Origin of the sequence: Paenibacillus sp. MMS18-CY102, assembly GCF_009789195.1 — a bacterium.
Lineage (GTDB): Bacteria > Bacillota > Bacilli > Paenibacillales > Paenibacillaceae > Paenibacillus_T.
In genome coordinates, this window is the sequence record NZ_WSTC01000008.1 from 115344 (window position 1) to 173014 (window position 57671).

Annotated in this window: 53 protein-coding genes and 1 pseudogene (1 of these 54 only partly in view); 46 read left to right on the top strand and 8 right to left on the bottom strand. The window is 48.0% G+C overall.

Annotated features, from left to right (window positions below):
- Positions 1-256, top strand: partial view of an FAD-dependent oxidoreductase gene (locus GON22_RS07940; RefSeq protein WP_160395576.1) — the final stretch only. 989 nt of this gene lie to the left of the window's left edge; 256 of the gene's 1245 nt are visible here — the last part of the coding sequence; the start codon falls outside the window, past its left edge; the stop codon is at positions 254-256.
- Positions 257-325: 69 nt separating this feature from the next.
- On the opposite strand, the gene GON22_RS07945 is transcribed toward GON22_RS07940, so the two are convergent.
- Positions 326-919 (bottom strand): TetR/AcrR family transcriptional regulator, encoded by a 594-nt coding sequence (locus GON22_RS07945; protein WP_237179073.1) that lies wholly within the window; start codon positions 917-919, stop codon positions 326-328.
- A gap of 115 nt (positions 920-1034) precedes the next feature.
- Here GON22_RS07945 and GON22_RS07950 point away from each other — a divergent pair, with 115 nt between their 5' ends.
- Positions 1035-3320: an MMPL family transporter gene (locus GON22_RS07950; protein WP_160395578.1), complete on the top strand. Its 2286-nt coding sequence runs from the start codon at positions 1035-1037 to the stop codon at positions 3318-3320.
- A gap of 69 nt (positions 3321-3389) precedes the next feature.
- Here GON22_RS07950 and GON22_RS07955 read toward each other — a convergent pair whose 3' ends face one another.
- Positions 3390-4019, bottom strand: a complete 630-nt coding sequence (locus GON22_RS07955; protein ID WP_160395579.1) for a DUF2238 domain-containing protein — start codon at positions 4017-4019, stop codon at positions 3390-3392.
- Between the two features lie 132 nt (positions 4020-4151).
- On the opposite strand from GON22_RS07955, the gene GON22_RS07960 reads away from it, so the two are divergent.
- The 13 genes from GON22_RS07960 to GON22_RS08020 all read left to right on the top strand — a co-directional run bounded on the left by GON22_RS07960 (position 4152) and on the right by GON22_RS08020 (position 17425).
- Positions 4152-4511 carry a metal-sensitive transcriptional regulator gene (locus tag GON22_RS07960; protein WP_442954362.1) on the top strand — a complete coding sequence of 120 codons (360 nt, stop codon included), beginning with the start codon at positions 4152-4154 and terminating at the stop codon, positions 4509-4511.
- 15 nt (positions 4512-4526) lie between these two features.
- A complete protein-coding gene (locus GON22_RS07965) occupies positions 4527-4727 on the top strand; it encodes a cation transporter (protein ID WP_160395580.1) in 201 nt (66 codons plus the stop codon).
- A gap of 99 nt (positions 4728-4826) precedes the next feature.
- Positions 4827-7079 carry a heavy metal translocating P-type ATPase gene (locus GON22_RS07970; RefSeq protein ID WP_160395581.1) on the top strand — a complete coding sequence of 751 codons (2253 nt, stop codon included), beginning with the start codon at positions 4827-4829 and terminating at the stop codon, positions 7077-7079.
- A 198-nt stretch (positions 7080-7277) separates the two neighbouring features.
- Positions 7278-9029, top strand: coding sequence for a sensor histidine kinase (locus GON22_RS07975; protein WP_160395582.1), 1752 nt, complete (start codon positions 7278-7280; stop codon positions 9027-9029).
- A complete protein-coding gene (locus tag GON22_RS07980; RefSeq protein WP_160395583.1) occupies positions 9016-9807 on the top strand; it encodes a response regulator transcription factor in 792 nt (263 codons plus the stop codon). The genes GON22_RS07975 and GON22_RS07980 overlap by 14 nt, the downstream gene beginning before the upstream one ends.
- Positions 9808-9927: 120 nt before the next feature.
- A complete protein-coding gene (locus tag GON22_RS07985; protein ID WP_160395584.1) occupies positions 9928-11271 on the top strand; it encodes an extracellular solute-binding protein in 1344 nt (447 codons plus the stop codon).
- Between the two features lie 99 nt (positions 11272-11370).
- On the top strand, positions 11371-12252 hold the full coding sequence (locus tag GON22_RS07990) for a carbohydrate ABC transporter permease (RefSeq protein WP_160395585.1): 882 nt from the start codon (positions 11371-11373) through the stop codon (positions 12250-12252).
- 113 nt (positions 12253-12365) lie between these two features.
- Positions 12366-13175, top strand: coding sequence for a carbohydrate ABC transporter permease (locus GON22_RS07995; RefSeq protein WP_237179074.1), 810 nt, complete (start codon positions 12366-12368; stop codon positions 13173-13175).
- 73 nt (positions 13176-13248) lie between these two features.
- Complete coding sequence (locus tag GON22_RS08000; protein ID WP_160395586.1) at positions 13249-13713, top strand: hypothetical protein; 465 nt, start codon at positions 13249-13251, stop codon at positions 13711-13713.
- Between the two features lie 400 nt (positions 13714-14113).
- Complete coding sequence (locus GON22_RS08005; protein WP_160395587.1) at positions 14114-14629, top strand: hypothetical protein; 516 nt, start codon at positions 14114-14116, stop codon at positions 14627-14629.
- A 205-nt stretch (positions 14630-14834) separates the two neighbouring features.
- Positions 14835-15104 (top strand): DUF2277 domain-containing protein, encoded by a 270-nt coding sequence (locus GON22_RS08010; protein ID WP_160395588.1) that lies wholly within the window; start codon positions 14835-14837, stop codon positions 15102-15104.
- A gap of 93 nt (positions 15105-15197) precedes the next feature.
- A complete protein-coding gene (hemG, locus tag GON22_RS08015) occupies positions 15198-16601 on the top strand; it encodes a protoporphyrinogen oxidase (protein ID WP_160395589.1) in 1404 nt (467 codons plus the stop codon).
- A 107-nt stretch (positions 16602-16708) separates the two neighbouring features.
- Entirely contained in the window at positions 16709-17425 is a 717-nt protein-coding gene (locus GON22_RS08020) for a YebC/PmpR family DNA-binding transcriptional regulator (protein ID WP_160395590.1), read from the top strand.
- Positions 17426-17521: 96 nt separating this feature from the next.
- On the opposite strand, the gene GON22_RS08025 is transcribed toward GON22_RS08020, so the two are convergent.
- The gene (locus tag GON22_RS08025) at positions 17522-18445 is read right to left on the bottom strand and encodes a tyrosine-type recombinase/integrase (protein WP_160395591.1); all 924 of its coding nucleotides are present in this window, start codon (positions 18443-18445) and stop codon (positions 17522-17524) included.
- A gap of 670 nt (positions 18446-19115) precedes the next feature.
- Between GON22_RS08025 and GON22_RS08030 the strand changes: the two genes are divergently transcribed.
- Complete coding sequence (locus GON22_RS08030) at positions 19116-19910, top strand: ABC transporter ATP-binding protein (RefSeq protein ID WP_160395592.1); 795 nt, start codon at positions 19116-19118, stop codon at positions 19908-19910.
- A gap of 73 nt (positions 19911-19983) precedes the next feature.
- Here the strand turns inward: GON22_RS08030 and modA are convergent, their stop codons facing one another.
- Positions 19984-20721 carry a molybdate ABC transporter substrate-binding protein gene (gene modA / locus GON22_RS08035; RefSeq protein ID WP_336604281.1) on the bottom strand — a complete coding sequence of 246 codons (738 nt, stop codon included), beginning with the start codon at positions 20719-20721 and terminating at the stop codon, positions 19984-19986.
- Positions 20722-21133: 412 nt separating this feature from the next.
- On the opposite strand from modA, the gene GON22_RS08040 reads away from it, so the two are divergent.
- The 5 genes and pseudogenes from GON22_RS08040 to GON22_RS08060 all read left to right on the top strand — a co-directional run.
- Positions 21134-22339: a GTP-binding protein gene (locus GON22_RS08040; protein WP_160395594.1), complete on the top strand. Its 1206-nt coding sequence runs from the start codon at positions 21134-21136 to the stop codon at positions 22337-22339.
- Positions 22340-22486: 147 nt separating this feature from the next.
- Positions 22487-22816 (top strand): YnfA family protein, encoded by a 330-nt coding sequence (locus tag GON22_RS08045; protein ID WP_160395595.1) that lies wholly within the window; start codon positions 22487-22489, stop codon positions 22814-22816.
- 55 nt (positions 22817-22871) lie between these two features.
- Positions 22872-23255 carry a VOC family protein gene (locus GON22_RS08050; protein WP_160395596.1) on the top strand — a complete coding sequence of 128 codons (384 nt, stop codon included), beginning with the start codon at positions 22872-22874 and terminating at the stop codon, positions 23253-23255.
- 91 nt (positions 23256-23346) lie between these two features.
- Positions 23347-24069, top strand: a complete 723-nt coding sequence (locus GON22_RS08055; RefSeq protein ID WP_160395597.1) for an MOSC domain-containing protein — start codon at positions 23347-23349, stop codon at positions 24067-24069.
- A gap of 174 nt (positions 24070-24243) precedes the next feature.
- Positions 24244-24750: pseudogene (locus GON22_RS08060) on the top strand (zinc-binding dehydrogenase); the annotation flags it as partial.
- A 109-nt stretch (positions 24751-24859) separates the two neighbouring features.
- Here GON22_RS08060 and GON22_RS08065 read toward each other — a convergent pair.
- Together GON22_RS08065 and GON22_RS08070 are read right to left on the bottom strand one after the other, a co-directional pair.
- Positions 24860-25252 carry a LysM peptidoglycan-binding domain-containing protein gene (locus GON22_RS08065; protein WP_160395598.1) on the bottom strand — a complete coding sequence of 131 codons (393 nt, stop codon included), beginning with the start codon at positions 25250-25252 and terminating at the stop codon, positions 24860-24862.
- Positions 25253-25330: 78 nt separating this feature from the next.
- On the bottom strand, positions 25331-26893 hold the full coding sequence (locus GON22_RS08070) for a glutamate synthase-related protein (protein WP_442954365.1): 1563 nt from the start codon (positions 26891-26893) through the stop codon (positions 25331-25333).
- Positions 26894-27482: 589 nt separating this feature from the next.
- Between GON22_RS08070 and GON22_RS08075 the strand changes: the two genes are divergently transcribed.
- From GON22_RS08075 to GON22_RS08140, 14 genes are all read left to right on the top strand, one after another.
- Positions 27483-27935 carry a hypothetical protein gene (locus GON22_RS08075; RefSeq protein WP_160395599.1) on the top strand — a complete coding sequence of 151 codons (453 nt, stop codon included), beginning with the start codon at positions 27483-27485 and terminating at the stop codon, positions 27933-27935.
- Positions 27936-28194: 259 nt separating this feature from the next.
- Positions 28195-29880: a hypothetical protein gene (locus tag GON22_RS08080; RefSeq protein WP_160395600.1), complete on the top strand. Its 1686-nt coding sequence runs from the start codon at positions 28195-28197 to the stop codon at positions 29878-29880.
- Positions 29881-29910: 30 nt separating this feature from the next.
- Positions 29911-30177, top strand: a complete 267-nt coding sequence (locus GON22_RS08085) for an acyl carrier protein (protein ID WP_336604280.1) — start codon at positions 29911-29913, stop codon at positions 30175-30177.
- Entirely contained in the window at positions 30174-31508 is a 1335-nt protein-coding gene (locus tag GON22_RS08090) for a hypothetical protein (RefSeq protein WP_160395601.1), read from the top strand. Before GON22_RS08085 ends, GON22_RS08090 begins: the two co-directional genes overlap by 4 nt.
- A 27-nt stretch (positions 31509-31535) precedes the next feature.
- A complete protein-coding gene (locus tag GON22_RS08095) occupies positions 31536-32651 on the top strand; it encodes a UDP-glucuronosyltransferase (RefSeq protein WP_237179069.1) in 1116 nt (371 codons plus the stop codon).
- Positions 32652-32657: 6 nt separating this feature from the next.
- Positions 32658-33833: a radical SAM/SPASM domain-containing protein gene (locus GON22_RS08100; RefSeq protein WP_160395602.1), complete on the top strand. Its 1176-nt coding sequence runs from the start codon at positions 32658-32660 to the stop codon at positions 33831-33833.
- 3 nt (positions 33834-33836) lie between these two features.
- Positions 33837-34844, top strand: a complete 1008-nt coding sequence (locus tag GON22_RS08105) for a Gfo/Idh/MocA family protein (RefSeq protein WP_160395603.1) — start codon at positions 33837-33839, stop codon at positions 34842-34844.
- A 31-nt stretch (positions 34845-34875) separates the two neighbouring features.
- A complete protein-coding gene (locus GON22_RS08110) occupies positions 34876-35877 on the top strand; it encodes an ABC transporter ATP-binding protein (protein WP_160395604.1) in 1002 nt (333 codons plus the stop codon).
- Positions 35855-36655 carry an ABC transporter permease gene (locus tag GON22_RS08115; RefSeq protein ID WP_202113145.1) on the top strand — a complete coding sequence of 267 codons (801 nt, stop codon included), beginning with the start codon at positions 35855-35857 and terminating at the stop codon, positions 36653-36655. The genes GON22_RS08110 and GON22_RS08115 overlap by 23 nt, the downstream gene beginning before the upstream one ends.
- Positions 36636-37472 carry an ABC transporter permease gene (locus GON22_RS08120; protein WP_202113146.1) on the top strand — a complete coding sequence of 279 codons (837 nt, stop codon included), beginning with the start codon at positions 36636-36638 and terminating at the stop codon, positions 37470-37472. Before GON22_RS08115 ends, GON22_RS08120 begins: the two co-directional genes overlap by 20 nt.
- Positions 37473-37489: 17 nt before the next feature.
- Positions 37490-38770, top strand: coding sequence for a diaminopimelate decarboxylase (gene lysA, locus GON22_RS08125; RefSeq protein WP_160395606.1), 1281 nt, complete (start codon positions 37490-37492; stop codon positions 38768-38770).
- Positions 38767-40125: a peptide ligase PGM1-related protein gene (locus tag GON22_RS08130; protein ID WP_160395607.1), complete on the top strand. Its 1359-nt coding sequence runs from the start codon at positions 38767-38769 to the stop codon at positions 40123-40125. The genes lysA and GON22_RS08130 overlap by 4 nt, the downstream gene beginning before the upstream one ends.
- 23 nt (positions 40126-40148) lie before the next feature.
- Complete coding sequence (locus GON22_RS08135; RefSeq protein WP_160395608.1) at positions 40149-40406, top strand: acyl carrier protein; 258 nt, start codon at positions 40149-40151, stop codon at positions 40404-40406.
- Between the two features lie 12 nt (positions 40407-40418).
- Positions 40419-41447, top strand: coding sequence for a BtrH N-terminal domain-containing protein (locus GON22_RS08140; protein ID WP_160395609.1), 1029 nt, complete (start codon positions 40419-40421; stop codon positions 41445-41447).
- A 45-nt stretch (positions 41448-41492) separates the two neighbouring features.
- Here GON22_RS08140 and GON22_RS08145 read toward each other — a convergent pair whose 3' ends face one another.
- Both GON22_RS08145 and GON22_RS08150 read right to left on the bottom strand, forming a co-directional pair.
- Positions 41493-42113 (bottom strand): NAD(P)-dependent oxidoreductase, encoded by a 621-nt coding sequence (locus GON22_RS08145; protein WP_160395610.1) that lies wholly within the window; start codon positions 42111-42113, stop codon positions 41493-41495.
- 192 nt (positions 42114-42305) lie between these two features.
- Entirely contained in the window at positions 42306-42569 is a 264-nt protein-coding gene (locus GON22_RS08150) for a hypothetical protein (RefSeq protein ID WP_160395611.1), read from the bottom strand.
- Between the two features lie 184 nt (positions 42570-42753).
- Here GON22_RS08150 and GON22_RS08155 point away from each other — a divergent pair, with 184 nt between their 5' ends.
- The 11 genes from GON22_RS08155 to GON22_RS08205 all read left to right on the top strand — a co-directional run bounded on the left by GON22_RS08155 (position 42754) and on the right by GON22_RS08205 (position 57370).
- On the top strand, positions 42754-43179 hold the full coding sequence (locus GON22_RS08155) for a hypothetical protein (RefSeq protein WP_160395612.1): 426 nt from the start codon (positions 42754-42756) through the stop codon (positions 43177-43179).
- Positions 43180-43497: 318 nt separating this feature from the next.
- The gene (locus tag GON22_RS08160) at positions 43498-47298 is read left to right on the top strand and encodes a discoidin domain-containing protein (RefSeq protein ID WP_160395613.1); all 3801 of its coding nucleotides are present in this window, start codon (positions 43498-43500) and stop codon (positions 47296-47298) included.
- A gap of 81 nt (positions 47299-47379) precedes the next feature.
- Complete coding sequence (locus tag GON22_RS08165) at positions 47380-47841, top strand: hypothetical protein (RefSeq protein WP_160395614.1); 462 nt, start codon at positions 47380-47382, stop codon at positions 47839-47841.
- A 114-nt stretch (positions 47842-47955) separates the two neighbouring features.
- Positions 47956-48735, top strand: a complete 780-nt coding sequence (locus tag GON22_RS08170; protein WP_160395615.1) for a hypothetical protein — start codon at positions 47956-47958, stop codon at positions 48733-48735.
- A gap of 86 nt (positions 48736-48821) precedes the next feature.
- Positions 48822-49418, top strand: a complete 597-nt coding sequence (locus tag GON22_RS08175; protein WP_160395616.1) for a hypothetical protein — start codon at positions 48822-48824, stop codon at positions 49416-49418.
- A gap of 37 nt (positions 49419-49455) precedes the next feature.
- Complete coding sequence (locus GON22_RS08180; protein ID WP_160395617.1) at positions 49456-50901, top strand: RCC1 domain-containing protein; 1446 nt, start codon at positions 49456-49458, stop codon at positions 50899-50901.
- Between the two features lie 122 nt (positions 50902-51023).
- On the top strand, positions 51024-54302 hold the full coding sequence (gene icmF, locus GON22_RS08185; RefSeq protein WP_237179076.1) for a fused isobutyryl-CoA mutase/GTPase IcmF: 3279 nt from the start codon (positions 51024-51026) through the stop codon (positions 54300-54302).
- 27 nt (positions 54303-54329) lie between these two features.
- Positions 54330-54881 (top strand): cob(I)yrinic acid a,c-diamide adenosyltransferase, encoded by a 552-nt coding sequence (locus GON22_RS08190; protein ID WP_160395619.1) that lies wholly within the window; start codon positions 54330-54332, stop codon positions 54879-54881.
- Positions 54882-55027: 146 nt separating this feature from the next.
- Positions 55028-55768, top strand: a complete 741-nt coding sequence (gene nfsA / locus GON22_RS08195) for an oxygen-insensitive NADPH nitroreductase (RefSeq protein ID WP_160395620.1) — start codon at positions 55028-55030, stop codon at positions 55766-55768.
- Between the two features lie 285 nt (positions 55769-56053).
- Positions 56054-56473 carry a MarR family winged helix-turn-helix transcriptional regulator gene (locus tag GON22_RS08200; RefSeq protein ID WP_160395621.1) on the top strand — a complete coding sequence of 140 codons (420 nt, stop codon included), beginning with the start codon at positions 56054-56056 and terminating at the stop codon, positions 56471-56473.
- A 159-nt stretch (positions 56474-56632) separates the two neighbouring features.
- Complete coding sequence (locus GON22_RS08205; protein WP_160395622.1) at positions 56633-57370, top strand: hypothetical protein; 738 nt, start codon at positions 56633-56635, stop codon at positions 57368-57370.
- Positions 57371-57671 lie beyond the last annotated feature (301 nt).

Genomic DNA, 57671 nt, shown 5'->3' on the forward strand with positions numbered 1-57671 from the left:
CGAGCAAACATTACGCAGCTATGAGTTTGAACGGCGAAAATTCGTCAAATTAATTCAGCAAACGAGCAATATTCATACCTTTGCATGGCTAGTCCGGAGCAGCGCGATCCAGCATGTGCGCAATCGATTATTTCGTCGAATTGGGCGGTGTCCGTCGATTCAGCAGACACAATTAAACATCGTGTCCGGTTATCGCCATCAACATCCGCCAATTGGCCAGCTTTTGCGATTAATTGGGCTATCGCCCGCCAAATAATGCCGAGATTCGACCACCCGATTAATATTTTACGATATTAATTATATGCAGCATTAAACATTCGGGTGGTTAATGATCGGTCGTTTGAATGCCTCTGAACACGATATCCAGCTGCCCCCGGAACGCCTCGCGTAACGGTGGGCTGAAATTTCCCCGTATCCAATCTACTGTGGTGTGGAAGAATACTCCTCCTAGCAGTGCTGCAGCCTGTTGGGCATCCACGTCTCCACGCAGCTCCCCTGACGCAATCCCTTGCTCGATCACAGCGCGAATAACAGCAGACGCTTCATTGTAATTTCGACGCTCTCCGCCTGTATAACGAAGCATGAAGTCCTGCACAACTAACAAGCCATAAGGTTTATCTTCTTCATTCACATCAGCTAATGCATCGAAGATCGCATACAGCTTGTTTACTACGCCGTCGATGCCTTGTACGCTCTGTTCAACCGCTGTCTTAATGAGCTGGACCCGAATTTCGCCGAAGTGGCTTAGTAGCGCATTTTTGCTTGCAAAGTGATTAAATAGCGTGCCTTTGGCGACATCTGCTTTCTCGGCTATTTGTTCCATCGTAGTCTGGTCAAACCCGTGCTCGGTAAAGAGGGAAAGAGCCGCATCGGCGATTTTTTGTTTCGTTTCTTGTTTGCGTTTCTCATAGCGGGACATTGAAGTCAAGGTCATACCTCCACAATTACATATTGCGAAATCGAACGGTTGAACGTAAAATGTACCTTAGTTCAATATCATACCATAGTCCATTATAGGTGTAAGGAGGCTATTCATGTTATCCAAGCTGGGGAAGGTGTCAACCGCCTATCCCAAAACGACGGTGTTTATTTGGTTAATCATCCTGATGGTGTCGATTCCGTTCAGTTCCAAGCTTCATGATAACCTGTCCGGTGGAGACTTGACAATTGCAGCAAGCGAATCAGCGCAAGCGAATCAGTATATCGCGCAAGCATTCGATGGTTTTGCAGTATCCAGGCTCATTATCGTTGTTGAACATAACAGCTTATTGCCTAGTGAAGCCCCATTTCAGGAGCAAGTTAAGAAAGTAGAAGACAAGCTAAAACAAAATCCATCCGTCAGCAACATCATAGACCCCTACGATACAGGCAGGAACCAGATCGACGCTGCATCCCGCCGCGTTTTCCTCTATGCCAATCTAGATATGACGGAGCAGCAATCAAGGAAGTTCGTCAAACTGCTCAAGCAAGAGCTGCCAGAATCGGCTGCTGATGGTTTCAAGGTGCTGTTAACAGGGTCGCCCGCGTTGAATGCCGAGGGAAGCCAGATTGCGAAGGATAATGTTAAAATGGTCGAAAAAATTGGCCTGCCATTCGTTTTTCTGCTGCTGTTGATCGTATTTCGTTCCTTTACCGCAGCGTTGCTCCCACTGCTTACAGGCATGTGCGCCATCATCATCTCGATGGCAGGCGCTTATTTCTTCTCCACACAGATGGCACTAAGCCAACTGCTGACGAACATTATAACGATGCTTGGGCTCGGCATTGCGATCGACTATGCATTGTTTATGACACAACGTTTTCGCGAGGAGCTGGCAGCTGGGCTACAAGTTCGTGAAGCGGCTCAAGCATCTGTCAGCACGGCGGGGCGATCCGTATTTTTTGCAGGCGCGACGGTCGCCATTAGCATGGTGTCGATTGTTTTCTCGAACACGAGCTATGCCCGGTCCATTGCACTGGGCGGTACGATTGTCGTTGTAGCTTCTGTGGCCATCTCGATCACTTTGCTGCCCGCAGTTTTGACGTTAATCGGGACTAAGATCGACTCGCTGAAGCTGCCTATTCTGAACAAACGCAGAGCAGCCATTAAGAGGGAACCGACTGCTTGGCAACGTGGCATACGATCTGTCATGAAACGCCCGATCCTCTTTTTGCTACTTGCGCTTGTGCCGATTGGCGTCTTCATTCCACCGTTAACGAATATCGAGCTGCATCTGCCCGCTGGATCGTTCGATGAGCTGCCAGCGGATAGTGAAGCACGCCAGGGGATGGAGGCAGTTACAGCGCACGCAGGCGCTGGTGCCACTTTTCCTGTAAAGCTGCTGCTGAAAACGCAAAATAACGTATTCGGGCAACCGTCTATCGATCAGCTAAAGCAAACGGTACAGCAACTATCGAAATTGCCCAACGTGCAGTCTGTGCAATCGATTGTTACACTAATTACGCCACAGCGTTCAGCTGAACAATGGCAGAAGCTCACAGCAACTCCAACAGAGCCCCTGCCAGAGCAAGCCAAGCAAGCACTTCAGCCATTCGTCAGCCGAGATGGCAAATCGACAATCCTTTATGTCATTCCGAAGACGGAAGCAGGGTCGAGCGAAGCGCGTACATTGGTTGATGCCATCCGGCATACGGTCGTACCTGCGATAACAGCCGGCATAAGTGCGAGCGTGTTTGGTGAAACGGCTGCCGGCCTCGATTATGACGCTGAGGTTTTAAGCCATTTTCCGCTTATTATCGGATTTGTATTGTTGTTAACTTTCGTCTTGCTGTATGCGGCATTCCGCTCGGTTATCATTCCGCTCAAAGCGATTATCATGAATTTGCTCGTTACCGCATCAACGCTCGGATTCGTCGTTCTGATGTACCAATATGGCTACATGCCGGGAGCGGAGCCATTCCCGCTTAACATTAATACGCCGCTGACGCTGTTTGTTCTATTGTTTGGCCTTAGCATGGATTATGAAGTGATCTTGATCTCTCGCATGCGTGAGCAGTACCGATTAACAGGGCAGCATCAAGAGAGCGTGACGCATGGGATCGTGTCGACCGTTGGCATCATCAATGGCGCAGCATCTATTATGGTTGTTGTTTTTGGCGTGTTTCTGTTCGCTGACTTTCAGCTCATCGAAGAACTCGGTGTTGGGCTTGCCTTTGCCATTCTAATCGATGCGTTCCTCGTACGGACTATTCTTGTGCCAGTCTTTATGCAGCTGCTGGGCAAAGCGAACTGGTGGAGTTTCCGCGATTGGTTTGCCATACTGATGCCAGGCCTAGCGAAAAAGAGAGAGGCGAGGGAACAGGTGGAGAGGCGGGGCTAGCCGCCCGTTTTAACTGTAACGAGCCGTGCTTATTGTGCGGCTTGTTTTTTATTGGGGCCATTTGCTCCGCTATTGCTGCTCACGGCTTGGCTTCGCCTTCAACATCCACGCCAATATGCCCATTGCGATGATGCCGCCGATCAGGCCAAGGCTCATATCCTTCTGCGTATCGAGCACGTCGCCTTGCAGGCCGATAAATCGTGCTTCGCCGCCTTTGCCGCCTGCCAATGCGGCTAACATTTCCATTATTTCGAACAGCCCGCTGAAACTAAGAACGACGACGGCCGGCATAATATAAGTCCAGATGCCACGAATGTGCAGCTTGCTCATCAGCCATTCCCGGAAAGGAAGCGCCCAGCACAAGCCGAACGCGAGGTGGACAACGCGGTCGTAGTAGCTTCTGTGGGTATGGAACTTTGTTTTTAACCAATGGTCGAATGGCGTTTCTTCATAGGTGAAATGGGCAGCATAGGTATGCAAGCATAGAAAGATGAGAATGAGTAAATAGGAACGGTTCGATAACCGGGCGGAACGATAAGTGAAAGCAAGAAAAGTGATTGCAACGACAATAAGAACGTTTTCGGCAAGCCATTGCAACCGATTGGTTGGGGAGATCGCCATAACGGCCCAATCGATGATGTACAAGCCAATTAGAAGTTGAAGCCAATGATTGTGTTTAAAAGGGCGATGTCCGATCAATTTACATTCCTCCAGGGGCATGGCATCTGCTATTGAATAGGGTGCGCGGTACATTGTAGAAATATGTGTAAAAAAACCGCTTGATATACCCCGTGGGGGTATGTTATACTTAGTTCAAGAGGAGGAATGCTCATGGATCGGTCCCATAAGGCGGATCAAACGCAGCAAGAGAAAATGGCTTGCCATGATGATTGTGCAACTAACGGCGGCGGTGAACGAAAGAGCCACCATTCGGATAAAACGAAGGCGAACCTCATTGCCCGGCTGAATCGAGTGGAAGGGCAAATCCGTGGGATCAAAGGATTAATTGATAAAGATACGTATTGCGACGATGTGTTGAATCAGATCGCTGCAGCCCAATCCGCTCTGAATAGTGTGGGAAAGCTGCTGCTAGAAAATCATTTGAAAAGCTGCGTGACCGAAAGGCTGCAAGAAGGCGATGAGCAAGTGATTGCTGAGTTGATGATTACGATGAATAAACTAATTCGATAAGAGGAGCGTGTGAGTATGCAAACTGTCACATTGAAAGTAGAAGGCATGTCATGTGGGCATTGTGTCAATGCAGTTGAAGGTGCGCTACGTGAAGCTGGTGCCGAAGGCAAAGTGAATCTCAGTGCAGGTGAAGTTACAGTCGAGTTCGATGAAACGAAGCTGGAGCTTCAAGCAATCAAAGCGGCAATCGAAGACCAAGGGTACGATGTTGTGTAATATTGTGGATGGCCGCCTGGCCGGCGGCTTCCTTGAAAGGCTTATTTTTTTAAAGAAATATATACCCCACAGGGGTATGAGTTGAAGGGGACTGTTGCGATGAATAACCAAACGGAATTCGAACAAACGACACTTCAAATAACTGGCATGACATGCGCGGCTTGCGCAGCACGAATTGAGAAGGGGCTTAATCGGCTTCCCGGCGTTAATCAAGCAACAGTCAACTTCACAATGGAAACAGCGATGGTCGATTTTGATCATGCGCATGTGTCGGTTGCTGATTTGACGCAGAAGGTTGAGCAGCTTGGGTATCATGCCAACGAGAAGCGGTCGGAAGAGGCAGTAGCGATCGATAAACAACGTGAAATCAAACAGAAAAAACAGCAGCTGCTCTTATCTGCACTGTTATCTTTGCCGCTGCTCTGGTCGATGGTCAGCCATTTCTCATTTACGTCTTGGATCTATATTCCTGAATTTCTAATGAACCCTTGGGTGCAGCTAGCTTTGGCGACACCAGTACAGTTCGTCATCGGAAGATCATTCTATATCGGCGCCTATAAGGCACTGCGTAATCGAAGTGCGAATATGGATGTGCTTGTCGTGCTCGGAACGTCAGCTGCTTACCTATACAGCTTGTACAAAACGATTGACTGGTCTACGGCAGTTGAGGCCCACGGCCATGCGAAACATGCACCGGATTTGTACTACGAGACCAGCGCCATTCTTATTACCCTTATTTTGTTAGGCAAATGGTTCGAAGTGCTCGCCAAAGGGCGCTCTTCGGAAGCGATTAAGAAGCTGCTCGGCTTGCAAGCAAAGACAGCGAATGTTATTCGCGATGGCGAATTGCTCACGCTTCCGATCGAAGCTGTAATCGTGGGCGATCATGTAATCGTGAAGCCTGGCGACAAAATTCCAGTGGATGGCCAGGTGATCGAAGGGTATTCGACCATTGACGAATCAATGCTGACAGGCGAGAGCATTCCAGTAGACAAACAAGCCGGTGATACGGTTATTGGCGGAACGGTCAACCGGAACGGCAGCTTAACCATTCAAGCGACGAAAGTTGGAGCGGAGACGGCATTAGCGCAAATTATTAAAGTTGTCGAGGATGCGCAAGGCTCCAAAGCGCCGATCCAACGTGTCGCGGATGTGATTTCGGGCATATTTGTACCGATTGTCGTTGGCATCGCCTTGGTTACGTTCATCGTCTGGTTCTTATGGGTAACGCCAGGCGAATTCGCGCATGCGCTAGAGAAAGCGATAGCGGTACTTGTTATTGCATGCCCATGCGCGCTTGGGCTCGCGACGCCAACATCGATTATGGCAGGCTCAGGACGTGCAGCTGAGTATGGCATTTTGTTCAAGGGCGGGGAACAACTCGAAACGCTGCACAAAATCAATACGGTCGTACTCGACAAAACAGGCACGGTAACCAAAGGCAAACCAGAGCTAACGGACATTCTGCTCGCAGAAGGGCTTGCCGCACAAGGGCTCAATGAAACACGCGTGCTACAATTGATCGCATCGGCAGAAAATCACTCGGAGCATCCGCTTGCTAGTGCTATCGTAACGGGTCTCGTAGCCAAAGGCGTCACCTTGCTCGCAGTTGAACAATTTCAGGCGATACCTGGCTTTGGCATTCAAGCGAAAGTCGATGGCAGCGAGATTTTGATCGGGACGCGCAGGCTGCTGCAGCGTGAAGGCATCGCGATCAGTTCTAGCGTATCGGCAGCGATGGAGGCGCTAGAAAATGATGGAAAGACGGCGATGCTGGCCGTTATTGATTCGCATTATGCCGGGTTGGTTGCCGTCGCAGATACGATCAAAGAATCGTCCAGAGAAGCGGTTGCTGGCCTGCTGCAAGCAGGGATTGAAGTCATTATGCTAACTGGCGATAATGAACGGACGGCGCAAGCAATTGCTAAGCAAGCAGGCATCACGCGTGTCATTGCAGAAGTGCTGCCAGATGGCAAAGCGGCGGAAATTAAGAAGCTGCAAGCTGAAGGCAAACTCGTCGCCATGGTCGGCGATGGCATCAACGATGCACCGGCTATCGCAACGGCGGATGTCGGAATCGCAATCGGGACTGGAGCCGACATTGCGATGGAAGCAGCCGATGTGACGCTCATGCGCGGTGAGTTAACGAGCATAACAGAAGCAATCGCCATGAGCCGCCGCACGATGGCTAATATTAAGCAGAATCTCGTGTGGGCGCTCGGTTACAACACGTTAGGCATCCCAGTTGCAGCAATTGGCTTATTAGCGCCTTGGGTGGCTGGCGCGGCGATGGCGCTTAGCTCAGTATCCGTCGTCTTAAATGCATTACGGCTGCAGCGGGCTAAGCTTTAATAGATCGGCAGCAGCAGGGCTGGCAATCGTCGCGGATTGCCAGCCTTTTTGTGTTCTGCTTGACATTGTAAAGCCTTATCGATATACAATTACTTGCAAGGAAACAAACTTGAACGATAGCTTCATCCATTAGCTAAGGTGACCATAAAGTCGCGAAAACGCGGCTTTTATTTTTTATAAGAAAGGGTCGTGACCGGAATGCGGCAACGGCTTCAAAATATGAACACGCTGCGCAATCAAATTCTGGCTATGTTTCTGCTCGTTATGGCGATTGTGCTATGCTTTGTCGGCCTAACTACTTATACACGCGTTTCTGCGCTGATCAAAAACAATGCAGAGCGCCAATTGAAGCAAACAGCAAACGAAGCGACCGGCAGGTTGGAAACGCTTTACCGCCAGCTGGACATGCTGTCCAGCCAAGTCATGACCACGGCGGAAGTCCAGAAGCTGCTTTCGCAACATACCTTCGGGCAGCGGGCAAGCTTGCAGCAGCGCCAATCCCTCATGCAGAGCGTAAGCACGTTTCAGGTCTATTCGGATGGCATTCAAGCGTTTGACTTGTACGCCAACAATTACAGCAGCATGTTCCCGCTTGATGACACGACATTGAGCGGAAGAATTGGCGCTGCATGGATTCAACAGGTGGATTTGGCTAGAGGCAAGCTTGTGTGGATCGGTCCAGACCCAAAAGATTCAAATTATTTTTTGGCTGTACGGCAAGTCAGGTTGATCGATCACTGGTTTGCCAGCGGCGGTTATTTGCTCATTCGCGTCAATCGCAGCTATTTTGATCTTGGGGAGCAAGGGGGCCGGCAGCACAATGAGCTCATGATGCTGCTTGACCGTAACCTGTCGCTCATCACTTCCAATTACGAAGGGAATAGTAAGGCTGTTATTCAGATGAACGGACAGACGATCATGATTCGCGGCAAGGAATATATTCAAGTTGGCCAAAAATCGGAATTGACTGGCTGGAAGCTTGTCATTCTAACCCCGATCAGCACGGTGCTTGAAGGAATTACCGTCCTTCGGACCGCGATTATCGTTTCTGGGTGCGTCGGATTTTTAATCTGCTTGCTCTGCTCCTTTTTCCTATCTTCAATGATTACACGGCCGATATTACGGTTGATTAAGACGATGCGGGGATCTCGTCTGGGCGAAATGCGCCCAAGCCCCGAGGTGCAATCGACCGTAGAAATTAATGAGTTGACGAAAACGTATAACCAAATGGTTGAGCATATGAATGAGCTCATTCAAGTGATCTACGAGAAGGAGTTAGTGCGCAGCCGATCTGAGCTCAAGGCGTTGCAAGCGCAGATCAATCCCCATTTTTTATACAACACGCTTGAGGCGTTGTTCTGGTCCTTGCAGGAGAAAGAAGAGGAAGAGCTTGCGGAGCTTGTCGTTGCGATGTCTGAGCTGTTCCGCTATACGATTGGCAGTGAAGGAACGAGCGAATGGGTGACATTCAGTGCCGAGCTGGAGCATATCGAACACTATATGCAGCTGATGCAGCTTCGAATGGGTGAGCGTTTAACTTGGGAAATCGAAGTCGCGCCCGGATGCCTAACTGTCCGAATTCCGAAGCTTATTATTCAGCCCATCGTTGAGAATGCCATCCTTCATGGGATTGGGAATAAGAAGGGGCCAGGCTGCGTTTCGCTGACGATAAAAGCGGACACAACAACAGCAAGCTGGCTCGTAAAAGTGAAGGATGATGGTCCGGGCATGGACGAAGAGACAGTCCTGAAGCTTATGCACGAGCATGATTTAGGTGGCATTACGAATGCAAAGGGCAATGGAATGGCAATTGCGAACGTGAACAAGCGGCTGCAGCTTTACTATAAGGACCAATCGTTACACGGGCTTTCCATACGGAGCAATTTAGGCGAAGGGACAGAAGTATCATTTTTAATTCCGGGAGATGAGAGCTGGCATGAAATACAATAAAACGATACTAATCGTGGATGATGAGCCGAGAACACGCGAGGGTTTAAAAAAAACGTTAAGCACATGGGCAGCTAACCGTTATGAAATTGCAACAGCAGAAAACGGTGACGACGCATTAGCGATACTATCGGAGCGGCCTGTCCATCTTATGCTAACTGATATTCGTATGCCTGAGATGAATGGATTAAGCCTAATAAATGCCATTAAAGGGCAAGGGCGGGACCCGGTTGTTATTTTGTTATCAGGCTATTCGGAATTTGAATATGCGCAGGAAGGCATTAAGCTAGGGGTCGTGAACTATTTGCTCAAGCCAATTACTAGAGCTAAGCTCATCGAAGCGGTTGAACAAGCGTTGCGCATATGCGATAGCCGTGAGCGAATGGGGACGATGGAGAAAATCGTCGATCAGCAGTTGATGGAGGCGAAGCTGCAAGATGTACGCATTCCACAGCCGATTCAAGACGCAATTCAATATGTCGAAGCGCGAGTACAATCGCATATTAGCTTGCGTGAGGTGGCAGACCATGTCCATTTGAACGCCAGCTATTTTAGCTCATTATTCAAGGAGAAGATGGGCATGAACTTCAGCGAATTTCTAACGCGAAGCAAAATGCAAGCGGCCAAAAAGCTGCTTCTGTCCACGGCGATGCCGGTCGCGGCAATCGCAGAGGAAGTGGGCTACCAGTCGACCAAATATTTTATGACGCTCTTCAAAGAATACGAGGGCATTACGCCAAGCCAATATCGCAAGGATATGCCGCAAGGCGATATCGTATGAGGAGTGGCTCCCTAAATATAGTGAACCTTTCCCTAAACGCCGTTACCTTATGCGGACGCTAAGAAAGCGTTAACATTGGATATGTGAAGGAGAATGCAACGAACATTAGGGGGATGGATCATGGTTAAAAAATCGCTATCAATCGTTATGGCGGCCACAATGGCTTCAGCTTTGGCGCTTGCAGGCTGCGGCAGCAGCAGCGACAGCAAGCCAGATACTAGCACGCCAGATGGAAGCGCTTCATCCAGTTCGGGCGAGAAAGTTACGATCAAGATGATGCATCTATGGCCATCTGGAAGCTCCAAGCAACAGAACATGATTGTGAACGACATTATTAACGAATACCAGACGGCGAATCCGAACGTAACGATCAAACAAGAGATTTTGGAAAACGAGCAATACAAAAATAAGCTAAAAGTGCTATCCGCATCGAACGATCTGCCGGATGTTGGCATGACTTGGGCTGCTGGATTTCTTGAGCCGTATGTAAAAGGCCAGCTATTCGCACCGCTTGACGACACGCTAAACGACGGATTGAAAGATTCCTTCGTATCGGGCACAACCGACGCGTATGCGATCGACGGCAAGACGTATGCCCTTCCGCTAGAATTGAATATCACGCCAATTTACTATAACAAAGCCATTTTCAGCAAATATAGCTTGGAAGTTCCGCAAACCTATGAGCAATTCAAGCAGGCGGTTACTACGCTGCAAAACAATGGCGTTGCGCCAATCGCGCTTGGCAACAAGGATCGCTGGACGGGCTCGCTCTGGTACATGTATTTGGCTGACCGCCTTGGCGGGCAAGACACGCTGCGCAATGCAGTCGCTCGAACGGGATCGTTCGAAGACCCGAGCCTTGTGCAAGCTGCGCAAGAAGTTCAGGATCTGGTGAAAGCGAAAGCGTTCAACAAAGGCTTCAACGGCTTGTCGAATGATGAAGGCAAATCCGAATTCATGAACGGCAAAGCAGCGATGTACATGATGGGCACGTGGGAGCTGCCGAACTTTACGACGAACGAGACGATTCCGCAAGAGTTCCGCGATAATGTCGGGTTCTTCAAATTCCCGACAATCGAAGGCGGAAAAGGCAATATCGATAGTTGGGTAGGCGGTCCTGGCGTTGGGTTGTTCGTCGCCGAGAATTCGAAAGTGAAAGACGAAGCGAAGAAGTTCGTAAAGTTCTTTGTACAAAAATGGGGCGAGCAATCGGTCACGAAAGCTGGCGTCATTCCTGCTACGAAGGTAGATACGTCGAAAGTTAATCTTCCGCAAATGTACATCGACATTTTGAATGAGCTTGGCAATGCGAGCAATATTACGTTGTTTGCAGACGTTCAAATGAGCCCGAGTGTTGCACAAGTCCATTTGAACATGATTCAAGCGTTGTTCGGTGATGAAGTATCGCCAGCTGATTTTGCGAAAAATCATGAGAAAGCATTAGCAGAACAAGCAGGCAAATAATCGATAAACAAGGGAACAGGGAGAAGGGCATATCCGCTTCATGCTGCGATATGCTCTTTTCTTATACCCGAGTACGTCCTCAAGGAGTGTGAATGAACGATGGATCGTGTCATGTCGAACAAAAAAATGATCGCGTTATATGTGCTGCCCGCTTTCATGCTCATCCTCGCGCTTATCTATGTGCCAATCATCCTGACAGGCTATTACGGCCTAATGAAGTGGGATGGCATCGGAACGATGGAATTTATCGGGTTGGACAACTATAGCAGGCTCGTGCAGGATTCCGATTTCTGGCAAAGCGCCTATCATTCCTTCTTGTTGGCATTGTTCTCGGCAGCCAGCTTGATCGGTTATCTAGCGATAGCGCTCGTATTATCGGGCCAAGTGAAGGGCGCGAATCTGCTTCGCAAAATATACTTAGTTCCGATGCTGCTATCCTCAGTTGCAATCGCACAGCTATGGCTGAAAATCTATCATCCAACTAGCGGCGTATTGAACAGCTTCCTAACCTCGATTGGCGGCAGTGGCTCAGTCGAATGGCTATCGAATACAAAAATCGTCCTGGCAGCCATTTTCATCCCAATTATTTGGCAATATGCAGGCTTTTACATTCTGATTTACTATGCTGCACTCAAAAACATCCCGTCATCGCTCATTGAAGCGGCGCGGATCGATGGCGCTAACCCTTGGCAAATCGCATTCCGCGTCAAAATCCCTTTGATTTCCAATGTGGCTAAAGTAACGGTCGTCCTCGCGATTGTCGGTTCGCTCAAATACTTTGACCTGATTTATGTTATGACCGACGGTGGCCCCAACGGTGCGAGTGAAGTAATGGCATCTTACATGTACCATCAAGCCTTCCGCAGCTTCGACTTCGGTTATGGCAGCGCAATTGGTTTCTTCCTGCTATTGATCTGTCTTGTTGTGACCTGGATGATCCGCAAATTAACTGCCTCAGGCGATGATATTCAATATTCATAACGTTGGATTTACGTATATTCGGAAGAAGGAGGGAGCCCATGATGGAACCGACCATTCTAGCTCCACGCAAATTTGCACGCCTTACGACGCATCCGTGGTGGCGCGGCACAGGGATGATGGTGTTGTATGCCATTCTTGCGATCATCGCGATTATTCAAGTATTTCCGTTGATATGGCTGCTGTTTTTCTCGCTTAAAGATAATCAAGAAGTATTCAATCTATCGCCATTCGCGCTTCCAACACATCCCAAATGGGAGAACTACACCAAAGTATGGACGGAAGGCAACATTAGCCGTTACTTCTTGAACAGCGTTTGGTATACGGCGGCAGCTGTATTATTAACGGTATTGCTTGCAAGCCTTGTCACGTTCGCTCTTACACGAATGAAATGGAAGCTGAAAGGGACAGTCCTTGGGCTATTTATGGTCGGGCTTATGATTCCAGTGCATTCGACGCTTATTCCTTTATTCCAAATGTTCATGAAAGTGAACCTGACCGACCATCCTTTGTCGATTATTTTGACATATACGGCGTTCAATTTGCCGCTTACGATCATGATATTGTTAGGATTCTACCAGTCATTGCCGCGGGAGGTAGAGGAGGCAGCCGTAATGGATGGCTGCTCGGTCAACCGGATTTTCGCCCAAATCGTCCTTCCGATGACCTCTTCAGTCGTAGCTACGACTGTCATCATTAACATGATCTACAATTGGAACGAATTCGTTTTTATTAACACGTTTATTAGCTCTGATCACCTCAAAACGCTGACGGTTGGCATCCAGAACTTTATTGGCCAGTATACGACAGATTGGGGCGCGATCGGCGCAACGTTGATGATCAGCATTTTGCCCATTCTCATTGCGTTTTTTGTCTTGAGCAACCGGATCGTAGAAGGCATTACGGCGGGTTCGGTTAAAGGTTAATCATATCTTATGAATGCAATAACCTTTCGTATGCTAGTTTCATATACTAGTAGAAAACAAAGAAGGTGATGGCATGACGATTCAGTTTTTAGACGGGAGACTATCTGTTTTTCGAAATGACAGTGCGGGAACGGATCTATTGACAGATACGCCACTGTTAATCGGGGATGTTGGTTTACAGACAGGAGCGGCCGCATTACTAGGCAACGTAGGTGATGTACGCGTTGCACTGACTGGAACAGTAGGCATATTTACAGAAGGCACAGGTGCAGAAATTATTTTAACGGTTGAACGTAATGGCACGGATTCCGCTGGGTCGGGTGTTTTGATTCTTACGGAATCATTTTTCACGAATGGGTTAAGTTCGGTTGTCCCTATTAGCGTATCAGCTGGTGACTTTCCAACCGCTTCTGAAGTCGCTGCTGGAGAAATTCGATATACGTTATTCATTGCAGCTATCATATCTGAAGGTTCAATCCTCCTGTCGGGACCTGTCGTTTTTAATGGGACAGCATTTGCAGGTACAACAACGTCGTAGTGCAATATGGTGTTAAAGCCCGTCGCATGTTGCCGACGGGCTTTTTCGGGTGCGAAGTTAAACCAGTCGGAATTAATGAATAGTCACGCCAAGCGAGCGATAAACACCTGTCAAAATAAAGCCTGGAAGAATAAGTTGCATAATGAATGATTTCGGTATCTTCAGATGAAATATATCTTAAATAGGGAGTAGATGCAGGCTTGCTGGGGTAATAAGTAAGGGGAGTAAGTTTGGTAAACGATGGTCGTTACAAAGAAAACTGCTTCAGAGGTGTATGTTACCTATCATAGTGGACCAGATAATTTAGATTTTGAAGATAAGGCGCTTGCAGACGTTGCCGCTAATAAGAATCTTTGGCTATTGAAATTTGAATAAAACATTTCGTTGATTGGGAGAACTCGTGTCTAAAAAACTTATCCTTAGTCTTGTCTCAGTAATATTGGTCGTGGCTATTGTCGTCACTTACTTTATCAGTTTCAACCATGAGATTCATGTATCTGCCATTAGCGAGAAACCGTTAAACAGCAGCGATAAATGGATCGAGAGCATCCGAAACACGGTTCATGATCGAAGTAAGATGCTTGAAATTCACGACGTTAATCCACAATTGCTGAAGAATGATGGCGAGTATAAGTTGATTACAGTTACATTCGAAATTGATAATCAGCATATCCGCTCAATGAATAACGTGCGATTTGATTTTGAGCCATCTGAGAATATAAAAAGTAATATTGTTGTTTTCGCGGATGAGCCAGTAGCGAGGGATATCGAACGCCGAAGCCGGGGAATGATTGAGTTGTGTGTTTTAGTCAAGACATCGAACTTGAACGCAAACATTGATCCAAAACAATTGTTAAAAGACAGTGTCGCCGTTATTAAATGGGGCACATCGGGCAAAAAAGCGATAACGTTTTAATCAAATCAAATCCAAAGCGGCCTTAGTTCGATATGCTATCGGATTAAGGCTTTTAACAATTAGGAAAACAGCCTTTAATATGATTAACAAAGTGAGGGTCGTTAGACGCTTGTCTTTTGTTGTGTCCACTCTTGAGATTTGGGCCTATTCCTACTATGATGTAAACAAATCCATTTCCGTTGAAGGAAGCAAAGGAGATTCGGCCATGTGCAGAAACATCAAAACATTATACAATTTTAGCCCGCCAGCGACCGAAGATGAGGTTCATGCAGCGGCGCTGCAATTTGTTCGCAAATTGTCGGGTTTCAACTCGCCGTCGAAAGCGAATGAAGCCGCTTTTAATGAAGCGATAGAAGAGATTGCGGCTGTCGCACATAAGCTGTTAGGATCCTTAGTTACAAATGCAGAACCTCGCAATCGCGAGGTTGAGGCAGAGAAAGCGCGAATTCGTAATTTGCAACGTTTCGGAGAATAGACACATTCCCTTATTTGTCCGGCTATGTGAATGCTGGTATCATTATTAGTAGAGAATGATTGAGCCAGGTCACACAGATTGAGGTGGATAGGGATGAAAACAATCGCGATTATTGGCGGGGGCATTACAGGCCTCGCGACCGCTTATTATTTACAAAAACAGATCGACGAACGGAAGCTGGCAGCAACGATTGTGCTAATTGAAGCCAATGAACAGCTTGGCGGAAAAATTGCAACCTATCCGGTAGATCCTTTCATCATGGAAACCGGAGCTGATTCTATCGTCGCGCGCAAATCGAATATGGCTCCATTGCTGGAAGAGCTTGGCCTGCAGGACGAAATCGTCTATAACGCAACGGGGCGTTCATATATTCATGTCGATGGCGAGCTAAAACTCATTCCGGAGGAGGCCGTATTTGGCATTCCGCTAAGTTTGGAGTCGCTAGCAGGCAGTACGCTTGTATCTGCTGAAGGCAAAGTCGAGGCCTTGCGGGACTTTTATACGCCGAATACGACATTTACGAAGGAAGACTCCATCGGGCATTTTCTAGAGAGTTTCTTAGGGAAGGAACTGGTCGAGAAGCAGATTGCTCCAGTGCTGTCCGGGGTGTATTCCGGGGAGCTGCATGGGCTGACGCTTGCCTCAACGCTTCCCTACTTGTTGGATTACAAGAATGAATACGGCAGCATCATTCAAGGGCTTGCAGCGAATCGGTCGAAGTTTAAGGGCAAGGGCGATAAGAAGTTTTATTCCTTCGCCAATGGGCTCTCATCACTTATCGATCGAATGGAAGAGCGAATGCCAGCTGTCGATATTCGAAAAGGGACGAAGGCGGAGCGAATCGTTAAAGGTGAGGGAACTGATTATTCGATTCAGCTTCAATCCGGTGAGGCCATTCAAGCAGACAGTATTGTGCTTAGCACCTTGCATCCAGTCGCGCAATCACTGCTGCAATCGCCGGTGTTGGATCAACAATTCGACCAGCTTCGCAATAGCTCGCTTACTAGCGTCTATATTGCTTTTGACATTGATGATAATAAGCTTCCGCTGGACGGAACAGGCTTTATTGCTGCCGAGAGCAGCTCATTATCTTGCAATGCATGCACCTGGACAAGCCGCAAGTGGGCACATACGTCGAACACAAGCCAACTGCTTGTTCGGCTGTTCTATAAGAGCACAAAGCCTATTTATAAGAAATTGCAGGACGGGACGGAACAAGACTGGTTACAGGCAGCATTGGCGGATGTAAAGGATGCGATGGGCATCGTTGCGGAGCCGCTGCATTATGTCGTGACCAAATGGGACCATACGATGCCGAACTATCATATCCAGCATCATTCGGTTGTTCGGTCGCTTGAGACGAAATTGGCTGAGCAATACCCGCATGTTCGGCTGGCTGGGTGCTCGTATTACGGAGTTGGCATTCCAGACTGCGTTGCAAATGGCGAACAAATCGCAACTGAGCTCGCCGACTGGGTAGCTAAGGATGGGCAATGAGGGAAAGTACGACATTTTTCATTGATTAGTGTGGTGGAACGGCTGTCCATGCTAACCGAATATCGGTTATAATAAGAAAATAGATCAAAGTAGAAAGTGGGAGCAACATGGGCCGTAAGTGGAATAATATTAAAGAGAAGAAAGCTTCGAAAGACGCCAATACAAGCCGGATTTATGCGAAGTTCGGTCTAGAAATTTATGTAGCAGCGAAGAAAGGCGAACCAAACCCTGAATCGAATGCTGCACTGAAATTTGTACTTGAACGCGCCAAAACGTATAATGTGCCGAAAGCGATCATCGATCGTGCGATTGAGAAAGCCAAAGGCAGCTCGGACGAGCATTACGAGGAGCTTCGTTATGAGGGCTTCGGGCCGAGTGGCTCCATGATCATCGTTGACGCATTAACTAACAACGTGAACCGCACAGCTCCCGTCGTCCGCTCTGCTTTCAATAAGAGCGGCGGCAACATGGGTGTCAGCGGCTCTGTTTCGTATATGTTTGATGCAACTGCCGTAATTGGCGTAGAAAACAAATCACTCGACGAAGTAATGGAAATTATGCTCGAAGCAGACGTAGACGTACGTGACATTCTCGAGGAAGAAGAGTCGATTATGGTCTATGCCGCGCCAGACCAGTTTAATGCCGTACAAGAAGCATTCAAAAACGCAGGCATAACGGAATTCGTCGTAGCTGAAATTACGATGCTGCCACAAAACTATGTAACGCTGCCAGAAGATGCGATCGCTTCGTTCGAGAAGCTCATTGATGCATTGGAAGATCTCGAAGATGTTCAACAAGTGTACCATAACGTAGAATTCGAGTAAGGCTTGCTAGAATTCAAAATGAAGAACGGTCACCTATGGGGTGACCGTTTTTTGTTGTCATTTTTTTTGGTGAATCGCCAGTTATATGCCCGCTTATTACATCGAATCCGCGAACATAGGCAAATCTGGCTGAACCGCCGCCATCGCTTGTTTCTTCTTCTTATCGGTAATATGCGTATAGATCTGTGTTGTTGAAATATCGGCATGCCCGAGCAGTTCTTGCAAGGTGCGCAGATCGACTTTATCCGTTGAAAGTAAATTCGTTGCGAAGGAATGGCGAAGCTTATGGGCGGAAAGTTTGCGCTCAGCTATATGCTCATGCTGTTGCTTAAATTGCTCGAACGTTCGCTCCACGATAAACTGCACCGTACGGCGGGAGATGCGCCGGCCTAGCCGTGAGACGAAGAAGGGGTGGTCATTTTTTCGCTTCGGCGGTATGCGCTCCTGCAGGCACTGCTTTAATAAGGCTATGATGGAGGGCTGGAGCGGAATATAGCGCCATTTGCGGCCTTTGCCCAGGATACTCAGTTGGCCAGATGATGAATCAAAGTCTTGCACATCCAATTGGGAAACTTCGCTTACCCGCAAGCCGCAGTATGACATCAGCGCGAGCATGGCAATGTCCCGTACCCGAAAGTGTCCTTCTACGGATCGCAGCAGTTCCCCTAAATCGCTTTCTTCCAAATAAATAGGGAGCCGATTTTTTTCCACCTTTGATTTGGAAATGTCCACAGCAGGGTTATTGTCCATTCGTTCAAATTCAATCATGACTTTGAAAAATAATCGGATCGCAGATAGGGCACGGTTACGGGCGCCATCGCCAGCACCGCGTTCACGCGCATCCGTTAAATGGGACATGACATCAATCTTGCGGATGGAGGTCAGGTGTTTGCCTTGCAATGAACGGCACAGCAATTGAATATCGTTGAGGTATCCTTGCTGCGTATCTTTCGTATAGCCGCGGTCTTTCATCCAGATTTTGAACATATGTAAATCTACTTCATAAGCTTCCAACGTCATGATAGGCTCCTTGTTGTGGAAATAAGGTAAATTAGCGCTTAAATCAGCATGGATTACGATTCAACTTTTTCTATTATATCGCATTTGAACACGAACTGCATGAAATGTGTATTTCACGCAGTTCAAAATCGCAAATCACAACCAGCCGAATCGCCGGATTAGCACTATAATAGCCTTAAAAACTAAACATTTGCAACTTTTGTTTGCTTTATTTCGTTAATTAGTAAGTAAGAGTAGAAGTCTTGCAAATTTACTTTAATTGAAAGGGGAAAAAGTTGAGGACTGTTATGATTTTGCTTGGGGTAGCGATTGTAGTGCTCGTTGCGGGATGTTCTTCTAGTAACGATGGGGAGGACAACATCTGGACCTATAAGGAGGGCTACGTCGCTGCCAAACAGAATAGTAAGGTGTTAGTTGTGAGGGATGAGATTAGTCGTTCGAGTAAACAATCTAATGGCCGTCTTCTATTGAAGGCGGTTGTTTGGATTGTCAAGTGTTTTTAGAATTATCATTAAAGTTAACATAATAAATGTTATGTAATTTATTATTTATTTTAATGTTCCGATTTGAAAGCTCTTAAAGTACGTATTATGATAGAAAATAGAACAAGCAGACTTAACGATGAATCGCAACATTCGGATCAGCAAGACGGAGGAGGGAGAGAACGATTATGGTCATCCATATCGATGATGTGAGCTGGGTGCGCGACGGCGCAACGATTTTGAAAGATGTGAATTGGACGGTTGAGCCTGGAGAGCATTGGTGTATTGTCGGGCTGAACGGTTCAGGCAAAACGACGCTGCTGAATATGATTAACGGGTACATTTGGCCAACCAAAGGCAGTGTATCGGTCCTGGGCAAAAAGTTTGGCGAATACGATTTGCGCGAGCTTCGCAAGTCGATCGGTTGGGTGAGCTCTTCGCTCCAGCAACGGCTTTATGGCGGGGAAACCGCAATCAATATCGTCTTAAGCGGCAAATATGCGACAATTGGGCTGTATGACAAGCCGGATGAGGATGCTCTTGAGCAAGCACATGATTTGCTTCGGCTGCTCGGTTGCGAGAAGTTGGCGAATCGCACATACAACACGTTCTCGCAGGGGGAACGCCAGCGCGTATTGATCGCCCGGGCGTTGATTGCAGCGCCGAAGCTGCTCATTTTGGATGAGCCCTGCACCGGGCTCGATGTATTCGCACGGGAATTGTTGCTTCGTATGGTTGAGCGGATCGCCCAGCAGCCGAATGCGCCAACACTCCTTTTTGTTACCCACCATATTGAAGAGATTATGCCGGTCTTCAATAGAACGTTGCTGGTCAAGCAAGGCGAGATTTTCGGCGCCGGTCCTACACAGGACATATTGAACACAGAACTGTTATCCCGTTTCTTCGACGCTCCGCTTGAAGTAGAACACCGTAACGACCGGGCTTGGCTGCATCCGCTTGGCGTTATTGAGACAAAAGCGTAATGAAATAACTATAATAAAGAAAAACACGCCAGAACAATCGATTTCGGCGTGTTTTTTGTTTGTCAGGATCAGGCTAGTTCAGTTTAAAGCCGTACTTCTTGAAGACAGCACCTGCATCTTTGGATTGCAAATAGGTGTAAAATTCAGTCGCTTCTGCAGCATGTTTCGATTCCTTAATGACGCCTGCCGGATAGACGATAGGGGAGTGTACGCTGGACAGAATGTTCAATGCAATTTTTACTTTCTTAGAGGTGAGCGCGTCCGTTTTGTACACGAAACCTGCATCCACGTTGCCCGTCTCCACATAGGTCAGCACTTGTCGTACATCTTTGGCATAAACCAGCTTGCTTTGCAGGGAGTCCCAAATGTTGCGAGCCGTTAGCGTTTCTTTCGCATATTGGCCTGCTGGCACCGTCTCTGGTTGGCCAATGGCAACTTTTTTGATGCCATTATCAGTCAGTTGTTTAACTGTTGTGAAGGTTTTCTTGGAATCGGAAGGGATGACGAGCACAAGCTCGTTGTTCAAAATTGTTTTGTTGTTGCCAATCAAACCTGCTTTTATGAGAGCATCCATCTGTTTTTTTCCTGCAGAGAAGAAGAGGTCGGCTGGCGCACCTTGCTCAATCTGCTTTTGGAGTGCACCTGAGGAACCGTAGTTAAATGTGAGGTTAATGTCGGGATGTGCTTTTTCGTACGATTTTTCGATCTCATCCAAGCTATCCTTCAAGCTCACAGCCGCGGAAATGAGCAGCTCCGTAGGAGCCTTAGCTGCGATGGCGGGTTGAACAGGAACAGCAAGCAGGGCAATGATGAGGACAAGGCTAAGTAATGATAATAGCTTTTTCACAATAAATCTCCTCCAATAATGTGATAGATGCAGCCTGAAAATAAAACAAAACCATACTAGTTATAACTAGATATGCCTAAATATATATCGGTAATCGAATGAAGTCAATCGTTTATGTGAAGTTAGATAACATAAACAGTGTAGTTTTTTTGAAAGTTGAAGCATACATTGACATCTTGGAGCAGAAAGCGTATGATCGATGTTAATCGTAATTATTACACATAAAATTTGATTCGTCTTATGTCGTGTGCCATCAACACACATTCATCTGTTCATGACCGTGTGCCGTTTCAACGTTCGGCAGCAAACATTCACAGCTTTTAATCGTAATAATTACGAAAATATCAAATTAAAGTAGCACAAGGAGCGGAAGCGAATGCAAAACCAAACAGTTGATTCACGAATCCCCGTGACGGTTTTAAGCGGTTATCTTGGGGCTGGCAAGACGACGCTGCTTAACCATGTTTTGAATAACCGAACAGGGCTAAGGGTGGCCGTGATTGTTAACGATTTGAGCGAAGTAAATTTCGATGCGGATCTCATTCGAGATGGCGGGGGACTCAGCCGCACGGATGAGAAGCTGGTAGAAATGTCTAATGGCTGTATCTGCTGCACGCTGCGAGAGGATTTGCTTCGCGAAGTGGAGAAGTTGGCCAGAGAAGGGCGATTTGATTATATTCTGATCGAGTCAACAGGAATTGGTGAGCCTATTCCCGTTGCCCAAACCTTTACTTACGAGGACGAAGAAGCTGAGATTCACCTATCCGAGCTTTGCCGGCTTGATTGTATGGTAACTGTCGTAGACGCATTCCGCTTCTGGACGGACTTCGCCTCAGGTGAAACGTTATTGGATCGGCAGCAGGCAAGCGATGAGCTGGATACAAGGGATGTTGTCGATTTGCTTATCGCCCAGATCGAGTTTTGTGATGTGTTGATTCTTAATAAATGTGACTTGGTTGAGAGCGAAGCACTCGATCAATTGGAATCGATGCTCCGAAAGCTTCAGCCGCGGGCACGGTTCATTCGGTCAGTCTATGGCGTGGTACCTGCTCATATGCTATTGCATACGCATTTGTTTGATTTTGAAGAGGCAAGCGCATCAGCGGGGTGGATGAAGGAATTGACGCAAGCTGTACATACGCCTGAAACCGAAGAGTATGGCATTTCATCCTTCGTTTATGAAAGGGATCGCCCATTCCATCCCGATCGCCTCATGCAGTGGATGTCCGAATGGCCTACAGAGATCGTTCGCTCCAAAGGAATTGTTTGGTTAGCCTCCCGCAACGACATGGCGCAAAGCTTTAGCCAAGCCGGTCCATCTGTACAATTCGGATCCGCGGGACATTGGGTTGCTTCGCTTCCAGAGGAAGAGCAGCAATCGATTCTCGAGCAGGATCAAGAGCTGCATACAAGCTGGCATCCGCAATACGGGGATCGAATGACAAGAGTTGTGTTCATCGGCGTTCACTTAGAAAGGAAACAGATCGAAACAGAACTGGACCATTGTTTGCTTACAACTCCCGAGTTGGAGTTAGATTGGCAGCAGTTCCATGATCCATTCCCGCAGCAGCCGTCCGCTTGACGAATCGTGCGGTATTACGAAACAAGAGAAAGGGAAAGCGCATCACGCGTTTTCCCTTTTTGTTGTTATGAAAATTTGCTTATCGGCGCAATCCGCATTATTCTGGACAAGGATCATTTTTCTATAGTTCATTGAAGGGGAACGTCTATGACCTTTGCAATTCTAATCTTTATCGCAGCCGGGATTGCCGAAATCGGCGGAGGCTATCTCGTTTGGTTATGGTTACGTGAAGCTAAGCCGCTCTGGTATGGAGTAGCTGGCAGCATTATCTTGATAGGTTATGGCATCATTCCTACGTTCCAGAGCTTCCCATCCTTCGGGCGTGTTTATGCGGCATATGGTGGCGTATTTATCATTCTTGCCGTGCTGTGGGGCTGGGGTGTCGATAAGAAAATGCCGGATCTATATGATTGGATCGGTGCTGCAATTTGCTTAGTTGGCGTATCTGTCATGCTATGGGCACCGAGAGGCAGCTAGATAGCTGGTGTACAGAAGCGAACGATTTACAAACTTATTTAATGGAGGAATTTAAATGACACAACTATCCATTCTCGATTTTTCGTTTAAGGACGATGAGACACGCATGAAAGATTTTCAGTTCATTCAGCAAGTGTTGCAGCTCAATGTATTATTCGAAAGTGATGTTTACAGTTCTATGATGGATGAGACGGGTCTGTCCATCGGATTTATGAATACGAACGAGTTGGAGGAAGCCGCACAGGAGGGCTATAAAGCGTCGGTCGTTCCTAACTTTTCTGTGGATGCTACTAAATTCGACGCGATGCTTGCACAGGCGTTGGAGCAGGGCGGCAAGATTTTAATGCCCAAAACATACATTGAAGGGACAGGCTTCTACGCGATTATTCAAACGCCTTCTGGGATTAATCTAGCGTTAGCGGAACAGCCAACAGAATAGGCCGAGGCTTTCTTGCCTTCATTTCATTAGCCCGCGAAATCGGTTACAATAGGGAAATAGTTGAATTGAGACATAAATGGAGGGCAATGTGGTGCAGCAGAATGTTGGCAAAATTACAGAGATTAACCGCTACCCGATTAAATCTTTTGCTGGTGAAAGCTTAGAATCATGTGAGATCGAACCGTACGGCATGGTTGGGGACCGTTTCGCAACCTTTTACGATGAGACGAAGAAAGATTGGTGGAAATATATCACCGTAAGGAACATCCCTAATTTGTTCACGTATAAAGCACAGTACATCGATGGAGCAATTCAGGTGACAGCTTCGGATGGACGAACCTTCGGTTGGGATGAAGAGCTGTTGCGTGAAATTCAAAGCCAAACCGAAACACAAATTACGATGTCTAACATAAAGGATCCACATCCCGAGCATCCGCATCTCTTATCGGTCGAAGGGGCAAGCATCTTGCTCATTACCGATTCCAGCATGCGAAAGCTGCAAGCGCAGTGGGGAAAAGATCTCGATCAACGCCGTTTCCGGGGCAATTTCGTTGTGACGGTGAATGATGATGCCATTGATGAGGGCGATTGGATCGGCAAGCAGCTGACCATCGGTGACGCCCAGTTGCATGTCGATAAGTATTGCGAGCGCTGTGTCGTCATTACGATGGACCCGGACACGCTGGAGAAAGACCCGTCGCTGCTTAAGCTGGTGCACCAGGAGTATAACTTACATTTCGGCGTGTACGCTTCCGTCGTGAAGACTGGCAAGATCAAGCTCGGCGATGAGGTTATCGTTTCAAATGCTATATAATATAAGTTTATATAAAATCGCAGGGCGCTGGCCAGATTATTCTGAGCTATGCGTTCTTCTTTATTTCTTATGTCATGGCACATAAAAGTACAATTTGGTTGAGTATATGTGCGTGTGCATCATGATTTTGAATTCGGGGGCGTATGAAATGAAGGCTGTAACTTATCAAGGCAAACCGAGAAATATGGGAATTACCCTGGTGGACAAGCTGAATATTTGAGAATCCCATATGGAAATTACACGCCGTTCGTCATTCCTCAAGACTGACTCAGCAATTTGCATGGCTAAAAGGTGCAGAGCGAGTTATCGCCGTTGATTACTTTGAATACCGCTTGCTTCGCGCCCGTACATTAAATCACTGTGAAACGTTTGATTTTACGCAATTCGATGATATGGGGGAAACGTTAAAGGAGATTACGAAAGGCGGAGCGGACGTTGTCATCGACTGCGTAGGCATGGATGGAAAAAAGTCAGCTCTTCTTTGCTCGCAACATTACGATCAAGATGGGACAGGCTCCCGCAAGAGCGTATATGTCCCACATCTATGAGCTTATAAGAAAAGGGAAGGTCAATCCTGCCGCTATTATTACCCATCGGCTTCCTTTATCTGAAGCTGCGTACGGATATGACATTTTCAATCAAAAGCTTGATGAATGCGTAAAAGTGATATTGAAGCCTTAATCAAATCGGGCTTGTAATGGTGCCCACCAGAATGCCAAATAAATAGATATAAAACAAAAAGCGCTAAGCATCGATCAGGAGGCCAAGCGCTTTTTTGCCTATTCATTTCTTATTTCATCGGTTGCCCTTGATTCACAGGTGTTGTCGACTCCGCGTATGTCTTATGGCACATCATATTCGATAGGCGAGGCACATAAACCGTTTCGCCAGCTCGCAACTGTTTTGGATTCGACAAATGCATGTTTGCTTCTTCTAGAATCGGTTGAGGCATGTTATATTGGTGCCCGATTGAGGCTAACGTATCACCTGATTTTACTTGATGCTGGGCAAAAATCATATCGTCGGACTGGCCGTCCCTAAACACAGGAAAGAAGAATGGCGAGAAAGCAAAAAACGGGAACAAAAACCGTCCAGGGAAAAACGGATGGGCGAACGGGCGAAAGAACGGCCTGCCGAAACCTCCGCCAAATCCGCCAGATCCAGGGAAAAATCCACGATCCATTATATAACCTCCACGATCGATATAGTCAACTGACTATACAACATATCGCTTAAGGCATGGCCGTGTTACAACTAAACTTTAATTGGCATCGGGGTAAGGAAACAGGTCGGCTATACGGAATGTCTGTCCACTCTCATTAGCCAGTATGACATGCTCCCGTTTCAGGTCACGCGGGCTTTCGAGCCCACAGGCTGCCGAGAGGGAGAAAAGCCCTTCCCGAAGCTGTAAAATGTAGTTCATGACACGCCATTGCTTCTCCTCTGGCGCCAACGCTTCCTGATACTTGGCGTCGGTTGTCGTAATGCCAGTCGGGCATTTGCCTGTGTGGCACTGGAAAGCCATAATGCAACCATTAGCCATCATAAAGCCGCGGGCCGAATTTACACAATCCGCGCCAAGCGCAAGCGCAATGGCCACTTTGTCAGGCGTGACCAGCTTGCCTGAAGCAAATATACGGAACCGGTTACGGATGCCGAACCGCCTTGCCGCATCGTCCAGAATAAGCAGCGCTGCATACAGCGGCAAACCCATGCTGTCAGCCATTGCTTTATAGGTAGCGCCCGATCCGCCTTCTGAGCCGTCAACCGTAATGAAGTCAGGATAGATATTCATTCGAATCATCGCTTCAAACAGGGGCTCCAGCCGCTTGGGATCGCCGACAACAATTTTGATGCCGACTGGTTTGCCGCCTGCTTCCTGTAAGGAGCTAATGAATGTGAGCGCTTCTTCCGGCGTAGATAGAGCTTCAAACCGGTTAGGCGAATTTACGGACTTGCCGACGGGCACTTTACGCGCTGCAGCAATTTTCTCGTTAACTTTGGAGCCTTCCAAATGGCCGCCACGGATTTTTGCGCCTTGGTGAAATTTCAGCTCGAATGCTTTAATGTTGTCGATTGCCGCTTTTAGTTTGAACTCTTCAATCGAGAAACGGCCTTCGCTATCGCGGAAGCCATACATGCCTGGGCCAATCTGCGAGACGACGTCAGCGCCGGAAGCGAGATGGACGTCCGCAACGCCGCCTTCGCCAGTGTTGATCCAGGAACCCCCAGCCATAAATGCCCCGTTACCTGTGGACTGGATATAATTCTCGCCTACTGCGCCATACGAAGTCGCAGATGCGCCGAACATGCCTTTAAGCCGCCACGGATACTTGCGGTTCTCCCCAACAACAATGGCATCATCATCGTGCAACAGCCATTTTTTAATTTTCTCATCGATCATTTTTTCTTTGCGAGTAATGAGCCCTTCGCTCGTAATAATATATTTCTTTCCAGCAACAAGCTCGTTATTATCGACCCGAAGCTCGCCTGTGAGCTTCGGAAACATCGCATTTGATAAGTAATAGCCTGGTTTTTCATAATCCCGTTTGCCGCCAAATGAGATCAGGTCAGTGCGGTATTTGGCCGCATACACAAGACCGATAAAATCGTTGCGCGAGAAAGGCCGGCCTCCTGTATCATTATCGAACCAATATTGGCGGAACTCGGGACCAAGCTTTTCAAGCAAATAGCGCAGCCATCCAAGGAACGGATGGGAACGGATAATCGAGTGCTTCGGCTGCTTGGATAAGGCGAACATATAACCAAAGAAAGCAATCAGCGGCAACAGAAGCACAACGATCATCACAATAACGATTACCATTTCAATAGACAAGAACATACCCTCCTGCGACAGTAGATGTAAAATAGGCGATCCATACTATTATCTCACACTTTACAAATGATTTCCTGCTCGAAGCATTTACATTAGCCAAAACTATCCCCCTCGTAGGAGCTGGTTTAAGGCTTGGCGAACATTAGCAACTTTTGTCGAATCAGAAAAAATGGTAAGTTATGACTATGTAAATCGTTGATTTCTTACAACAATCGTTGATTTGAGCAATTGTAGAAAGCTACTTTAATTGGTATTTTATTAATCAGTTGGTAATCAGAGACGCAACAAGATACAACATAGACCTGCTAGGAGGGAATGGACGGTTCAGGCAATAGCCTGTCACACATAAAATAACGAGACAGCTTGGCATATGATTCACACATCATGAGTACAGAAGGAGGGAGTTTGTATAATTGTTTTATCGGAAAATTCGGCTATGCTATTGGGACAGGAGACTGTTCGAATTCAATCTGCTTATGCTGTAGGACCGATACAAAATCCGATCGATAATGATTATTTAAACGCTGATTTAAGTCTCATATTTAAACATAATTGTATTCGATGTGAAGAAGAGTCGTTGATTGAGCTCGCGGATGGACAGGCTGCCGAGTGCCGGTTTATTGATCGAGTCAATGATGAAACGATGGAATTAGACTTATCTGATTTTACATTAAATAAGAATGAACGGTTATTCGTGTGCGCTACGTTCAAGACAGCCGAGGCGAAAATTGTTTGTGTCCGCACTTTTGATATTATAGGAAAGATTTGGGTGAACGGGGAACTGCTTTTTAACAAATCAGGCCCGTTTCGGTTTCACTTAGAGCCTGGCGAGCATTCATTGATAATTGAATATTTCGAGCTTCGGATTAATTACTCGTTGCGTATAAGCGATTATGCCTTCGACCTAGCGAATGCAACTGATTTGATGGATGACTATTTCGCCAATTGGGTTGATCAACGTGCACATATCGTCAGCGAAAACGCTTATGTGGTTGGCCAGGATAAGTATGCTATATATCCTTGGAGCTGATCGAGTAAATCTCCCAAATGGCACGCCTGTTTCGGTTACCGTTAGTAATGATGAGGGGCATACCGTCGGCCAGTTCACAGCATTTATAGGCCAACGGATAGAATATGCTATTGAGCCCATAAGAAATGAAACATTTTGCCTGCTGCATTTTAAGTTCACTTATACAGATTGCAATGGACAAGCACGTCAAATCACTCATCTTGTTCTAGCACACCCAATCGATAACATCATTACGATGCTAGAAGCCCAATACGATTGGTTGACTATAAATGGTTTCCAAAATGAAATCGATAACATTCAGCTATCTGAGCTGCTGAACCGTATACGGGCTGTGCACGCACTTGAGCCAGCAAAGGTATTAGTCAAAAAATTGCGGCTCGTTAAGGAGCTATGGCAGCAGTTTGAGCACGCTTGCCGTTTGATCAAGCAAGGAAAGCGATATGAGGATGCCATAGTCGAACGTCGATTGGGAGATGGATACTATCAATCCCGATTGGACGACAGCATAGAACGGTATTCGGTCTTGTTGCCTGCATCGTATTCGGCTAGCAAGCAATATCCACTCATTGTTTTACTTCCAGTATGCCGGTACGATCTTGATCTTCCTGATGTCCGCGGTCTTTTTCTTGGCCAAATGCAAGAGGAGGCTATTCTCGTTACCTATTCCTGCCGAGGCGTGACGATGGGCAGTTATGTTGGAGAAGCCGCATTTCTTGAAGGGCTGGAAGTCATACAACAGAGATATTCGATTGATGAAGACCGGATCTACTTATCTGGCTACTCCAACGGTGCATTCGCCGCATGGGCATTAGCTCAAGCTTATCCAGATCGGTTCGCGGGAATTGCAGCTTATGCGGGCTCCGCTTTTCCAGACAAGCTGCGTAATCTCATGAATGTCGCGGTTTTAAACGTATGCGGTGAACTCGACTACGCTATTAATGCTTCTTTTATTAACCCCGCCAACGCTATAGGCAACTATCAGTATAAAGGAATTTTGGATCCGCAAGCTAATCACTGGGACACCTATTATTATCATCATCTGGCGTACGGCATTCGGTGGCTGCTGCAGCATCGAAGAATAGCGTATCCCACACGAATCTATTATCGCACAGACAACGCACGACATTGTCAATGCTACTGGATCGACGATATTGCATATGATCACGAGCAACTCTTTGGCGTCTTGAAGGCAGAGATTTGTAGTGATTCGGTCATTCAGATAGAGACCGTTCACCTTGAATCGTTTGAAGTGACGTTGCCCAGAGCGCTGCATGCTACGTGCGTAGCTATTATCATCGATGGACAGGAGACAGTCCAGTTGCCTAAAGGAGCAGCACGATGGCGGTTCCAGAAGTCGACGGTCACCTCTTTATGGCAGCAAATCGAGCCGAGTGTAGCTAAAGCGCCTAAAGCATATACGAGCATTGGGCTGGGCATTTTGGACATTTATTTGGACCGAATCAAGGTTGTTATTCCGGATCGGTTCGGCTCGTTAGAAGAAGAGGCGGTCATTCATCGTGTTGCAAACCTATATGCCCGTCCGAAAACAAACAGTTGGGATCCGAATATTTATGTCCACTATCCGATCATTCCTGCTGGGCAACTAACCGCGGCAGACATCGAGCAATGCAATCTCATCGTAATCGCGAGCTCGACTGACGGCCATAGCTTCCTGTCAATGATTCGCACACACTTAACCATCGACCTCACTTCAATTGAAGATAGCTGTGTGCAATATATACAACCTAACCCCATGAATCCTCAGAAGAAAGTGCTCATCTTGGCTTCCCACAACTTCGTGAATTTTAACAAATATATGTATACCCGAAAACTTACCTTACCAAGCTACTCCAGCGGCATTCATCCACATCTTAATAAGGAGGTGATCCAGTTTAACGGCAAGCTTCGAGCGACGAACGTAGACCAGTTCAAACCATCAAGATAGGGAACTGGAAACCAATTTTGGGGAGTGATCATGATGAAAGAGAAAATGATTCAGATGATTAGCGAGATTAAGAATGAGCCGGCTCTATTAGACACGCTGACCGGCAGCTCCAGCATTTTGCATGAATCGGGCATGGAGTCGCTGCAAATCGTGCATTTCATATTGCAAGTAGAGGACGCGTTTGATTGCGAGATTAATTTCGATGAATTCGACATGGACAATCTCGGCACAATCGACACGTTCTGCGAATATATTCGTCAGCTAAACCCTGAACTGAGCAAGCAAAGCCAACGATGAGCTTAGCTAGCGGAATTACTAAAATTCACTGCGGTACATTCGATGCTGAACAGTACTGGCGGGGGCAAGAACTCGCGAAATTGCCTGGCCTTGTAGATCGCGAGAATTTGAGAATTGTGTCGATGATGGATGAGCTGCTATTCGCGTTCTGTAACCCAACGGAGGCGCTCATTACACGCAAAGCGATGAATCCGTCGCATAAACAGTATTTGGGCGATATCGGATTCAAGTTTTATAACAATGAATTCGACCTCGACGGAGAGAGCAAAGAAACAGGAAAAAGCATGCTGCAGCTGATTTCAGAAGCAGACCAGTCGGCATTCGCTACGCTTGCTGGCGAGAAGCCGGAGCTCGATCCTTTTGCCGCAATCCCGTACACAAAAGAGGCGAGTGAGCGCCATGGATTTGGCTGCCGGATGCCTGATATGGACATCATTCGCCGCGTCAATACGAAAACGTACTCGACGGAAATGAAGGAGCAGCTTGGTTTAAGGAACGACAGCTTTATCGTCAACCATTCAAGCGAGCTGCAAGTTTTAGGTGAAACGTTGCTTCGTCAAGGGTCGTTTTTGATCAAGGACAATTATGGCGTTTCCGGCCAAGGCAATTTGCTTGTGGAATCGGCTTCGATTTTAGAACGGGTCGTTTCTTATACAGCCATGCAGGAGAACAAAGGGAAGTTGGCGCAATTTGTCGTAGAGCTTTACCTCGATAAGGCTTGTGACTTCTCTTGCCAGTTCATGGTCACTGAAGATGGAGCTTACCAATTGATCTCGGTACAGCGCCTTGCCAACGACGAATTCGCATACCAGGAGTCGTACACGCCTGAGCCAGCGTTTTTGCAGATGCTGGAGAGCCGTGGCTACTTCGACCTGATGGAGCGAATCGCCAAAGGGTTGTACAAGGATGGTTACTATGGCCATGTCTGTGTCGATTCGATGCAGCTGCGCAACGGTGAACTTATTCCACTTATTGAAATTAATGCAAGAAAATCGATGAGCTTAATTAAAAATCAAGTAGACCGGTTCTTAACGCCGGCTGGCCTTCAAGGCAATCTTCGTTACTATTCAGTGACGACAGCGAATGCGGAATTGCAGTTCGAAGATGTACTGGCCGCGATGGAGCAATCGGACCTGCTGTATCGGCCGGGCAAGGATGCGGGCATCATTCCACTGACTGCGAATACGCTGACGATTAACCGGAAAGCGGACAAGCCTTATAAAGGGCGGCTGTATGTGTCCATGGCTGGCCGGCATGGGGAAGTTCGGCAAGAGCTGCATCAGAAGCTAAGCGGTTTGTTATCTTCATTCTCGCTTCAGGTCATGAACTAATTCAATGCAGCGTTAACGGGGTGAACAATGATGGGGAAGAAAACGATATTAAGCTCCGGCTTTGGGCTTGGGTTTTACATTCCGGCATTGCTGCTGGAGCATCAGCTTAATGCAAGGCAGCAGCAAGCTGAAGTCGTTGTGTTCGAAAATTACATCGTTGGCGAGAAGAAGGAAAAGATTGCTGACAGCCGCTTTGATTATCACAAAAACTTTGCGCTTGCCCGTATCGCACAAAAAATGCCGATCGACATTCGGGACAGCATCGATTTTGAAGCTGTGAATGGGCTATTGGATACGTGGGAGCAAGAAGGGCGTAGTGAGTTCATCGCACTGTCCGGCCATTGGATCTATATTCTGGACATGTACAGCGAACGGATCGGCATTGAATCTTTGAATGTGACGCTGCTGTATGTGGATTCGGAGCTGTCGCCTTCATGGAAGGGCGTTAAGAAATATGTTCCTGACTACCAAAAGCGTTATCGCGAGCAATATTTGTTCGATGCTGCAGAAGGACGGGCTTTATACCGATTAGACGTCACGAACGAGCCCGTGGTTCCTTATGACAGCCGCCCATACCGATTCACGGTGCATGGCGGAGGCTGGGGAATGGGAACTTATTTGGCCAAGGTGGAGGAGCTGGAGCGTGAGTACGCGCTTGACCTTTCGATCTACCATGAGTCCGACTTCGATTTGTCCAATACGAATCACCGCTATTGGATGGTTGATCCGACATGGGAAGCTTGGAAGAAGGACCCGGTTACAGGCAAGCACACATTCCCGAGAATTGGTGAAATCCGTGCAGGAGAAGCTCCTGTATTCACTACGGACAATCAAGCAACCCATCATCATTTGTATGACAACATGAAGCAGGCAAAAGGGATTATTAGCAAACCAGGCGGTTCGACGTTAATCGATTCGTTAGCTTCGGCAACACCGATTATTTTCCTCGATCCTTTTGGTCCGCATGAACAGAAAAATGCTGATTTGTGGATCAAACTTGGCTTTGGCATCTCTTATGACACATGGAAGCAAGGTGGCTTTTCGCTCGAGTTGTTGCAGCCGCTCCATGAAGCGTTAGCTTCACAGCGTACTGCTATTCCCAATTATGTAGATGCATTGTTCGACCATAAATTAACGAGGTGAACCGATATGCAGCCGAAAAGCAGTGTAGTAATCGATGAAAAAGCGTTTCAGGTTATGAAGCGCACGATGAGAAACATGGCCGTTCCTTATCGCGAGCGGGTAAAGAATCCGAAATATCGTACGCCGGTGCCAGAATCCGTCGGCATCAAATTGACGAACCGCTGTAACCTGCGCTGCATCCATTGCTTCCAATGGAATGAGGATGGCTACCATCATGCGATGGATAAGGAAGAGCAGAACAAGGATATCGACCTCGATGTATTCCGCAAAATTATGGAAGAAACGTCGGAAGTGAAGTCACGCTTATACTTGTGGGGCGGCGAGCCGATGTTCCACAAACAGTTTGACCAAATTCTCAAGATGCTTGCCGAAGATCCACGGGAAATGACGATCTGCAGTAACGGCCTGCTCCTCGATAAGTATATTGACGGCATTATTGAGATCTCTCCAGGACTGGAGCTGTTGATTGCAGTAGAAGGCCTCGAGTCCGAGCATGATTTCATTCGCGGCAAAGGCACCTTCGCCAAAACGATGCGCCAAATCGAGCGTTTAGTTGAGCTGCGGGACCAAGGCATCTACAAAGGCCGCATCTCTGTGCACTCCGTTATTAATGAAGCGATGATTCCGAAGCTCTACGAGCTGCTGGAATACTTTGAATCGTTGAAGCTGGATCTCGTTATTATGTGCTTCCCTTGGTACATTTCTTCCGAAACATCCAAGGAAATGGACGGCTACTTCATGGAGAAGTTTAGCTGGCTGAAAAAGCTGCATGAGAATCAAGTAAATTCGTGGCACGCGTTCAAATACCGCATGGAAGCAGAACATGTCGATGCACTGGTTCAATCGTTGGAGAAAATCAATGAACGTACGTGGAGCATTCGGATTCGTTATCAACCGGGCCTGGATTACGACGAAATCGAGCAATTCGTTCGCGGTGGATCGATGACGAGCCGTTGCGCAACGACTTGCATGGCGTTGTCGACACGGACAGATATTATGCCAACGGGTGACGTAACAGCTTGTAAGTTTTTCTCGGAATTTACTGTCGGCAACTTGAAAGAGCAAGGCCTGCAGCAAATTTGGGATTCCGAAGCATACGAACGTGTCCGCGAAATTATTAACGTCGAAGGCTTAACGCCAGCCTGCTCGAAGTGCAGCGTGCTGTACCTGCACGGGATTTAACGCATGGTGCAGGAGCGTACGGTTAAAAACATCGGAGTCATCGGATGTGCGGCAATTTTGCCGCGCGTCCTTATTGAGCCACTTAAAAGCATTGGGCATTTGCAAATTCACGGCATTTCCAGCAGAACGAGAAGTAAAGCAGAAAGTTACGCGGAGCAATATGGCATACCGGTCGTTTACGATAGCTATGAAGCATTACTGGCAAGCCCTGATATCGATTTCATTTATATTTTGCTATGCAACGATTTACATGCGGAATGGATTATCCGTTCGATCGAGGCTGGCAAGCATGTATTAGTCGAGAAGCCTCTTTGCCTGAATGGCAAGGAGGCAGTTCGAATTAAAGCCGCATATGAGCGTGCGCAAGGGCGCGTACATGTGCTGGAAGGGCTTATGGTTCAGCATCATCCTTGGCAGCAAGCGGTGAAAAACTTGATCGATAGTCGTGAGTACGGAGCCTTGCAGTCTATCTCGTCAGCAATCAGCTTTATTCCCAAGGAATCGTTTCAGTCTAACTATCGGAGCTTCCCTGAACGTGGGGGTGGCTCGTTCTATGATCTGGGCTGTTATTGGCTGCAGTTTCTGCAAGCGGTTGTCGGGCTAGACAACGAATCCTTCCAGGGACATTCTTTGTTTAATGGGCCCAACGGTGCCGATTGGACGTTTGAGGCAGAGCTGAAGTTAGCTGGCGGAGCAAAAGCAAGTTTGACGACCTCATTCGAGCAGGCCTATAAGGCAGCGCATACGCTCCATTTTGAGCATGCCATCGTTCAGATGGACGATTTTTTCCGGGCGAACTTAGGCAGCTTGAAGGTTTCATTCAAAGTAACTGACCTTCGGACGAATGAAACGAGCAAAGTGTCATTTGATCCGCAGAGCTATTATATCAATCAGTTGAATTTCTTTAGTGATGTCATCGATGGAATCATGCCGAACGTATCGCTAGATTCGTCAATCGAGCGCATTGTATTGCAAGAATCTATTTACCAATCTGCACAGCAGCTGGTGTAAGGCATTCGAATTAGGAAAGGATGACGGTGCGTTGTCTATTGTCGTTCGTAATTTATCCAAAACATTTGAATACTACAAAAAAGAGGTCGGCCTTAAAAGCTCCCTTCGTAACTTGTTCAATCGGGAGACACTTCATAAGCATGCGGTGTCCGACGTTTCCTTCGAGATCGGAAAGGGGGAGATGGTCGGTTTCTTAGGGCCGAACGGTGCGGGGAAGACGACGACGCTTAAGATGCTCACAGGCATTCTGTTCCCAACCGAAGGCCAAATTACCGTGCATGGGTTCGTTCCATGGGAACGCAAGAAGGAATTTAAGAAGAAGTTTGCCATCGTCATGGGCCAGAAAAGCCAGCTATGGTGGGATCTGCCTGCAAGTGAGTCGCTTCATCTCAATAAATTTATTTATGAGGTAGAGGAAAAGAAATTTCAACGAACGGTCGATGAACTAACGGAGCTGCTAGATGTGAAAGAGCTGCTAAACGTACAGGTGCGGCGGCTTTCGCTTGGTGAACGCATGAAGCTTGAGCTAATTGCGGCACTGCTGCATCAGCCAGAAGTTATGTTCCTCGATGAACCGACGATCGGGCTGGATATTCTTTCCCAACGCAAAATCCGAGAATTCCTCAAATTTTACAACCAACAAAGCAAAACAACGATCATGCTGACTAGCCACTACATGAACGACATCGAGGATCTTTGCAAGCGGAGCATTATTATTAATGGCGGCAAAGTTGCGTATGATGGTGATCTTGCTCAGGTGAACAACGTCCTCGGCCAGAAAAAGCTGATCAAACTGAAGCTAGAGCAGCCGGTATCGGATTTGCAATTGAATCGATTCGGTTATGTTCGTGAGAACAATGGGCTTGAAGCTGTTTTGGAAGTAGAGAAGACAGAGTTAAAGGAATGCGCGCAAGCTGTGTTGCAGCAGCTTCCGGTGCTAGATCTCACTATTGAGGATATCTCGATTGAAGAAGGCATCGCTCTGCTCTATCAGAAGGAGAATCGTGTCCATGAGCTGGAAAAAGTACACTAAAACATTTACGATGGGGCTCCAAAACGCATTGGAGTATCGCACGAATTTTCTGCTGGGCTTGTTAAGCGCTGTCTTCCCAATTCTTATCCAAATCTTCCTATGGAAAGCGATTTTCCATAGCAATGAAGATTCGAGCGTATTCGGTTACTCGGAAGCGCAGGTAATTGCCTATGCTGTGTTAGCACCGTTGTTCGCGAAGCTTGTCTCTACAGGCTTCGAATACGACATTGCTAATGATGTGAAGAACGGCCAGCTGAGCAAGTTCGTCGTCCAGCCGATCCGTTATTTCGTATTTCGGCTGTGCAGCTTCCTTGGGGAAAAAAGCTTGCATATGACCATTATTGCAATTATTACGGCCGTTGCGGCTGTTTTTGTCCGTAATGCGATTCCTTGGGACATCTCGCGTATACTCGTGTGCGTGCTGTCGTTGCTGCTCGCAGTCGCTGTAAATTTTCTCATTTCCTACAATTTGAGCATGATTTCGTTCTGGATGGTAGAGGTTTGGGGTGTATTCTTAACGTTCGGGCTCGTTGCTAACATCGCGAGCGGCGGCATTTTTCCGCTCGATATGTTCGGTGAAACCGCGCAGGCGATCCTTAACGTGCTGCCATTCAAATATATCGTGTTCTTTCCTGTCAGTGTGCTGCTCGGCAAGCTATCTTCTAGCGAGATGCTCTTCGGCCTTCTCATACAAGTGGTCTGGATCGTCGGTTTAACTGGCATATCCTCCTTGCTGTGGGCAAGAGGCATGAAAAAGTATGAATCGGTGGGGGGCTAGCAGCGTGCAAACCGTAATGAAGGAATGCCGAAGATACGGATTAATTTATTGGCTGTTCGTGAAGAACAGCGTCATGTCGATGCTCGAATATCGTGCCAATTTCTTATTTGGCATATTGGTCGAACTCGGTTTCTTATGCATTAAGCTCTCGTATGTTTATGTCATCTACCGGATCGGCGTCGATATTAATGGCGTATCGCCAGATCAAATCATGCTGTTTACAGGTGTATATACGATTATGGCGGGCTTGTATTCTACGTTCTTCTATACCAATTTCATTCATCTGCCCGAGCATGTCCGTACTGGCTCGCTCGACGTGATGATGACTAGGCCGATCTCACTTCAATTTATGTCGACGATGCGTTCAATTGACGTCGGTTACTCCATTCCGAACCTGATTGGCGGCATTCTGATGGTTATCTTCGGCTGGCAACGGTCGAATATTCCAGTGACGGCTTGGTCCCTCATTGCTTTCGTCGGCTTCATCTTGCTCGGCGTGTTATTAACCTATGCGATTTTCCTTATTCCACAGCTCATTTCGTTCTGGACGGTGAAGACCGGAGGCGTAAATGACCTGTCTAATGCCATGTTCGATTTTAACCAAATGCCGATGGCGATTTATAACAAATACATCCAACGCGCAGGCATGTTCGTTATTCCGATTTTCCTGATTACGAATCTCTCGCCGCTTGTCGTTCTAAAACAGGTGAGCACGGTCGAACTCGTTTGGGGGCTTCTGGCTCCATTCGTATTCCTTGGCGTGACGAGGCTGATCTGGAAATTTGCAGTTCGCAATTATACGAGTGCAAGCAGTTAAAGCGTGGGAGGGAAAGCATGACTACGAGCAAACATACAGCGCTTAGCGATGCCAGCATCGAGCAAGCGGTGGAACGATTCGGAACCCCTTTATATCTCTATGATGCGGCTGTCGTCGAGCAGAAGGTGACTGAGCTGCGCAGCTGTTTTCCCGAGCAAGCAGAGCTATTTTATTCATTCAAATGCAATCCGCTCGTCGGCATTGCGCAGCTGCTCCTCCGGCAGGGCTGCCGAGTTGAAGTCGCTTCTGGCGGCGAGCTAACTGCAGCCCTGCATGCAGGGTATGATCCTAGCAATATCGTATTCACGAGCCCTGGCAAGACGGAAGAGGAGTTGCGGCTAGCCATTCGATCAGGTATTTACTGTATTAATATCGAGAATATGAATGAAATCGCGTTAGTCGATCAGATCGCTGCACAGCACGGAAAAACGGTAGACATCGCCATTCGGATTAATCCGGATGAGCCGCAGCAGCATGCAGCAAGCATCAAGATGTCGGGCGTTCCATCCCAGTTTGGCATGGACCCATCGTTCTTGCCGGAAGCAATCGAAACGGCGCTTCGTATGGCGAATATCCGTTTGATCGGCTTCCATATCTACCTGGGCACTCAGATTTTACAGGCGGAAGCCATCGTGCGCCATTTTGGCCAGTCCATTCGAACAGCTGTCGAGTTAGCTGATCGATACGGCTTGGAGCTTCGATTTCTCGACATCGGCGGCGGCTTCGGGGTTCCTTACTTCCCCAAAGAAACCGCGCTCGATCTATCCGCATTACAGCAAGGCATTGCGCAGGTATGGCAAGAATGGGGGAGCAATCTCGCGAATACGCGGCTTGCGGTCGAGAGCGGTCGGTTTCTGATGGCGGAATCCGGCGTTTTTGTTTCCAAGGTGCTATATACCAAGGAAAGCAAAGGCAGCCATTACGTCATTGGCGATGGCGGATCCCATCAGCATGCGTCTTCGGCATTCCTAGGGCGCTACATTCGGAGCAATTTCCCGATGCGTGTCATTGGCGAAGGCGTGGGCGAACAAGAGGTAACGGTGACAGGGCCATTATGTACATCAACGGACGTAATCGGGAATAAAGTAAATTTGCCGCTTGCATCCGCCGGTGATCTTATCGTCGTCGAGAAGTCTGGCGCGTATGGTTTAACGCACAGCCCGACGATGTTCTTAAGCCATCCGGTTCCAGCCGAGGTACTTATCGACCATGAGCGGCATTATGTGCTGCGGGAACGCGGCCAGTTCAGCGATTGCCTGCGTGGGCAGCATCCGTTAGCTGAAGGAGTGACGTTATGAGTGAAGCATTTTCCATGCTGCGTTTGCTGACCCAGGCCCGCAATGAAGGAACGATTGTATGGCTATGCAACATCGGGGCAGAGCAGTATTGGCATCCGCAATCACGCGGTATCCCTGACCGGGAAGAGGATCGGATCGTCAATCGCATCGAGGAAATGAACCTGCTGTTGTGCCGTCCCCAGGACGTGCTAATTCTTCGTGAGCAGCCTGATCCCGCATTTCTAGCCGAGCTGCGGCGTTTAGGGTTTGATATTCCGGCGATCTTGACGGTTGCTGCGCCTGATTACCAAACGCCGATATCGGAGCTGGTCTTGAAGGATGAAGGTTTGCTGCAACAGCTTAAGGAAAAGGTGCAGGAAATAGGCCAGGTTTATTTTATGCCATACGCCGTTACAATGCTCGAAGAAGAAATTGCGCAAATTTGCGGTTTAAGTTTAATTGGCCCATCTTCTGAAACCGCTGCCATTGTAAATGATAAAATTTTGAATCGGCAGATGGCTGAAGAATTGCAGTTCCCTGTTAGCGCTGGCATCGTAAGCGATTCATTAGAGGAATTGAAGAAAAACTATCCAAGCCTGAAGGGCGCCAGCGGCAAAATGATTCTTAAGGAGCCTTATGCAGCATCTGGGAAAGGGCTCTATATTATTGAGAGCGATGAGCAATGCAATGCATTGTTCGCACGGTTGTCACGTTTGGCTGCACGGCGGCCGAAGCATCCGTGGATGCTAGAGCAATGGGTAGATAAATCGGCAGATGTTAATGTCCAGCTGTTCGTGCAGACAGACGGGACTGTCGATGTGTTCTCCATTAAACGCCAAGTTCTCAATGGCACGGTGTATATCGGTTCACAGATGCCTGCAGTGCTCGATTCAGAAGTAATCGAGAGCTTCCAGGCTTATGGTGAAGCCATCGGCCGTTATTTGCACAAGCTTGGTTATCATGGCGTCGCTGGGATTGACTCGATGATTAGTAAAGATGGCGTCATCATCCCGATCATCGAAGTGAACGGTCGGTTTACGCTTTCGACTTATTTGTCATTTATCCCGCATGTGCTTGGCAATAAAAAGATGTTCTCGCGATATTTTCGCGTGTTAACGAACGAGCCTGTGTTTTATGCAGATTTGTGCAAGCAACTGGAATCGGAGCAATTGCTCTATCAGCCAGAAAGCGGGCAGGGCGTCATCCTCTATACGTCAGGAACGCTGCCGAATGTATCAATTAGTGGAGATGAACGTTACATGGGCAGGGTCTTTGCATTGATTGCAGCGGATGATTGGACAGAAGTAGAGCGATTATCTGCACTGCTTGAGCAATCCATTAATAAGCTGACGGATCGAATGGCCGTATCACGATGAACATGAATGGGGGAGTGGACGTTATGGCAGTAGGTGTAAAACTAGAAGATTTGGTGGAAATCGTGTCCAGTGTGTTGCAAACAGAAGACATGCCGTTAGATGAGCTGAATGAGGATACGGATCTTCGCAATTATAATTTGAGCTCCATTACTGCGGTAGAGCTTATTGTCGCAGTTGAAGAGCGGTACGACATTATCGTGCCGGAAGATGATTTGATGATCGAGAATGTCAATACGATTGCCAAGCTCAGGGAGCTTATCACAAAATATATTTCCGAATAAGGGAGGGAATTTATGTCTATCGTTATTCCACAGATGATGGTGCAGCCAGGCTTGCATTGCTTATTCGCAAGCATGCGCACGATGCTGGCAGCCAGTTATGGCGTTAATCTCTCGGAAGCTGAAATCTATTTTCGAAGTGATGGCATGAATGTGGAATATGATCCAATTGCGCGCCCGTTCTGGATCGGGCGCGCAGGCGATGAGATGCTTCGGCATATGAATACGGATGGGCCTGTACGCTTGCAGTATAGTTTCGACTCGGGTGCATGGGCGGATAGAGCGCAGTTTATCGAGGACATAAAGGAAGAATTGATGGCAAGAAGGCCGGTTCTGCTGTTTGCCTATAGCGGGTTTCTCACCTATCATGCGATTTATCGCGACAATCCGAGCCGACCGCATGTTGTGCTGTTATATGGTTTGGATGAATCGAATGATCGCATGGATATCATCGATTCGTTCTTGCTTGAATATTCAGGAGAGGCTCATACGTACCAAGGGCCTGCCTCACTTCATGATGTGATGCAGGGGCTTTATGGCGTCGGTTTCATGCCTGGCGTTAAGCCTGATTGCGAAGGCGAAGAACATGAGTTTATGAGCTTGCTGCGGGAGCGAATTGGCCGGTTTCTAGCAACGCAGCCTAGCAGGGATGGAGCTTCGGTGCATGGGCTGCAAGCCTATTATGCTTTTGTCGAAGCGCTAGAGAAAGCTGCTGAGCTAGATGCAGAGCAATTTACGGACGTCTGTAAAGAAGCCTATTATTGTTTGCGCATCGGCGGTGTCATGCATCAGTGGACGTATTTTATGGCGCTTGTGGAGGAGTTCCCAACCTCTTTCCAGTCAGGTGCTAGTGCGTGGATGACTCGGTTCGAAGCAGAACACTTGGATTGGAAGAAGCATTTGCTCAACATCTATAAATTCGGGTTGCGCAGCAATCGGTCCGGTTGGCCAGCGCTATTGAACCAAACCCGCCATCTGCTTGATCGGCAGCAATCGCTGTTAGAAGCGTTTGTTGATGATATGATCGTGCCAGTACGGCAGTAATTCAAAAAGGCGATGCAGGCTAAAATCTGCATCGCCTTTTTATTGCTAATAAGCAATCCCTGCTCGTGAACGAATATATTCGTCGCTAAAAAGCTGTTGATACGCAAAATCGGCTGTGTCTTGAACCGAAATTTGAACGCCGTCGACAGGAAGGAAATCGCGAAGCACACGATAGTGGCCGGTTCGTTCACCATCCGGAAGATAGGTTGGGCAGACGATCGTCCAATCCAAGCCGGATTGGTCCATCAGCTCATAAAACCGGTGATGTTCCTCGGCAGCTCTAGTCAGCGTACGGCGTGACTCATTCGATTGGTAACGAAGAAGGCCAGGCTCAGTGCGGCTATTCAAGATACCTGCGGTTCCGATCGAGAGGATACGTTGAATGTGATGCTGATTCATTGCTTCAATGAGGAGGGGGGCGCATTCGGTTAACGCAGAGCCTCCATCCGTACTCAGGGCACTTAATACGGCATCGATGCCCTGTGTTGCTTGCGTTAGGTCCGATGAGTCTGTGGCATCGCCGCGCAATAACGCCAAATTGCTGTGTTCCGTCGTTATTTTGCTTGGATCGCGTACGAGGGCTTTCACCTCATGGCCATCGGCCAACGCTTGTGTTATCCATTGCTGCCCTACACGGCCAGTCGCTCCCAAAATCAATATTCGCATGTGTCTATTCCTTCCTGAGAAACATTAGTTGGTACATACGTTACATGGCCAGCATGGGCTTGTCCACTATGAATGGCGATTGGAAGAAATGAAAAACAGCGCCCCGCCTGCATTGAATGGAGACCGGTACGCCGTTTTATACGGATTGAAAGGAATGTAAAGGTGGGAGCAGCATTGGGGGGAGAGAAGGAGTTATGCAGCTTTTAGCAGAGGAGATTGTTCGTTCGTTTGTTGTATCTCGGATTGGTTCATCTGTGCTGCAATTTGGCGAAGCTCTCTTAGCATTTCGTCTAATTCTTGGCGAAGGTCTGCTAATTCATTCGTGCAACGTGATTGCAGCTTATCTAGATCGGTATTCGAAAGCTGGTTGCTGCGGATTTGATAGATGAGTTTATTCGTCATCGTTTCGCTATCGCTAATTCGGCTGGCATAGACAATTGCTGGTGTGGATGGCATCAATGTAGCTCCTTAATTTGTTGGAATTGCAGTTAGTATATCAACCGTTTATTAATTCATATGGCGAAAAGTGTGAACGGAATGTAATAATTTTGGCCCGTTATTTTTACTTATGATGATATTCAGTGCTGTTAAGAAGTGGTAATATTATAGAATACATTGGAAAAGCGAAGGTGGTTTTAGAATGATTAAAAAATTTTTTACACTCGGGCTTTGTTTGATTGCTTTACTGGCAACTACGACGAACCACACTTTAGCTGCTAGCACAAAGACGAAAATAAAGGTTACTTTTGTCTCCGCTGACTTGGTCAGCAATAACCACGTCGGGAATGAATGGTGGTGGGGAGGTTACGTCAATGGGAAGGAAATTCAGGAAGGTGATAGCGTTACGCTTAGCTTGAATTCAACTGATTCGATTTCACTTCGAGCAGAGGCGCAAGAACAGGACAAGTACCCCGATGACGGAGTGGCGAAAAGTTCAGTTAAAGTTTCATCCATAACGAAAGCAACTAATAAGTCCTTAAACGTTACGGTTGTAGAGAATCGAGGGCGTTACTCTGGCAATTCTGCTAAATGGACCTTTAAGTTTAAAATCGAAAAAGTGAAATAGTTACCTGAATTATTTCTGAAGCCGCGATTAACGTGGCTTCTTTTTTATTTTCCACCCATAACTGTTTATCTTAGAATTGCATACATTTTCCGTAACATTGCTTCTATAGCAACAAACAATCTATCTCTATAATATGGATGTACCACAAGGAGAGGAGGGCATACATCACAGGCCAATCAAGTTGCAAGATCGAACAGTCTTTACTGAAAGCGCTTTAAAGTTAGTCGTTAACGGCTTGTAGCTGCTTCCTGCAACTTAGAGTTTTCGTATCGCCGCATATGTTCGCATGCACAAGCACACAATTTGAGGAGGTTTATAATGCGCAACAAGTATGTCACATGGACGCTTGCCGTAACGATGCTTTTTTCGAGCTTCTTCCTGGCAGTAGGCCCGAATAAGTCGGTACATGCAGCTGGAGGAACGAACCTAGCACTAGGCAAAAATGTAACGGCGAGCGGCCAATCGCAATCGTATGGCCCTAATAATGTAAAAGACGGCAATCAATCATCGTACTGGGAAAGCTCAAACTTTGCATTCCCGCAATGGGTTCAAGTTGATCTGGGCGCGGCGGCGAGCATCGACCAAGTCGTGCTGAAGCTGCCTGCAGGCTGGGAAACGCGTACGCAAACGCTGGCTGTACAAGGCAGTACGGACGGCTCCAACTTCACGAACATCGTCGGCTCTGCCGGTTATGTATTTAATCCTGCGGTTTCGAACAATACAGTAACGATTAACTTCGCAGCGGCGAACACGCGCTATGTTCGTTTGAACGTAACGGCAAATACGGCTTGGCCGGCAGCGCAGTTCTCTGAATTCGAAATTTATGGCACAGGTGGCGGAACGACAAATCCAGATCCAGTACCTGCTGGTTCGTATCAAGCTGAATCAGCTGCGCTGTCTGGCGGAGCGAAAGTAAACACAGACCACACTGGCTATGCGGGCATTGGCTTCGTAGACGGCTACTGGACGCAAGGCGCAACGACGACCTACACGGTTAACGTTGCCACAGCAGGCAACTACAAATCGACATTGAAGTATGCTAACGCTTCGGGCGGCAGCAAAACGCTTAGCGTAATCGTCAATGGCACGAAAGTGAAAACGACGACACTGGCGAACCTAGCAAACTGGGATACTTGGGGCACACAAGCGGAAGTTGTCGCGCTTAATGCAGGCAACAATACAATCGCTTACAAATACGACACGACGGATTCCGGCAATGTGAACCTCGACCAAATCTTGGTTGAAGCGACGACGGCTAATCCGAACCCGGATCCAGATCCGAACCCAAATCCGAACCCAGATCCAACGGGCACCAATATCGCAATCGGCAAATCGCTCAGCGCATCTTCGAATACGCAAGCATTCGTAGCTGGCAACGCGAACGATAATGATACGAACACGTACTGGGAAGGCGGCTCGGCAACGAGCACATTGACGCTTGACCTTGGTTCGAACCAGAACGTAACGGCTATCGTGCTGAAGCTAAATCCTTCTTCGGCATGGAGCACGCGTACGCAAACGATCCAAGTGCTTGGCCACAACCAAAGCACGACTACATTCAGCAATCTCGTATCTTCGCAGTCGTACACGTTCAACCCTGCAACGGGCAACTCCGTGACAATTCCGGTTACGGCAACAGTTAAGCGCTTGCAACTGAGCATTACAGCTAACTCAGGTTCCGGCGCTGGACAAATCGCTGAGTTCCAAGTATTTGGAACGCCAGCAGCGAATCCAGACCTGACGATTACAGGCATGTCATGGACGCCTTCATCGCCAGTAGAGACGGATGCTGTTGTGCTGAATGCAACGGTTAAAAACAACGGAAATGCAGATGCTCCTGCAACGACGGTTAACTTCTACTTGAACAGTGAACTCGTAGGCTCCTCGCCAGTTGGCGCACTTGCTGCAGGCGCATCCTCAACGGTTTCGTTCAATGCTGGCACGAAAACAGCTGCGACTTATTCCGTTAGCGCAAAAGTGGATGAGAGCAACGCGATCATCGAGCAAAATGATGCAAACAACAGCTACACGAATGCGGCTTCGCTCGTAGTCGCACCTGTTGCAAGCTCTGACTTGGTCGGCACGGCGTCGTGGACGCCAAGCACGCCAGTTGCTGGCAACGCTGTTGGCTTCACAGTGAATCTCAAAAACCAAGGCACGATTTCATCTGCAGGCGGTGCTCATGGCATTACGGTTGTTGTGAAAAATGGTGCAGGAGCTACGCTTCAGACGTTCAGCGGCTCCTACAGTGGCGCAATTGCAGCAGGCGCATCCGTTAACGTAACGATTCCAGGCACGTGGACGGCTGTGAATGGCAGCTACACGGTAACGACGACCGTTGCTGTCGATGCTAATGAGCTGGTAAACAAACAAGCGAACAACGCAAGCACATCGAACCTCGTTGTATATGCACAACGTGGCGCAAGCATGCCTTACAGCCGTTATGATACGGAAGATGCTACACGTGGCGGCAGTGCAACACTGCAAACTGCTCCAACGTTTAACCAAACGCAAATCGCTTCCGAAGCATCCGGCCAAAGCTATATCGCACTTCCTTCGAACGGTTCCTCTGCACAATGGACTGTCCGTCAAGGACAAGGTGGAGCTGGCGTTACGATGCGTTTCACAATGCCAGATTCGTCTGACGGCATGGGCTTGAACGGCTCGCTTGACGTTTATGTCAATGGCGTTAAAGTGAAAACAGTATCGCTCACGTCCTACTACAGCTGGCAGTACTTCTCCGGTGACAGCCCTGGTGACGCGCCTAGCGCTGGCCGTCCGCTGTTCCGCTTTGACGAAGTGCACTGGAAGCTAGACACGCCACTTCAACCAGGCGACACGATCAAAATTCAAAAAGGCAATGGTGATAGCCTGGAATACGGCGTTGACTTCCTCGAAATCGAGCCGGTTCCAACCGCTGTTGCCAAACCAGCTAACTCACTTTCCGTAACGGATTACGGCGCAGTAGCGAACGACGGCCAAGATGACCTCGCTGCTTTCAAAGCGACGGTAACGGCAGCTGTTGCAGCTGGCAAGTCCATTTACATTCCTGCAGGCACATTCCATCTGAGCAGCATGTGGGAAATTGGTTCGGCCAACAATATGATCAATAACCTCACGATCACAGGTGCCGGTCTCTGGCACACGAACATTCAGTTTACGAATCCGAATGCAGCAGGCGGCGGCATTTCGCTTCGTATTTCTGGCCAGCTTGATTTCAGCAACGTCTACATGAACTCTAACTTGCGTTCGCGTTATAACCAGAATGCGATTTACAAAGGTTTCATGGACAACTTCGGCACCAACTCCAAAATCCATGACGTATGGGTCGAGCACTTCGAGTGCGGCATGTGGGTAGGCGACTACGCGCATACGCCAGCGATCTATGCAACAGGCCTTGTTGTTGAGAACAGCCGGATTCGCAACAACCTTGCTGACGGCATCAACTACTCGCAAGGCACGAGCAATTCGATTGTCCGCAACAGCAGCATCCGCAACAATGGTGACGACGGCCTTGCGGTTTGGACGAGTAACTATAATGCTGCTCCAGCTGGCGTGAACAACACGTTCTCGTACAACACAATCGAAAACAACTGGCGTGCAGGCGGTATCGCATTCTTCGGCGGCGGCGGCCACAAAGCGGACCACAACCTTATCGTTGATACGGTTGGCGGCTCCGGCATCCGGATGAATACGGTATTCCCTGGCTACCACTTCCAAAACAACACGGGCATTACGTTCTCGGATACGACGATCATTAACAGCGGCACGAGCCGGGATTTGTACGACGGCGAACGCGGTGCGATCGATCTGGAAGCATCTAACGATGCGATCAAGAACGTAACGTTCAGCAACATCGATATCATCAATACGCAGCGTGATGCGGTTCAATTCGGATACGGCGGCGGATTTGAGAACATCATATTTAACAACATTAACATTAATGGCACAGGTCTTGATGGCGTTACGACTTCACGGTTTGCCGGACCGCATAAAGGTGCAGCAATTTACACCTACACAGGCAATGGTTCTGCAACGTTTAACAACCTGACGACGAGCAATATCGCTTATCCAGGAGGAAATTTCATCCAGCCTGGATTCAATCTGACGATTAACTAAGCTTGCCTTAAGCATGAATAGGAAGGGGTTCCTCGGAACTCCTTCTTTTTCTATCGAGCATTTTCATTAAAGGAGAAACAAATGGATACTTCCCAACTGATCGAGTGGTCCGTTATTCACAACATCGTGGAACGAACGGAATGTGGTTTTTTTAGTTATCTTCGTGAATGGAAGAAGGCCAACCGAGAAGATTACATCGACACGTTCATGGGGGATTTAGACATCTATTTATGCACGGCCAAAATGAAGTCGATTCAACTCACGCATCATTTTGAGCTTTCATATGATGTGGTATATTCGACACTGTATGTTTTATATCTGGGAGAACGAATCGGAGAATATCACATGATATTCACGCTAGATGGCGCTATCGAAGATGAAGGCTTACAGCTGGACCAAACGAGTAAAGATTCGATAAGAGAAGGCTCAATCAAATTGTGGATGATCCGAAGCGCTCGAAATGCCGGCTTGTCCATTCACTCCATCGCACAGGCAGTCGAGATCGAAGAAAATTTGATTACACATTTATTGAACGAGCAGTAAAAGCGTTGTGTGTTTCACATTCGTCATGGAGCCCATCCTTACGAGGATGGGTTTTTGTGCTAGATTGAAACATTCAGTTTACCGCTTCCGTCTAAGGGAAGGGGGCGATTCATAATGGGCAACGTAAAATTAATCAAGGGCAAGGCAGTACTAATGTTACTCATCTTGTTAGTTTCAGCAGGGTGCAGCACGTCTGAACCAGGCAACAGCATATCGCATACTGAGGCGAACAAACCAGAAACTGTACATAAAGAAACGAGCGAGCCATGCAAGGCTGAAATTGATTGGGTCGATTTTGTTATGATTAATAACATTAAATATCATCAGAACTACGAAGGAACCCAAGAGGTAAGCGATAGCGAGCTGGGGGGTAAAGTGGGTGAAATCACTTTTAATGCGAATGAGCAAGCGTGCCTGGACTATACGATGAAGAATGGAGATGCGGCATTCCTGCCGGTTGGGACTGCAATATACGCGATGAAAGGCTACAAGCCTGAATTCCGGATCGTCGCGGACCATAAAGTTTATGAGGTTAATGAAAATCCGAATGCAGCAACGATGGGGGACTTGCTAGATATCCACGGCCGCGTGGAGAAAGTAAGTTTAGAAAGTGGGGACGACGGTTCGGCGATTGGCGACTTCACGCCAGAGGCATCGACAGCCTTTGTCGATGGGCTGCTGCCATTAGCCTATGTTGGATTTGATGAAGTCTATAAGAAATCACAATCGGAATCAGGCGTGTTCTTGCGCGTGCATTTGAAAGACGGAACCTCGTTCCGAATGGTCTATTACCCGAAGGCGAATGCGTTCAACGCTGGCGCTTTTGGCACCGAACAATTAAGGACGTTAATTATGTCGCAACGTATGCAAATCAAGGCGGCAGCAGGATTGTAACATGCATAAGTAATAAGATTACAACATTTAATATATTCCCATATATGGTATAGTTACTAGATATTAATAAACTAGGAGTCGATAATATGGGCGCATTTTTTGCAAATCTTCAAGTGTTTATTGGGGAACTTTCACCAATCGAAGCTGAACAACGTGTATTATCCGAGCTTTCCCAATGGTTACAGGAACATAATTACAAGCAAGCAGCAGATACGAAATCAGCTAGCCGGACGTTCATCATAGGTGCAACACAGCCGTCTGGCCGTTGGCTCACCATCTACGATGAAGGCATGGATGACCTCGATGTCCGTCGAATGGACGAGATCGCAGCTGTCCTCTCATTACGAGTAAATTTTCCAATAGCTGGCATACTCGTTTGCGATAGCGATGATTTGTTTGTGCGATTATATGAACAAGGAAAGCTAGCTGACGAGGTGCATTGCAGCGTTGGCGGTGGCGGTAAAGGCCTCGCTAGCAAATGGGCTCCCTATTTACTGCCCCATATCACTGAATTTGAGCTAAAGCGATTGTGGAAAACAGCCAACACGTTTGCCGAAGAAACATTGGAAGAAATGGCCGAAGCAGTCGGTTGGCCGATGCCGTTCTGTGCACTAGGCTACAGATATGCTGTAGAAGAAGGCGTGCCTAACTATTTTAGAATCGTAGGATACAGCAAATCGTAAGAGCTTGATTAGAGGCCGAAAGGGGCAGTTGTTAATCATGTTAATTAAAAAATGGTTATTATCTTCGCATCGTATTGCCATTATGGCTGTCATGTCGAGTTTATTGATTCTATCCGCAGGCCAACCGCGTACTTCTGCCGCTGCTGCTGTTATCACCCCTTCATTTACACAGGTCGAGACTAATACTTATTACTCCGTTGCATTGCGAAGTGACGGCTCCGTGTGGACTTGGGGGCGGAATTTGTATGGGGAGCTTGGCATTGAGAAAAAAGTGACGATTGGCCGTTTCCCTACTCCACTGCGCCTTTCGAATCTCTCTAAAATCATTGGCATTTCGGTAGATGTCTCTAATCAATATCAGCTAGGCGTACAATCCGATGGAACCATCTGGGAGTGGGGCAGAGACGTTAACGTCTATAAGCAATCCATTCTGCCAAGAACGGTTAAAGGAATTACAGGTGCCGTCGCTGCTGCTTCTGGTGGTGGAATCGCAAGTGCACTGTTGAATGACGGAACGATCGTTTCGTGGGGGAGGCTCGCCGGAGACGATGATTCACAAGTCAAGGCAACTCCGATAGCGAAATTGCAGAACGTCACCGCGATCAAACAAGATGGACAATTCGGCTATGCCGTGACTAAGGATGGTTTCGTTTATGCTTGGGTATCGAAGCTAGATGTAAATCGGAATTTAGTGTTGGGCAAGCCATATAAGCTGCCAGGCATTGCCAACATCAAGCAATCCAATGCAAACTGGGATGCAACGATCGATAAAAGCGGGAGGCTATGCAGCTGGCAGCTTGACCCATACACAACGACCCCTTCATCTGGATTAACATTTGTGGAGAAGCCAGCTTGTGTAGCCTTGCCATTGAAAGTAAAACAAGCATCGGGTAATTTGCTGCTAGCAGACACAGGTGTCGTCTATATGATGAAAAATGGTAAACCGGTCAAAGTTAACGGGTTGCCTGCTATCGTATCTATAACCAGCAGCAGCTATCACCAGCTCGCAATCGATAAACAAGGGCAAATATGGGGCTGGGGCGCGAATCAATGGTTTGAAACTGGCAGCCCAACCTCAAGCAGCGACGGAATGGTTTACAAGCCTGCACTGCTGGAGCGTGGCGTCGACATATTCATCAACGGCCAGCTTATAACTTCATCTGTTCCTGCATATGTATCCCAATCATCGGTTCAGATACCGATTAACTCATTCTCCAAGCGATTAGGCATACAGTTTACGGTTGCAACAGGAATTGGAGAGAAGTATAGCACGATTTATAAGTTAGTTAGAGGCGACAAGACGTTAACGATTACGCGAGAGGCTGATCGGACGCTTGTGGAGCTCAACGGCCAACCGATCCCGTTCCCGGAGGGGATTGGCAACTCAGTTGGTTCGGTTACCGTACCCTATGAAATGTTGAGCGCGCTTGGAATAACAGCAAGTTGGGACGAAACGATGCATCGATTAAAGCTAACTGTTTGATCCGTTGCCTGAAAATGTGATCCGCCTTGTGCGGGTCTTTTTTTGTTTTCATCACTATCCCTAAGCTCGAATATTGTAGTAAAGAGATGACGCACAAGGGAAGGGCGGGGTCTACCGTGCAAATGCCGATTTATCGCCCGCAACACCATGTTCGCTTTGTGACGGCAGCTGCTTTATTCGATGGCCATGACGCTTCCATTAATATTATGCGGCGCATTCTTCAAGCTTCGGGGGTGGAGGTTATTCATCTAGGCCACAACCGCTCGGTGGATGAAGTTGCAAGCGCAGCAATTCAAGAGGACGTGCAAGGCATTGCGATAAGCTCGTATCAAGGCGGGCATATCGAATATTTGACGTATCTATACGATCTGCTTCACCAGCAAGGGGCTGGGCATATCCAAATCTTCGCGGGTGGCGGCGGCGTTATCATTCCAGCGGAGATCACCCGATTGCATCAGTATGGGATCGCCCGTATTTTTTCTCCTGAGGATGGGCGAGAGATGGGCCTGCAGGGGATGATCAATCATATGGTCAAGCGATGCGATGCCCCGACGCCAAAGTTAATAGGTGAAGAGTTGCCAGCGGCTTTACAGACGTACAATTGGAGCACAATCGCTAGGCTCATTACGCTTGCGGAACAGCGTGTCGCTAACGTTCCCGAGGATGAAAGCAATGAAGCTTTTTTCGCCCAATTGCATGCCAATGTTACCAATACGCCAGTGGTTGGGATAACCGGTACAGGCGGCGCGGGCAAAAGCTCACTAACCGACGAACTTGTGCGCCGCTATATCGGCCAGTTCCCAGACCGAACGATCGCTATCTTATCCATTGATCCTTCAAAGCAAAAATCAGGCGGCGCACTGCTCGGTGACCGCATTCGCATGAATGCGATTCATGATCCCCGGGTGTACATGCGCAGCATGGCGACGCGAAGCTCCAAGTCTGAAATTAGCGATGCGCTTCCGGATGCGATCGCTATCGTCAAGCAGGCTGGCTTCGATCTCATCCTTATTGAGACAAGCGGGATCGGCCAAGGCAGTTCAGCCGTTGTAGGGCTGTGTGATATTGCGATGTACGTCATGACGAGCGAATTCGGCGCCCCTTCCCAGCTGGAGAAGATCGATATGATCGATTATGCGGACATGATCGCCATTAATAAATTTGAACGCCGCGGTTCTGATGACGCGCTGCGAGAAGTCCGCAAGCAATATAGGCGGAGCCGTCAGCAGTTCGAGCTGCCCGATGAGCAGTTGCCTGTGTTCGGGACGATTGCCAGCCAATTCAATGATTCAGGCACGACGGTGCTGTTCGCCAATCTCATGGCGCTTGTTGCTTCCAAGAAAGGCGGCAATTGGCCAACGCCTATCATCGATAATCAGAGTAAACCAACGCTGCGCAATCGAATTATCCCGCCCGAACGGGCCGGTTACCTCGGGGACATTGTTCGAACGATGCGCCAATCTAAAACGTTTATCACCAATCAGGTGCGAATTGCACGCCAGATCGCTCATTTGCGAGGGACCAGATCGCTTATTCAATCCGAGCTGGAACGTACGCCGGCCATTACAATTAAGAATGCTGAACAGGCATTAGACGTAATCAATACAATGCTAAGCCAATACGAAGCTAACATGGATACGGCTTGCAAAACACTTTTGGCGGAGTGGCCAACCGTGCAGGAGGTTTACAAGCAAGAGCATCTCATCACACATGTTGGTCCCAAAATGACGAAAATGCCTTTAACGGCCGAATCGTTATCGGGCCTTCGCATTCCCCGCATCAGCCTGCCTCGTCTGGAGGATGACGGCGACCTGCTTCGCTGGCTGCTGGAAGAAAATTTACCGGGCTATTTTCCCTATACGGCTGGCGTGTTTCCGCTCAAACGAACCGACGAAGATCCTAAACGGCAATTTGCAGGAGAAGGAACGCCTGAGCGAACGAACCGGCGATTTCATTTCCTGTGCCAGGGCGAAGAAGCGAAGCGGCTGTCTACCGCTTTCGATAGCGTGACTTTGTATGGGCAAGATCCGAATATACGGCCCGACATTTATGGCAAAATCGGCAACAGCGGCGTGAACGTCTGCACGTTGGATGATATGAAGAAGCTATATGCAGGCTTTGATTTGTGCAGCCCGTCTGTAAGTGTATCGATGACGATTAACGGGCCCGCTCCGATTATTTTGGCAATGTATATGAATGCCGCGATTGATCAGCAAGCGGAACGGTATGCGCGGGAGAACGGGAGAGCGCCATCAGAAGGCGAGCTCGAACAGATCAAGGCAACGGCACTGCGAACAGTGCGTGGCACCGTGCAAGCCGATATTTTGAAAGAGGATCAAGGCCAAAACACATGCATCTACGCAACAGAATTTGCCCTGAAGATGATGGGGGACATCCAGCAATATTTTATCGACCATCAGGTCCGCAGCTATTACTCGGTTAGCATTAGCGGCTATCATATTGCGGAAGCAGGGGCGAATCCCGTCACCCAATTAGCTTTTACGCTGGGCAATGGATTTACTTATGTGGAATATTACTTGTCACGTGGCATGGCGATTGATGATTTTGCGCCGAACCTGTCCTTTTTCTTCAGCAACGGCTTAGATCCTGAATATACTGTAATGGGGCGAGTCGCTCGGCGAATCTGGGCAACGGTGATCAAAAACCGTTATGGCGGCAACGCCCGCAGCCAGAAGCTCAAATACCATGTTCAGACGTCGGGGCGTTCGCTCCATGCGCAGGAGATGGATTTTAACGATATTCGAACGACGCTTCAGGCGCTCCTCGCGATTTATGACCATTGCAATTCCTTGCATACGAATGCGTACGACGAAGCGGTTACGACACCAACGGAAAATTCGGTTCGGCGCGCAATGGCGATCCAAATGATTATTAATAAAGAGTTTGGCGTGGCCAAAAACGAGAACCCGCTTCAAGGCTCTTTCCTCATCGAAGAATTGACCGACCTGGTCGAAGAAGCCGTGTTGAACGAATTGCTTCGCCTGCATGATCGCGGGGGCGTGCTTGGTGCAATGGAAACCGCTTATCAGCGAAGCAAGATACAAGAGGAATCGATCTACTACGAGCATAAGAAGCATAGCGGCGAGCTGCCGATCATTGGCGTGAATACGTTCATCCACCCGAATCCAGAAAACGACCGCTCTAGCATGGAGCTTGCCCGCTCTACTGAGGAGGAGAAACAAGCGCAGATTACGAATCTTGCAGCATTTCATCAAGCGCATCAGGAAGCATGCGTGCCTGCGCTGCTTCAATTAAAGCAGGTCGCACGGAGCGGCGGGAACCTATTCGAAGCTTTAATGGAAACGGTCCGGTTCGCTTCACTTGGCCAGATTACACAAGCCTTGTACGAAGTAGGCGGGCAGTATCGCCGTAACATGTAAGCGCTTAGGCAAGAGAGGAGGGGCAAAATGAAAATTTATACGAAGTCAGGCGACAAGGGGCAAACGAGCCTCGTGTACGGGCAGCGGGTTTCCAAACATGATCTTCGCGTTCAAGCCTATGGCACGTGTGATGAAGCCAATTCGATGATTGGGCTCGCGCTCTCTAGCCTTGGGCAAGGCAAAGAGTCCCTTGCAATCAAGCAATCGTTTCATGCAATCCAAACGAAACTGTTTCATGTGGGGGCCGAGCTGGCGACGCCATCTGGGAAAAACGTCGCTTGGCCTATTATCGAGGATGACGTTCGTTATATCGAGGAGCTTATCGATGAGCTGGACGCCAAGCTGCCTCCTCTTACAACTTTTATTCTTCCGGGCGGGCATCCTTCCGGCGCTGCGTTTCATGTGGCACGAACGATCGTACGCCGCGCGGAACGGATCGTCGTTTCATTGTTGGAGAAGGAAACGGCCAATCCCGTTGCGCTTGCCTATTTGAACCGGCTGTCCGATTTGCTGTTCGTTACTGCCCGTTACGTCAACCTGCAGTCCGGCTGTGCGGAAGCAGTGCTGCATCAGCCTTAATGTGGATGAGGCAGTTGACCGGACCAAGCTTACGTGGTACGATTCGAATATTCAAAATTGCAGAAGCTACCGGACAACCGGGGACACTTGTATGATGTGTCTCCGGTTTTTTTGTATCCGGCTGGTGCCAGGAGGAGAAAGAGACCATGACCGAAACGATTCAATTGCTGCGCGCCCATCGATCTATCCGCAAGTTCAAAGACACTCCGATACCGGACGAGCATTTGGAAGAAATCGCGCTTGCGGCGCAGGCGGCTTCAACCTCGTCGAACATTCAAGCTTATAGTGTCGTTGCCGTGCGCAATCCGGAACGCAAAATGACGCTTGCCGAGCTGGCAGGCAACCAGAAGCATATCGAGCAAAGCCCTCTATTCCTCGTCTGGCTCGCTGACCTGAACAAAGTTCAAACCGCGATTCACCTTCATGAGGATACTGAGCTTCAGCAGAATACTGAGCTGTTTCTGCTGGCCACGGTTGATGCCACATTAGCGGCGCAAAATGCGGCCATCGCAGCGGAATCGCTCGGGTACGGAACCGTTTATATCGGCGGTATTCGCAACAATCCGCAGGCGGTATCCGAGATATTGGAGCTTCCGCCGCTCGTTTACCCTGTATTCGGGTTAAGCATTGGCGTGCCAGATCAAGAGCCGGACCTTCGCCCGAGGCTGCCGCTGCAAGCGTTTCTGCATGAGGAAGTGTACCAGCAGGAGGAGGTAGTCGCCGGCATCAAAAAATATGACGAAACAATGCGCGCCTACTATGCGTCGCGAGCAGGCGGCGAGTCCGATACCCAATGGTCACTAGAACTAATACGCCGCTTTAACGGCGGAAAGCTGCGCGAGCATTTGCATCCGTATTTGGTAAGCCGTGGTTTCGATTTAAAATAACCGAACGAAAGAAGGCTGCCGAGCCGGGCTCGGCAGCCTTTGTGCGCAGATTGCTATCGCTTCGCTATTAATAAACATCCTTACATAACCAGTTATAACAAGATATGCTTAGAAGATATATCGGACTACGATTGAAGTCAATAGATTGTGTTAATTTACCTAACATAAAATCGACTGTTTTGAAGGGGGAATTTGAATTTTATTTGATTTAAGTCAACAAACGTGACATCATAGAGGGAAGGATACAGCAAGAGCAATGAGATGTTTGGCAGGGGAGGAACAGGCATGGCAGAGGAGCGATTACCGAAACAAATATACGAACAGCTCGCTTATTTTCGCTATCAGATTCGCAAGTTCATTCGATTTAGTGAAGAAGCCGCGAGGAGCAAAGGGCTAACGCCACAGTATCATCAGCTCATGCTGTCGATTATGGGATTTCCCGGCAGGGAATATGCTACGCCCAAAGAGCTTGCAGAGCGCCTTCAGGTGACCCCGCATGCTTGTGTGGAGCTCATTAAACGATGCGAGGAGTTGGGGCTTGTATACCGATTCCCTAATCCGCAGGATAAGCGAAGCACGTTTATCGGATTGACGGAGTCTGCAATGAGCGTATTGGAGGAGTTGTCGGAAATCCATCGGGATGAGCTGGCAAGGGCTGGATTGCTTGAATTTGAGCCTGGTTATCGAAGCCCATTAGCCAAGTAATGGCTGTATGGATTTTTTGAACTATGGAAAGACCAGAAGAAAAGCCACTGAAATTCGAGTTGGCTTTTTTCTGCTGCAATGATTTAATAGAGTAGTATGCCTCTTCATGAGCTACACGAAAGCGATATGGCCGTCATCAATTAGGAGGGGACTTTGAATATGAAGCTAAAGGAACTCGTTACCGGCAAGAATGAGGAATTGTTCAATCGCGTGGCCGCTCAATACAAAATCAACTTGCAGCCATCAGAAGATGAAGGCTGTTGGTCCTCTAACACGGATATTAAGTCGAAAAGCGCGACGATCTGTTGGGCAGATAGCCAGCATCCCGAGGAAGCGTTTGTACATGAGCTGCTTCATTTGGATTTGCAAAGAATGGGATTTAAGCGCTTACGTTATGGTTTATGCTCAGCCGATGTGGCAGGGCAGTGGTTTCCGATCTTCATGGAATCGTTGGACAATGAATTCCAGCATCACAAAATGTACAACCAGTACGTTGAAATGGGCTACAATCCCGACTTTTTCTATGATGATGACGATGCCGTAGCGATTCCGCTGATCATCAATGAAATATTGAACCAACCGATTCCGAACAAAATGACGCTGCTTCCGCATTATCTGACCGTTACAGCGGCCGGTGTTGAACGGATGCTGCCTGATCTGGCAGATATAAAGCTGCGATTCCGCCAAAAATGCAGCCAGCGTGTGGCAACCATTTTCGATGTGATCGACGCGCAACTTTTGAAATGGATTTCATTCAACAGCTTGGATGCCCAAGCGCCGATCACTGAGATCATTCGCAGCATCCCACACGCCCAACAAACGTTCATCGGCTTCGGAGAGAAGAGCGAATTTCCGAATAACGGCTTCTTTACGGAGCAACCGTTTAAGCTTAAATAGAATGGCTATAAGCTGCTGCAAGCTGGTTCAGGCTAGTGAAAGCTAGTGAAAGCTGTCGAGAAAATCTCGACAGCCTTCTTTGCATTTCAGCATCACGCTGGATTGCGAGAGTAGAGTAATAGAGTAGGAAAACCTATCCTATTCACTCCAACGTGGGCGAATCGGGCATATAGAGTAGAAAAACCTACTCTATCCTGCCGGTGGGGGGCAATCGCACGCAAAACGAGAAATACCCAAGCAGTTTCCACCGCTCACTTCGGCTGGTATAATAAGGAGAATGATTGTCGAACGTAGATTCGCG

Coding starts and splice junctions, on each gene's coding strand:
- GON22_RS07945 (WP_237179073.1), bottom strand. CDS start 919: ATGTCCCGCTATGAGAAACGCAAACAAGAAACGAAACAAAAAATCGCC.
- GON22_RS07950 (WP_160395578.1), top strand. CDS start 1,035: ATGTTATCCAAGCTGGGGAAGGTGTCAACCGCCTATCCCAAAACGACG.
- GON22_RS07960 (WP_442954362.1), top strand. CDS start 4,152: ATGGATCGGTCCCATAAGGCGGATCAAACGCAGCAAGAGAAAATGGCT.
- GON22_RS07965 (WP_160395580.1), top strand. CDS start 4,527: ATGCAAACTGTCACATTGAAAGTAGAAGGCATGTCATGTGGGCATTGT.
- GON22_RS07970 (WP_160395581.1), top strand. CDS start 4,827: ATGAATAACCAAACGGAATTCGAACAAACGACACTTCAAATAACTGGC.
- GON22_RS07975 (WP_160395582.1), top strand. CDS start 7,278: ATGCGGCAACGGCTTCAAAATATGAACACGCTGCGCAATCAAATTCTG.
- GON22_RS07980 (WP_160395583.1), top strand. CDS start 9,016: ATGAAATACAATAAAACGATACTAATCGTGGATGATGAGCCGAGAACA.
- GON22_RS07985 (WP_160395584.1), top strand. CDS start 9,928: ATGGTTAAAAAATCGCTATCAATCGTTATGGCGGCCACAATGGCTTCA.
- GON22_RS07990 (WP_160395585.1), top strand. CDS start 11,371: ATGGATCGTGTCATGTCGAACAAAAAAATGATCGCGTTATATGTGCTG.
- GON22_RS07995 (WP_237179074.1), top strand. CDS start 12,366: ATGATGGTGTTGTATGCCATTCTTGCGATCATCGCGATTATTCAAGTA.
- GON22_RS08000 (WP_160395586.1), top strand. CDS start 13,249: ATGACGATTCAGTTTTTAGACGGGAGACTATCTGTTTTTCGAAATGAC.
- GON22_RS08010 (WP_160395588.1), top strand. CDS start 14,835: ATGTGCAGAAACATCAAAACATTATACAATTTTAGCCCGCCAGCGACC.
- hemG (WP_160395589.1), top strand. CDS start 15,198: ATGAAAACAATCGCGATTATTGGCGGGGGCATTACAGGCCTCGCGACC.
- GON22_RS08020 (WP_160395590.1), top strand. CDS start 16,709: ATGGGCCGTAAGTGGAATAATATTAAAGAGAAGAAAGCTTCGAAAGAC.
- GON22_RS08025 (WP_160395591.1), bottom strand. CDS start 18,445: ATGACGTTGGAAGCTTATGAAGTAGATTTACATATGTTCAAAATCTGG.
- GON22_RS08030 (WP_160395592.1), top strand. CDS start 19,116: ATGGTCATCCATATCGATGATGTGAGCTGGGTGCGCGACGGCGCAACG.
- GON22_RS08040 (WP_160395594.1), top strand. CDS start 21,134: ATGCAAAACCAAACAGTTGATTCACGAATCCCCGTGACGGTTTTAAGC.
- GON22_RS08045 (WP_160395595.1), top strand. CDS start 22,487: ATGACCTTTGCAATTCTAATCTTTATCGCAGCCGGGATTGCCGAAATC.
- GON22_RS08050 (WP_160395596.1), top strand. CDS start 22,872: ATGACACAACTATCCATTCTCGATTTTTCGTTTAAGGACGATGAGACA.
- GON22_RS08065 (WP_160395598.1), bottom strand. CDS start 25,252: ATGGATCGTGGATTTTTCCCTGGATCTGGCGGATTTGGCGGAGGTTTC.
- GON22_RS08070 (WP_442954365.1), bottom strand. CDS start 26,893: ATGGTAATCGTTATTGTGATGATCGTTGTGCTTCTGTTGCCGCTGATT.
- GON22_RS08085 (WP_336604280.1), top strand. CDS start 29,911: ATGATGAAAGAGAAAATGATTCAGATGATTAGCGAGATTAAGAATGAG.
- GON22_RS08090 (WP_160395601.1), top strand. CDS start 30,174: ATGAGCTTAGCTAGCGGAATTACTAAAATTCACTGCGGTACATTCGAT.
- GON22_RS08095 (WP_237179069.1), top strand. CDS start 31,536: ATGATGGGGAAGAAAACGATATTAAGCTCCGGCTTTGGGCTTGGGTTT.
- GON22_RS08100 (WP_160395602.1), top strand. CDS start 32,658: ATGCAGCCGAAAAGCAGTGTAGTAATCGATGAAAAAGCGTTTCAGGTT.
- GON22_RS08105 (WP_160395603.1), top strand. CDS start 33,837: ATGGTGCAGGAGCGTACGGTTAAAAACATCGGAGTCATCGGATGTGCG.
- GON22_RS08115 (WP_202113145.1), top strand. CDS start 35,855: ATGAGCTGGAAAAAGTACACTAAAACATTTACGATGGGGCTCCAAAAC.
- GON22_RS08120 (WP_202113146.1), top strand. CDS start 36,636: ATGAATCGGTGGGGGGCTAGCAGCGTGCAAACCGTAATGAAGGAATGC.
- lysA (WP_160395606.1), top strand. CDS start 37,490: ATGACTACGAGCAAACATACAGCGCTTAGCGATGCCAGCATCGAGCAA.
- GON22_RS08130 (WP_160395607.1), top strand. CDS start 38,767: ATGAGTGAAGCATTTTCCATGCTGCGTTTGCTGACCCAGGCCCGCAAT.
- GON22_RS08135 (WP_160395608.1), top strand. CDS start 40,149: ATGGCAGTAGGTGTAAAACTAGAAGATTTGGTGGAAATCGTGTCCAGT.
- GON22_RS08140 (WP_160395609.1), top strand. CDS start 40,419: ATGTCTATCGTTATTCCACAGATGATGGTGCAGCCAGGCTTGCATTGC.
- GON22_RS08145 (WP_160395610.1), bottom strand. CDS start 42,113: ATGCGAATATTGATTTTGGGAGCGACTGGCCGTGTAGGGCAGCAATGG.
- GON22_RS08150 (WP_160395611.1), bottom strand. CDS start 42,569: ATGCCATCCACACCAGCAATTGTCTATGCCAGCCGAATTAGCGATAGC.
- GON22_RS08155 (WP_160395612.1), top strand. CDS start 42,754: ATGATTAAAAAATTTTTTACACTCGGGCTTTGTTTGATTGCTTTACTG.
- GON22_RS08160 (WP_160395613.1), top strand. CDS start 43,498: ATGCGCAACAAGTATGTCACATGGACGCTTGCCGTAACGATGCTTTTT.
- GON22_RS08165 (WP_160395614.1), top strand. CDS start 47,380: ATGGATACTTCCCAACTGATCGAGTGGTCCGTTATTCACAACATCGTG.
- GON22_RS08170 (WP_160395615.1), top strand. CDS start 47,956: ATGGGCAACGTAAAATTAATCAAGGGCAAGGCAGTACTAATGTTACTC.
- GON22_RS08175 (WP_160395616.1), top strand. CDS start 48,822: ATGGGCGCATTTTTTGCAAATCTTCAAGTGTTTATTGGGGAACTTTCA.
- GON22_RS08180 (WP_160395617.1), top strand. CDS start 49,456: ATGTTAATTAAAAAATGGTTATTATCTTCGCATCGTATTGCCATTATG.
- icmF (WP_237179076.1), top strand. CDS start 51,024: ATGCCGATTTATCGCCCGCAACACCATGTTCGCTTTGTGACGGCAGCT.
- GON22_RS08190 (WP_160395619.1), top strand. CDS start 54,330: ATGAAAATTTATACGAAGTCAGGCGACAAGGGGCAAACGAGCCTCGTG.
- nfsA (WP_160395620.1), top strand. CDS start 55,028: ATGACCGAAACGATTCAATTGCTGCGCGCCCATCGATCTATCCGCAAG.
- GON22_RS08200 (WP_160395621.1), top strand. CDS start 56,054: ATGGCAGAGGAGCGATTACCGAAACAAATATACGAACAGCTCGCTTAT.
- GON22_RS08205 (WP_160395622.1), top strand. CDS start 56,633: ATGAAGCTAAAGGAACTCGTTACCGGCAAGAATGAGGAATTGTTCAAT.